Genomic DNA, 57,671 nt, shown 5'->3' with positions numbered 1-57,671 from the left:
CCTTTAGTGAATATTATGAATATACACCTCTAAAATAAATTTAATTTTAAGCAATAGTTGATTTATTTAATCTATTGTGTCAGTTAAAATAATTAGCACAATAGGTTAATGTAGTAGCATAATAGTAATAAAACGTGAAATAAAGATTGTTTATAAAATAGGAGGTCGATATAGTTGAAACCAATGGATATAAAAAACAAAATTCTGTTGGGAATTAGTATGATTGGACTACTTGGTATCTCATATTGGCTATGCAGATTTTCTTTTTTTGAAATGCATGGTATGAAACAGTGGCCAAATCTATTGGCTATATTAAGTATTACTATAATAGTTATCGCTACTATATTTGGAAATCGAATAATCCCAGTAGCCACTATTATAGGGTATATGGGTGGATTTATTCTTGCTATGATATTTAATACTGATGGTGTAGACCCAGGTGGAGGGAGAACAAATAATGCTTGGATAATATGGGGAACTGTTTTCATTTTCTTAATTCTGATTGGTATCGTTTTGGATTTTATTTCTAAACAAAGACATGAAAATGTAAAGCAAAATCAATAGTGTTTGATGAACATTCTTCTTATTAAGCGATGTAAGGTTGAACTTACATGGTTTTTGAGTTAAAGGATGATTTAAAAAATTTAATTGAAAAAGAAAAGTTAAGAGAAAATATTATAGAGATTCAGGAATTAAAAATAAGAAATTTTGATGGGGAACTTAAAGTTAAAAATATAAAAGTATATAATGAGGTTTTAAATCGATTTAACGCCTTTGTAGATAGTCATAAAGAGTTAAAGCAACAAGATATTATTTCACAAGCTCTATGGGAATTTTTATCTAAGTATGAATAAATTAATATTATATTCACTAATCTAATATTTTAAGATGTGCTTTAAGGAAATCACATCTTTTGTTTTTTAGATTTTTTATTAATTTATAATTGTATTTAGTTTTACATTTAAAATTAGAGGAATTTAATCTATTAATGTTGAATACTTACTATATCAACTTATATATACATTTAAAACATAATATTAAAATGTATACAAAATATGAAAAAATATGGAGAAAAAAATAACGATATGTTAAAATATAAATAATATTGCTGAAGTTGAAGAGGTGACTTATGATATGAAAAGAAAATTTTATTTGTTAATTGTTATCTTAATATGTATAGGTCTTGCAATATTTCATAATGTAAATAAATATTTTATAATTCCATTTCATTTGAATGATTTACGCCTTACATCTGAAAGTTCAATTTATTTTTATTATGTAAGTTATGTGATATTAATATCTACAATAATCTATTTATTAATAACAGAATTTATTAAAAGTAGGGTAAAAACAACTAAATTAAAAAAAATAGCCTATCATTTGCAAATAGGTGTATATATAATAATTTTAAGAATAGCACAAATGAAAACAGTACCTCAATTTCTTAAGAGTAGACTAAATTTGAAACCATGGCAGTATGGATTTGTTTTATTAATATTTCTATTTTCATCACTATATGCAGTATTCTGTATTTATGTTTTTGACAAAGTAACAAAAAAATTTAATTCTAATAATATTTAGGAACTAAATGTTATTAGAATAGATTAGTTAAAGATTATTATTTTATTGTGATTTAAATGCTGTAGAATAATTAAATTACTATTGAAAAATTAAAATTAGTAAAATAAAGCGAAAGCGAACTAAGTAATATTGGTTCGCTTTTAAGTTATATTCTTTAATATATTTAATACCAAACTCTTTATTTCATATTAGTATAATATTTGCTATAATATTTCCTAATAAGGATTGAGACAATTCTGTAGGATATGACGAACTAGTTTTTGTTAAGAAGGGAAGTTAACCATGATTGAAATAAGCAACTTCATTATGAATGATGAAGAGAGTGACAGTAGGTATATATGCTATAATTTAAATACAAGTATAAGAATCTTTAACCATTTAATCAAGGATGGAGATTTAGAAGAAGTCTATATATATGTCGCCAATAGTATTCAATTAGAATCGGTAATAAATCATATAATATATTACATAGACTGGTTTAGTACCTGTGAAACTGTGTTAAAGTCATATTATGAAAATAAACTTGGTGAAAAAGTGTATGAAACATGGTTTGGTGATATCGAAGTATATAGAGTAGACATTACATTCAATAATAAATATGATTATGGTGCAACAATCTATTGTGGTGACAGAATATACTTGGACCACGCTTTAGAAATAGAGTTTGACAAAGAGAACATATGGGACATAAGGTTGAATGGGTAATTAAATTGCTATTCTGATTAGTTCCTAATCTCCTAAAAGGGTGTAATAGTAAACTATGTTGACCTAATAACAAAGGAGTAGTTTAGATAAAATACTTTGAACAAGCAAAATTTATTTGGAATAATTATGTACCTAAAAGTGGTCAAGCAGATACAGTTCAGGGTGATTTACTGAGGGCGATAGAAAAACTTAGATATGAAGCACAAGATAACGGAAATATAAATTGGGATGACAGGTTTGAAATGTTTTGCGAATATATATGGAATACACTTAGTAGTTGGGGAAAGTATAGTGATGAAGTTTTGACTGAAATAAAAAATGACTTAAACAGAATTAGGGGGTATGAAAACCCCTATGTAAAGGATGATTTATACGACAGAGTAACTGACCATGTTATGGAGTGGTATTTCCAAAACAAAGAATCTATAAAAAGGGAGAAAGACCCTAAATAAGAAAGGGATACCTTTTATGAATATTGATGAAGCATTAAAGTTCTTAAAAAATCACCAACCAATGCCTTCTGATAAGGATTTAGATAAAGAAACAATAGATAGATATAATGAAGTTATGAAGATATTCTTATTTAATAGAGTTCCCGAATGTGTACCTTTGTTTTTAAATTCATTTGGTGAAAGAGATGGTTTTGGAGTTTATCAACTAATCGAGGATGTTATCAGAAAATTTGATGATAGTGAGGTTATTCCACACTTAAGTACAGCATTGAAAAGTGATTTGAGAAGTGTAAGATATTGGAACACTCAAATTGCAGCACTTTTTCCATCAATAGAATTGATTGAACCATTAGTTGACCTCTTAAGTGAGGAAGATTTTGATATTAAATATGCCTCTTTAACAGCCTTATCACAAATTAACAGCAATAAAGTTATAAATATAATTAGAGAATTTCAGAAGAAGGAAGAAGATTCGGAATTAAGGGAACTTGCACAGGAAATCATTGAGGATTTGGAAAAATATAATAGATTATAATTTATTTAATAATGTTTATAAATTGTTCAGAACAGTAGAATACTGCAAAGTAAAGATTACTTATTTAAAATGAAAGGAAGTTTGAGATGGAAGATGAAAGATGTATGAGAACTGCTATAAAGATTGAGGAACTTTTAATGGTAAATAAAGATTTATTAGATATGCATGCTTTATATGTTGAGAAAGATGTAGAAAAATTTGACGAGAATACAATTGTTTATTTAGATAACCATCTCGGGGTTGATGAAGAAGCAGATACCGAGATTTATCCTGTTTTCGCCCACAAATATGATTTACAATGGTTTTTTTCTGGACAGGTTGTAAGCGATATTATTACAAATACACAGTTCCAATTGAAGAATCCTACAGTAGCGGATTATATCATAAATTTAAATTACTATAACGAACATGATTGTTTCTATAAATTTATTAAGTAATTTCTACATGTTATTTGGCATTTTTATTATTAAGCGATGTAAGATTGAACTCACATCGTTTTTGAGTTGTATTACGAATATGAAAAAATGGAAATAACGAAATATAAAGCTTAGCTCCTAGAAAGAAAGATTAGGGAGTTTTTTATTTTAATTTTATTAATGAAAATTTCATTACCCATCTTTAAAGAATTCTATGTGTATAGTAACCCTTTAAATGCTTGTTCATATTATAAAATACGACGATCATTTGATTTGTCTATTTCAAAGGGAGGGATTGCTGTGCCTGATGAAGTTTTTGATTGCAAAAGAGAAGAGGAGCAAAGCTGTCAAACTCACGTACACGAATATTTAGGCAGCACTACAATTTTTGAAGAAATACCTCATAATCATCGTTTTGCTGGAGTTACTAGCGAGGCCATACCAAGTGGCAATAGCCATGTTCATCAGTTATTAGGAAATTCAGATTTTGCTGTAGGCCATCTACATGAAGTTGGAGCTAGAACTGGACCAGCTATACCAGTTGGTGGTGGTAAGCATGTCCACTTTGTTAATGGTACGACTACCCTTGATAGAGGGCATGTACATCAATTTACTTTTGCTACTCTAATTGAAGATCCTATAGATTAAATAAGCTTATTGAGTCGTCGTGATTGACGGCTCTTATTATATGTTTATATTCTTTTGGGTGATGCAATTTCTTATTTTTACCATATTGTTAGTGTATAGTATTTTTAGAATGATGATATAAAAAATTGAAAATTATTTAAGTTACTAAGATAAATGTAAGATATTACGGCTCATTAAATTATATAATAGCAAATTTCTATATTTTATTATATAATAAATTTAAAATGTAGATATAGTTGAGGAATGAAATTTATGGAAAATTTTTTAATTAAAGAATGTAGTTTAGAAGATATAGAAAAAATTAAATACATAAGTGAGAAAACATTCTATGAAACATTTTCTAATGAGAATACAAAAGAAGATATGGAAAATTATTTAAAAGAAAATTTTTCTTATGAACGGTTAGAGAGTGAAATCAAAAATAATGGTTCAAGATTTTATATAATCGAAAATAATGAAGAAGTAGTTTCATATATGAAACTTAATTTTGACAAAGCACAAACAGAGACAGGGCATGATAACACATTAGAAGTTCAAAGAATTTATGTATTACAAGAATATAAAAGTAAGCATATCGGTAAAAGGTTAATACAAAAATCTGTAGAAATTGGAAGAGATAACAATCTAAATTATATTTGGTTAGGTGTATGGGAAAACAACATAAATGCGATAAAATTTTATGAAAAGCAAGGATTTGAAAAATTTGATACACATATTTTCAAATTGGGTGAAGATGAGCAGACAGATAATTTAATGAAATTCATATTGTAAAGTTTATTTATAATAAATAAGGTAATACACAATTTTCTTATTAAGCGATGTAAAACTCAATTTACGTCGCTTTTGAGTTATATTACAATATATAGAAATAATAAAAAGACGAATTACATTTACTAAAGCACTCTATGCATTTAATTAGGTTGTTAAAAATGGGATGTGTGTAAAATAAATGATTTGATTATAGAAATTAATAAGAAGGTGATTTTAAATGATTTATAAGAATATAGAAATACATATACCTAAATGGGTTCAATACACTGTAGATATTTTGCATGAATTTAAATATGAGGCATATGTAGTAGGCGGATGTGTAAGAGATAGTTTATTAGATAAAACACCAAATGATTGGGATATAACCACTAATGCTTTACCTAAAGAGGTTATAGATATATTTAGAAGCCTAGGGTACAAAGTCATAGAAACAGGATTAAAGCATGGAACAGTAACAGTTGTAATAAATGATGAAAATTTTGAAATAACCACCTATAGAATAGACGGAATTTACTCAGATGGAAGGCATCCTGATAATGTTAGTTTCACTAGGAGCTTAAAAGAAGATTTAGCACGCAGAGATTTTACAATCAATGCAATGGCTTACAATTCAAAAGAAGGTTTGATAGATTATTTTAGTGGATTATACGATCTAAAAGGAAAAGTTATACGTTGCGTTGGCATTCCTTATAATAGATTTTCTGAAGATGCCTTAAGGATTATGAGAGCCTATAGATTTGCAGGACAATTAGGTTTTAACATTGAAGAAGAAACATTAACTGCAATTTTAGAATTAAAAGAGAATCTTAAAAATATCTCAATAGAAAGGATAAGAGAAGAACTTAATAAGATTATAATTTCTAATATGAGTATATTTTTTGGATTATATAAACATGGAGTTTTAAAAGTCATATTGCCTGAATTAGAGGTTTGCGCAGAAATAAAACAAGACAATCCATATCATATTTATGATGTTTATGATCATTCCATATATTCTGCAATTAATATAGAATCAAAATTACATTTAAAATTGACTATGTTGCTGCATGACATAGGAAAGTTTGAGTGCAAAACCACTGATGAACAAGGTATTGACCATTTTTATAATCATAATGAAGTATCTGCAATTAAAGCTGAACAGATATTAAAAAGAATGAAGTATGATAATAAGATAATAGAGAAAGTTGTTACTTTGATAAAATATCATGACAGAGAGATTAGTGGAGCAAAATCTATAAAAAAGCTATTAAATTTAATAGGAGAAGAAAGTTTCAGGGATTTATTAAAAGTAAAAATAGCAGATATGCAAGCTCAAAACCTTGACTTTTATAAAGAAAGATATGATAAATTAGTTAATATTGAAGAAAAATTAAATAGAATTATTGAGACGAAGGAATGCTTCACTATAAAGGATTTAGCTATAAATGGCAAAGACCTTATTAATATTGGCATTAAACAAGGTAAGCAAATAGGAGATATATTAAATTATTTATTAGATATTGTTTTAGAGAATCCTGAAATGAATACTAGAGAAAAACTTATGGAGATAAGTAAAAATATAAAGATTTAGATAAGGGTATTTTCTCAACGGTTTTAATGGTTATATATTCTCAATTGTGTATATTATTTTAAAATCTTGCTTAAAATATTTTTGAGGTGATTATGTTGAGTAGAAGATATAGAAGAAATTCTTTATTTTCATTATCAAAAACTGATAGAATATTTTTTGATACTATTATTGATCTATTTTATACATTATCTAGAATAGCCAAGTTTATATATAGGAACATATACAAATCAACACATCATACAGTTAAAACAATAAGAAATATAAATGCTTTAAAGAAAATAGGTTACACAACAGATAATATTTATAATATATTATATAGCCTAAGTTCTAGAGGTTTTGAAATCTTTGTAGCAGAATTATATAAAGCACAAGGATATAATGTAGTTTTAACTCAAAATAGTAATGATTATGGAAGAGATGTAATTTTAAAAACTAATGCAGGAGATATATTTATTGAATGTAAGAGATATTCTAAGGGTAATTTAGCTTTAGGCAGAGAAATAGCCCAAAGGTTACTAGGATCAGTTCAAATGTTTGGTGCTATTAAAGGAATTATCATTACTACAGGGCAATTTCATAAAAATGCATATGAAGTAGAAAGAATGGTTAATAATTTAGAATTAGTTGATATAGATGACATTATGATTATGTTAATGAAGTTAGATACTGAAAAAATAAGTAGAATATTACTAAAGGCTAAAAATGTTGCATAAGTTTTATATAAGATATATATAAATTAGAATGTTGGTAATTAATGTTGACACTGAGAAACTTTTATGAGATAATCTGAAAAGAATTGAATAACTAGTGCTTTTAATGCAGTCCAGTGAGGCTGACAAAGGTATCAAGTGGGAAAAGTATATACTTTTTACTGGGTATTTATGGACTTTTGTCGGTTAAAAGACAAAAGTCCTTTTTGTTGTGCTAGTTGTTCCACATTATATGAATGGGGGAATAATAAATGAGTACAAATTCAAATTCAAAAAAAGATCACGATTTTTCTCTTACTGCAGTTCCAGAAAGTGATAAAAAAGGTTTTTTATCAATGCTTGTGGTTATGTTAGGATTTACATTTTTCTCTGCAAGTATGTTGACAGGAGGGACACTGGGAACTGGCCTTACATTAAAAAAATTTTTATTAGCTGTATTATGTGGTAATTTAATTTTAGGAGCTTACACAGGGGCTTTAGCATATATATCCTGTGAAACAGGTCTTTCAACACATCTTCTTTCTAAATATTCTTTTGGAGAAAAAGGTTCATATTTAGTATCTTTTCTTTTAGGCACCACACAAATAGGATGGTTCGGTGTAGGAGTTGCAATGTTTGCATTTCCAGTAGCAAAAGTAACTGGTATAAATCTTTATCTTTTAGTTATAATATCTGGGATTTTAATGACTTCTAGCGCATATTTTGGAATGAAAACTTTAACTATAATAAGTACAATAGCAGTTCCTGCAATTGTAGTTTTAGGAAGTTATTCAGCTATAACAGCTACAAATGCTATGGGTGGGTTCTCTGCATTTCTGAGTTATCAACCAAAGGAAACACTAGCATTTACCACAGCTTTAACTATGTGTGTTGGATCTTTTATAAGTGGTGGAAGCTTAACACCTGATTTTACTAGATTTGCGAAAACTAAAAAAATTGGAGTGTCTACTACTGTATTAGCATTTTTTATAGGTAATTCTTTAATGTTTATTTTTGGTGCAGTGGGAGCTGCTGCCACAGGTAAATCAGATATATCTGAAGTTATGTTTTTACAAGGTCTTATAATACCAGCAATTATAGTATTGGGATTAAACATTTGGACGACAAACGATAATGCAATATACTCCTCAGGATTAGGATTTTCTAATATAACTAAGTTGCCAAAAAATAAACTAGTTATATTTAACGGATTACTGGGAACTGTGTTTGCATTGTGGTTATACAATAATTTTGTAGGATGGCTAACATTCTTAAGTTCAGCTATTCCAGCTATAGGTGGAATAATAATTGCAGACTTTTTTATAATAAATAAAAGAAAATATTCTCACATAGAAAATACTAAGTTTAAAAATATTAATTGGACAGCAATAATAAGCTGGGCAATAGGAACTTTAGCGGCAAAGTATATACCAGGAATAACGCCATTGTATGGAGTTATAGGAGGAGCATTATCCTTCGTACTTATTAATAAAGCGACTAATACTAAGTATGAAGAGAAAAAGGAAAAAATTGCTGCATAATTGTAGAGGAGGTAGAGGTAAATATGTTAGTTAAAAATGTAAGACTTAGAAATAAAGAAGGATTGTATAATATATTAATAAAAGAAGATAAGATTAAATCCATTTCTCAAAATATAATAGATGAAAAGGAAGAGGGAGAGATAGTTGATGGAAAGGGAGGTCTTGCCCTTCCACCTTTTATAGAACCACACGTGCATTTGGATGCTACATTAACTGCAGGACAACCACGTTGGAACATAAGTGGAACTCTTTTCGAAGGAATCCAATGTTGGGCTGAAAGAAAAGAACTTTTAACTGAAGAGGATGTAAAAAATAGAGCTAAAAAGGCTCTGAAATGGCAAATTTCAAATGGAATACAATTTGTTAGAACTCATGTAGATGTTACTGATCCAAAACTCACTGCATTAAAAGCAATGCTGGAAGTAAAAGAGGAGATGAAAGAATGGGTTGACCTTCAGATTGTAGCATTTCCGCAAGAAGGTATATTATCATATTCAAATGGAATAGAACTGTTAGAAGAATCTATAAAAATGGGTGCAGATGTTATAGGGGCCATACCACATTTTGAATTTACAAGGGAGTATGGAGTGCAGTCCATTGACGAAATATTTAAGTTAGCTATGAAGTACGGAAAATTGATTGATGTTCATTGTGATGAAATTGATGATGAACAATCAAGGTTTATTGAAGTACTAGCAACTAGGGCATATGAATATGGTATAGGTAAAAAAGTTACAGCTAGTCACACTACTGCAATGCATTCCTATAACAATGCTTATACCTATAAACTATTTAGATTACTTAAGATGTCAAACATAAATTTTGTAGCTAATCCACTAGTAAATACCCATCTTCAAGGAAGATTTGATACCTATCCAAAAAGAAGAGGAATTACTAGAGTGAAAGAATTTTTAGAGAATGGAATCAATGTATGCTTCGGCCATGATGATATAATGGATCCTTGGTATCCATTAGGAAATGGCAATATGCTTCAAGTTTTATTTTTAGGACTTCATGTATGTCAACTTATGGGATATGATCAAATTAAAAATTCAATAGATTTAATTACTACAAATAGCGCAAAAACTTTAAATATTGAAGACAAGTATGGAATAGAAGAAGGAAAAGAAGCTAATTTAATTATTTTTCCACAAGAGGATGAGTTTAATGCCATAAGACTTCAAGAACCAGTATTGTACTCAATAAGAAGAGGTAAGATAATTTCTGCTAACTCAAAAATTAATAGAAAGATATATACTTCAAAAGAAGAATATATAGATTTTAAATAATCAATAAACATAAAGACAATTCATCACTTAGTATGGATTATTCAGAAGATTTGTAGAAAACCATTACTAGAAAAACTTCAAGGTTTATTGTCAAATAGGGAAAGAAAACTAAAAAGTTTTCTTTCCCTATTTAATATTGCCACTATTGAGGAAGAATTCTTCTAAAAATTTCCTCTATTTCAGTACCAAATTCAGAGAAAGGTCTACCTTCACCTATTCCTTTTCCTATGTTTTGAATTCTTTGAACAACATCCACATCTGCTGAAACTGCAACGGTTTGAATTTTAGGATCAGTGCTCTTAACCTTCTTTTCAACTTCTGTTTTTAGTTCATTAGTAAGATTACCTTCTGCATTTTCATCCAAATTAACTCCAACTAAAGCTCTTTCATTAGAGATAAGGACATTAGCGCTGTTTATACCTTTTATAGTTGTCAATTCCTTTGCAATTTTGTCAGCTCTTTGAGTTAATTCAGCTGTATTTTGTTCATTTTGCATTGTAGTATTATCTGTATTAGGTAAAACTTGATTTTCTGCTGCATTTTGTTGTTGATTGGTGTTTGGCTGTTGAGTACCGTTTTGATCACCTGTAGTACCACAAGCCATCATACCTGAAGTCAAAACTGTTGTTAATAATAAAGCGAATATTTTTTTGCTTTTAATCTTATTCATTAAAATCACCTCATAAGTATTATTTACAAATAGGATAATTTTTATTTAACAAAAAAATATTTAATCATATACTAATAGAATTAATCATAATTATAAAAAGATGGATAACAAAGGGGGAAAAAATATGGTAACCAGAAAAATTACTGATGGAATTAATAATCATATAAGCAAGAACTATATACTTTATATAATAAGTTTAGCTTGCATTTTTTTGGGAATTTTATCTGGAATGTACAGTGTTAAGCATATGGGAGATGTTTATAAAAGTGAACTTACGAATTATTTAAGTAGTTTTACTGATTTTTTAATAAATAAAAATGTAGACTATAAGAGAGTATTATTTCAAACAATTAGTAACAATATACCGTTTATGATATGTATATGGTTTTTTGGTATGACCATAATTGGAGTACCATTAATATTATTAATGAATATAGTTAAAGGATATACTTTGGGATTTACCATTAGCTTTATAGTAAATAGTATAGGTAGCAAAGGAATTGCTGTATCTTTGTTAGGAATTCTACCACAAAATCTATTCTACTTACCATGTATAGTGATTGCCTCAGCAATTTCTATGGAATTCTCACTTCATTTTCTAAGGGAAAGAACCAATAGACGATATAGAGATACTCTTGCTAGTAGAATAGTATCATATTCCTTATGTTACATAGTTGTAATTTTTGTTATGGTTATAGGATTTTTCTTTGAAGCTTATGTTACTCCAAATATATTGAAATTTTTTATAGTATAAAACTAGGAGGTAATATATGAATAAAGATAGTTATTATACTACAGAGTTTTTAATACTTTTATTAAAATCCTTTACAATACTCTTATTCTTTGGAGATTTTTTACCAAAAGTATTAGATAATATATTTTATAATTATTTTAGTAAGAATATAGTATATGATAATAGCATCTTAGTTAATAATATAATAATTAAAAACAGAATGATTATATATAATTATTTGGTTATCTTTGACGGATTTTTAAAAATGTGAAGGTATTTTTTATTTTTTGTTGAATAGTTTAATTTATAGAATAATTGTTACAAATAGGAGAAATGCTTATGGATAAATTAATAGATAAATATAATAAAAATCTTTTGAGTAAGAATTTGAGCAAAAATACATTAGATGCCTATATAAGAGATGTAAAAAGATTCCAAGATTTTATTGATAAGAGAAATGAAGAATTATCATCAGTAGATGAAATTACAGTAATGGCTTATGTGCAACACCTGAAAAAAAATAAGAGAGCTAATTCTTCTATTGTAAGAAATATAGTATCCGTAAGAAATTTTTATAAATTTTTAAAAAGAGAAGGTATAGTTGACGAAAACCCAATAATTAATTATGAAATTCCTAAGATTACAAGGAATATCCCTAAAATATTGACAATAGAAGAAGTGGACAAGTTATTAAGTGCACCGGATGTTAGCACTGAAAAAGGTTTAAGGGATAAGGCTATGTTAGAGGTTATGTATGCAACTGGCGTAAAGGTCAGTGAACTTTTAAACATAACTATATTTGATATTAATTTAAAGTTAAGTTATATTAAGTGCAAAGGAAGCAAGAATAAAGAAAGGGTAATTCCCATAGGTTCTTATGCTGTTAATTGTTTAAATGATTATTTAAATATAAGATCTTCATTAAATTCAAATAATTTAGATTACTTGTTTTTAAACTTACAAAGTAGTAAAATGACAAGACAGGGATTTTGGAAGATAGTAAAAGGATATGCAAAGTTATCCGGAATAAAAAAAGAAATAAATTCCTATACTCTAAGACATTCCTTTGCAGTTCACTTATTACAAAATGGAGCTGATATAAAATCCGTACAAGAACTTTTGGGTCATAGTGACATGACAACTACTCAGATATATTCAACAATATCTAAAAAAAGTAAAATTGCAGAGGTATATAAAAATACCCACCCAAGAGCATAATAAATATCAACGAGCAAGAAGGAGGATAAAAACATGAACTTAGAAAAGATAATGGAAAGTGTGGAATTTGTAAAAAATAAAGTTAAATATATACCGGAAATTGGTATCATATTGGGGTCAGGATTAGGAGATTTAGCAGAAGAAATAGAAGAAAAAATTTGTGTAAAATATGAAGACATACCGCATATGCCTAAGTCAACAGTAGCAGGTCATGCAGGACAGTTTGTTTTTGGAAAACTTGAAGGTAAAGATGTTGTAATGATGCAAGGTAGAATACATTTCTATGAAGGTCATCCAATGGAAGTATTAGCTTTACCAATTCATATCATGAAATATATGGGTATTGAAAAGTTGATCGTAACAAATGCAGCAGGAGGAGTGAATAAGGAGTTTAATCCTGGAGATTTAATGATAATTACAGATCATATAAATTTTGCTTTTACTAATCCTCTTATAGGAAAAAATGACGAAAAAATTGGACCGAGATTTCCTGATGTAAGCAATGCATATGACAAAGATTTAGTAGAGTTAGCTGAAAGCATTGGAAATAAACTAAATGTAAATCTTAAAAAAGGTGTATATGTTATGATGACAGGCCCTACTTACGAAACACCTGCTGAGGTTAATATGGTAAGAATTTTAGGTGGAGATGCAGTAGGAATGTCTACTGTACCAGATGTGCTTGTGGCTAAACATTGTGGACTTAAAGTATTAGGAATATCTTGTATAACAAATATGGCAGCAGGAATTTTAGATCAACCACTTTGTCATTCAGAAGTTATTGAAACTTCAAATAAAGTAAAAAGTACCTTTACATCGCTAGTAAGAGAAATTATAAAGAATATATAGTGAAAGGAAGGTAGTCATGAATTTATTAGACAAGATAAATAAAGCAAAAGAATATATAAGATCAATTGAGGATTCTTCAATTGATATTGGTATTATTTTAGGCACCGGACTTGGAAGCTTAGCTGAAGAAATTGAGAATAAAAAAACTATAAAATATGAAGATGTACCTGGTTTCCCAATATCTACAGTAGTTGGTCATGCTGGAGAACTTATAATTGGTGACTTAATGGGAAAAAAAGTATTGGCTTTGAATGGAAGATTTCACTATTATGAAGGTTATTGCATGGAAGATGTGACATTTCCAGTGAGGCTGATGAATGCCCTAGATATAAAGAATATTATAGTATCCAATGCAGCGGGAGGAATGAATCCTAACTTTGAGCCAGGGGATTTAATGATCATAACAGATCATATTAATCTTATAGGAGATAATCCTCTTATAGGAAGAAACTATGAAGAATTAGGAGCAAGATTTCCTGATATGTCAAATGCATACTGTAAAGAGTATGTAAACTTAGCTAAAAAGTGTGCGGGAGATTTAAATATAAAAGTCCAACAAGGGATTTACATAGCGATATCAGGACCCAACTATGAAACACCATCGGAGCTTAGAATGCTAAGACTTTTAGGCGGAGATGCTGTAGGAATGTCAACAATTCCGGAAGTTATAGTTGCAAACCATATGGGAATGAAGGTTTTAGGCATATCCTGTATTACAGATATGGCTCTAGCAGATAATTTAGAACCATTGGACCACTTAAAAGTTGTAGAAACAGCGAATAAGGCTAAGATTAAATTTGTTACTTTAGTAAAAGAGACTATAAAGAAGATATAACTAAGAGGTGATTAATATGAGGATGTATGACCTTATTTTAAAGAAAAGAAATGGCGAAGAGCTCACAAGTGAAGAAATTAATTACTTTATAGAAAACTACACTAATAGTAATATACCGGATTATCAAGCTTCTGCTCTGCTCATGGCTATTTATTTTCAAAAAATGAATAAGAGAGAGACAGCTGATCTAACTATGGCCATGGCTCACTCAGGGGATGTATTAGATTTATCAGCCATAGATGGAATTAAAGTGGATAAGCATAGTACAGGCGGCGTAGGTGATACTACTACTTTAATTTTAGGCCCTATGGTAGCAGCGTTAGGTATTCCTGTAGCTAAGATGTCTGGTAGGGGTCTTGGACATACTGGTGGAACCATAGATAAACTAGAAGCTTTTAAGGGTTTTTCTGTAGAAATGTCAGAGGAAGACTTTATAGAGAATGTAAACAAAATAAAGCTAGTAGTAGGGGGGCAAACAGGAAATTTAGCACCTGCTGATAAAAAGATTTATGCATTAAGAGATGTAACAGCTACCGTTGATAATATAAGTTTAATAGCTTCAAGTATAATGAGCAAGAAAATAGCTTCAGGAGCAGACTGTATAGTGTTAGATGTTAAAGTAGGAGAAGGGGCTTTTATGAAAAATAAAGAGTCCGCTTTTGAATTAGCAGAGGAAATGGTGGCTATAGGAAAGAGTGTAGGAAGAAATACTGTAGCTGTAATTTCAGATATGGATCAACCACTAGGCCTTGCAATAGGAAATGCCCTTGAGGTAAAAGAAGCAATAGATACTTTAAAGGGAGAGGGACCGGAGGATTTATATGAACTTTGTCTAACTTTAGGCTCTCATATGGTAGTATTGGCAGGTAAGGCTAAGGACGATAAAGAAGCTAGAGATATGTTAATAGAGACTGTAAAGAGCGGCAGAGCTCTAGAAAAACTTAAAGAATTTGTAAAGGCTCAAGGTGGCGATGAAAGCAGTATAGATGATACTGAAAAATTATCTAAAGCTGAGTTCATTATTCCTGTTAAAGCAGATAAAGATGGATTTATAAGAAAAATACATGCTGAAAAAATTGGAATAATTGCAGCTGAATTAGGAGCAGGCAGGGCTACTAAGGAAGATATAATTGATTTATCTGTTGGCATAGTTTTAGCTAAAAAAAGGGGAGAACAAGTTAATAAGGGTGACGTATTAGCATATGTTCATGCTAATGATAAAGAAAAAGGCGAAAAAGTTGTAGGCGGCATATTGAATAATTATGAAATAGCTTCTGAATTTTCCAACGATATCCCTCTTGTGTATGGAATTGTAAGGTAGTTTCAAATAAAAATCAGTAGTACTGTTAGTATTACTGATTTTTTATTTAAAGTATTAAGTAAATTATTATGGGGAATTATATAAATAAATTAATTCTGTATCATAAGTTACCGAATTGTGGATTTTAATATATTATACTTTAATTATAGAAAATATTGGAGGGTGATTTTATGAATAATAATTTAATTAAAAATATAGAGTTTTCTACAGTGCTAAATATGGAGAGCTTAGTTGAATATGGAGAGGGCAAGGTAATAAGCAGAACTTTATCTCAAGGGAAAGCTTCTAGTGTTACTTTATTTGCCTTTGATAAAGATGAAGAAATAAGTTCTCATTCTTCCTCTGGTGATGCTATGGTACATATTTTAGATGGAGAAGCTCAGATAACTGTTGGAGATGAAATCTTCAATGTAAAAAAGGGAGAAGTTATTGTAATGCCTTCAGGAGTACCTCATGCTCTTTTAGCAACTGAAAAATTTAAAATGCTTCTAATTGTAATATTTAAACAGGATTAATATAGGAATATTTTTACCGCTGGCTATTAAATAGCTAAGCGGTTTTTTATTGATCTATTTTTTACGGATAAAATTTAATACGCTGGGAAAAATATTTTTGAAAGGAGGAGAGATAATTATGAAGATAAAATTTAAAAAGATAATTAGCCTTTTGTCTTTATTTACATTTTTAACTGTTCAAGGTGCATATTTGCCATTAAAAGTAAAAGCTGAAGGTGAAGGAATAAATGTAGAAGCATCTTCTGCAATACTTATAGAGCCTACTTCTGGTAAAATAATATACGAAAAAAATCCTCATGAAAAATTAGCACCAGCATCTGTTACTAAAGTTATGACTATGCTCATTGCTATGGAGGCTATAGATTCAGGGAAGATAAAATTAACAGATAAGATAACAGTAAGTGAAGAGGCTAAGAATAAAGGTAAAAATGGCAATAGCAGTATGTTACTAGACACAGGAGAAATTAGAACAGTTGAAGAGATACTAAAAGGAATAGCAATAGCTTCTGGTAATGATGCTGCTACAGCTATGGCTGAGTACATAGCAGGTAGTGAAGAGGCCTTTGTAAAGATGATGAATGATAGAGCACAGGAACTAGGAATGAAAAATACCACATTTAAAAACCCTAGTGGGCTATCCGCTCCAGGACATGAGACTACAGCTCATGATATAGCTCTAATGTCAATGGAACTCATTAAACATCCTAAAGTATTAAAATATACAGGAACCTATATGGAGACAATTTCAGAGGGAAGAAAAAGTCCAATAGGATTAGTAAATCATAATAAACTAGTTAGATTTTTCAAAGGATGTGATGGCCTTAAAACTGGATTTACAAATGAAGCCAAATATTGTATATCTGCTACAGCAGTAAGAGATGGAGTAAGAATGCTTGCGGTTATAATGGGAGCTCCTACTTATAAAGTGAGAAACAGAGATGCTAGTATGCTAATGAATTATGGTTTCTCTAAATTTGAAAGTATAAAAGTATTAACTAAAGATGATAATGTAGAAAAAGTACAGTTAGGCAAGAATGAACAAAATTATTTTATAGCAAAGGCATCAGAGGATTTTAACCATATAGTAGAAAGAGGAAATAAGGACAAAATTACTAAAAAGTGTGTAGTAAATTTAGAGAAGAAGCATTATAATAAAGGAGAAGTAGTAGGGGTTTGTGAAATATATTCAAATGAAAAGTTGATTGGAAAAGTTAAAATATATTGTGATAGAGATATTAAAAAAGCAGGTTTCTTAGATAATTTAAAGTTTAATTTTAAAAACCTTTTTAATAATGCAATATAAGTATAAAATATATGATAGTCTACTATGGCTATCATATATTTTTTGAAAAGGAGTTTAAAGTGAAAGTAAAGTTAATCAACAAGTTAAATAATAAAGCCTATACTATTAATTCCAATATTTCAAAATAACAATTACATTACATTTTAAAAATGGAGAAAGTGTTGATATTATAAGATGTAGAAAGGAGAGCTATGTATTTTATGGTTCTCTTCCAATAGTTATACCAAGTAGTATTCATGAGGATCTCTACAGAAGAGACTTTACATTAAATGCTATTGCGTATAATTTATTAAATGACGAAATAATAGATAATCATTCTGGTATAAAAGATTTACTTAAAGAGGAATTAAAAAAAGTACATAAGGATAGTTACCTAGAAGATCCTACAAGAATATTAAGAGGGATTAGATATAGTGAAAGATATAACTTTACTCTAGTAGACGAAAATGAAATGATAGAATGTTTGCTACATCTAAATAAACTAGATATTTTTAAGATAAATTATAACTTATTAGGTAAGATAAATCCCATTGAGGATTCTTATAATATACATATAAAAATGCTAAATATTTTTTATGCCATGGATAAAAAAGAAGATAAAGAAATGTTTATAAAGAACTCTATATTGGATAAAGAATTAAAAACAGCAATGAGCAAATATTTATATGAAGAGGATATTGAATGTAGTCTACATCTTCACAAAAACAATTATAATATATATAATTTATTAGGGAAAACATCTTGCTATTACAGGATAATTTTAGCATGGAATAATAGATTACAATATAAAATAATAAACTTTGAAAAATATTTAAAAAATGTTCAATTATCCTTTAATGGAAACTATATAAGAAGCATAGGTGACATAAATGGAAAAGAAATTGGAGATATAATAGAATGGATTAAAAGAATTAAATTGTGTATTGGTATAAAAGAGGACAAAGATTACTTGAAAAAACATTTAGGAGAGATAAAAGATGACGTTAAATATAAAGATAGAAAATTTTGAAGGTCCTTTTGACTTACTGTTGCATTTGATAAAAGAAAATAAACTTAATATATATAACATAAGGGTTTCAGAAATCACAAATCAGTATATACAATATATAAATTCAATGAAGGAAATGGATTTAGAAATAACATCAGAATTTATATTGATGGCTGCTACCTTAATAAATATAAAGTCAAAGGAATTATTGCCTAAGGAATCAAATGATGAAACTGCCATGACATTAGAAGAAAAAGATCCAGAAAAAGATCTATTAGAAAAATTAATTCAATATAAAAAATTTAAAGCATCTGCTGCTTTTTTTAGAGATAAAATGGCCTTAGAAGAGATTATGTTTACTAAAAAGCCTGAAGTTATTGAAGAGGAAAAGTCCTCTGAGGAGGAAAATATTTTTAAAAATATAACTATGTTAGATTTATATAATTTATATAATGAGCTTATAAGAATATATGCAAATAAAATAAACATAGATCTTATACCAAAAGAAATACCTATAGATAAATATAAAATAGAAGATAAAATGCTTGTAATTAAGGATTTTATTATAAGAAATAAAAGAACCACCTTTAATCAAATAGCAAAAGAGTGCAGCTGTAAAATAGAGATTGTTGTGTCTTTCTTAGCACTATTGGAACTAATAAGACTTAAAACTGTAAAAGTAGTACAAGAAGGAAATTTTCTAGAAATAATCGTAGAAAGGAGCAGTGATGATGAATAAAGTAAATTTAAATCAAATGGATGTGGAAGGTAACTGTTATAAAAGCAGGTATATTTCTGTAATTGAGTCTCTGCTGTTTGCTAGTGGTGAGCCTTTAAAAATAAGAGAATTGAGTAATATATTAGATTGCAATATAAATTTTACAAAAGAGTTGATAAATAATATGAAGGAAAATTATGAGGCTTTAGATAGGGGAATAATGTTGCTAGAGTTAGATGATAGTATTCAGCTATGTACAAAAAAAGAAAATTCCTCATTTCTTCAAAAATTATTGAAAACCAATGTTAGACAATCTTTATCTCAGGCAGCACTAGAATCTTTGGCGATAATCGCCTATAGACAACCTATAACTAGAATAGATATTGATGAGATAAGAGGAGTAAAAAGTGATAGAGCTATACAAACTCTTGTAGAAAAAAAACTAATAAAAGAATGTGGAAGGCTAGATGTGCCAGGTAGACCTATACTTTATAGTACTACTGAAGAATTTTTGAAAAATTTTGGACTTCAAAGTTTAGAACAAATGCCTAATTTAGAGGATGTATTAAATATGTATGAAGAAGAATAAGGCTACTCAAAAGAGCAGCCTTATTCTTCTATATTTGAGGAGGAATTTTTTTCACATTTATTTTTACCAACATATTCTTGGAACATTTCCATTATCTGTGGAACGGTATCGATTATTCTATCATAAGAACTGTTAGCTTCAAGAGGAAGCAGTCTTGCAGTATTACTTTTTAGAACTAAAAAGGCTACCGGCTTTAAAGTAACCCCTGCCCCTGAACCCCCACCGAATGGATATTTATGGTTTTCTTTTGACAGACATTGATTAAATTCACTACCTCCAGAAGCAAAGCCGAAGGAAACTCTTGATATTGGTATTATAAAAGATCCATCTTTAGTTTCTACTGGATCTCCAACTATAGTATTAACATCTATCATGTTTTTTAAATTTTCCATAGTGCTTTTCATTAAGTTTTCTATTGGATGATTATCCATATACAATACCTCCTTTTATATCTTTTGTTTTTTTATTGTAATTTTTCCTAAATAATATGTATATATAGATAATTTTAACTATACTTACATAAATTATTCCTTTTAGTTCTAAATTTAAAAAGATTTTATTAAATTCAGGGGTTAAATTAAAATTTATATCTTTAGTTTTAAATATTGATGTAATTGAATGTTCTACAAAAGGATAAATAGAATGTATTAAACCAAATAATATTGCAGTTATTGCAGCATCATCCAAGCCGTATACTAAATTAGTTTGTAATTTTAAAGCGGGCTTTAATTTATTACTCTTTAAAGTAAGCAAAATTATTTTAATATCACTTGAGGTGATTTTTTTTTGTTCTTTTATTATTTTTAGCTCTTTTCTTTTTTCACCTAATTCTTTTGAATCCATTTTAATATTTTTGCCGAATACCTTTATTTTTAGAATATTTAAATCATAAAATAAATAAAATTTTATAGGAATTGGGATAATAGTAATAATGCATATAGATATAATAAACACCAATAGTTTAAACATGCTAACGCCTCCATTTAATCCCTTATAATTATAACCACAGGAGTAAAAACTATACAAAGGTTATGGAAGTATTTATATGAGTAATAAAATAACTATATGGAAATAATAAACAGAGGAAGAGGTGGTAAAATGGACAATAGATTTAAAAAAATTATTGTTTCTTTCAGTTTGATGTTCTTTTTTTTACTTTCAGTAAGTTGGAATAATGCATATGCTTATAATGCTGCAGATCAAAAAAATAAAGATTTTAAAAAGATAAATTCCTTGGCATATATAGCATTAGACTGTAATTCTAGAATTGTCTTAGCAGAAAAAAACTCAGAGATAATAATACCTATGGCAAGTACAACAAAAATTATTACTGCATTAATAGCTTTGGATTATGGAGATTTAGATAAAGAAGTTGAGATATCTTCCAGAGCAGCATCCATAAGAGGATCTATAGTAGGTTATAGAAAAGGTGAGAAAATTACAATTAGAGAGCTTACTTATGGATTGATGCTAAGATCAGGAAATGATGCTGCTATAGCAATTGCAGAGGGAATAAGTGGAACAGTAGAGGAATTTGTTAAGCTAATGAATGAATATGCATCTAAAATAGGATTAATAGATACTCACTTTCATTCACCTCATGGTTTAGACAATCCTGAGCATTATTCAACAGCTTACGACTTGGCTATATTAACTGCGGAAAGCAAAAGGCATCCTCTTTTTGATAAAATAGTTAGTGAAAAAGATGTAGATGGGAAGAATTATGGATTTACAAGAAGTTACCATAATATAAATAAGATACTTTGGCAAATCCCTGAAGCCAATGGTGTGAAAACAGGTTATACAGGAGGTGCGGGGAAATGTCTTGTAACCTCTGTAGAATGTAATGGTAGTGATGTAATAATCGTAGTATTAAATTCATCAGATAGGTGGAACGATACAGCTAAAATAAATAATTATGTTAAGGATAACTATGAATATAAAAAGTTTTATTCCAAGGGAGACAAAGTTGGTGTAGCACCACAAGAAAAAAGTAAAGTAAGCTTAGTATGTGACGATGATATTGTAATACCAATAAGAAAAGATAAGAGTTACTCAACAGTTATTAAAGCTCCTAAATATATAAAGCATAATATATATAAAGGTGATAATATAGGAAGTATTTATATATTTGAAGAGGATAAGCTAATTTATAAAGAACCACTAAAATCAGGAAATTATTATAAAGTTGGTTTAATTGATAAAATCATGATGAAAAATAAAAAATAAATCTTAAGCAGAGGTTTTGACTTCTGCTTTTTATTATTTTATTGTATATTTATATTGTGGAGTAAAATTGTATAGTTACCTGTAGCTTTATGGTAGGTTCTATGGTATTTATGGTAGTTCTTAGTGATATAATAAATATAACGATTACTATTTTAATACAAAAAACTCTATTAAAACAATAATTAAGAATAGTAAATATTTTATTTTTTATCATTTTAGAATTAATAAGGAATTAAAAAGTATATGAAATTATGGAGGTATATAAATTATGAAAAATCTTATTTTAGGTAGAGAAGAAATTATAATAGGTGATGGATCAATTAAGTACCTTAGTAGATTTAAGGATTTAAAAGTATTTATAGTAACAGGAGGCAGCTCCATGTTTAACAATGGAGCAATTTATGAGATTCAAAGCATATTAGAGGACGGTGGATGTAGTTATTATGTTCATAGCGGAATTAAAAGTGATCCTACTATGGAAGACGTATTAAGGGGATTAGAAAAAATGAAAGAATTTCATCCTGATGTATTAGTAGCGGTAGGTGGAGGATCACCTATGGATGCAGCAAAGGTAATGGCCTTATTATTTGAATATCCAGATATTGATTTAAAGCAAATATCATCTATAGAACTCCCTAAAAAGAGAGAGAAATTAAAAATGATATTTATTCCGTCTACATCTGGTACGGCAAGTGAAGTTACAAGGGCGGCTGTACTTACATTTAAAGAAAAGAATAGAAAAATTGGATTGAAAACCGATGCTTTTATTCCGGATGTGGCAATATTAGATGGAAATTTAACATTATCTATGCCAAAACATATAGTTGCTGAAACAGGAATGGATGCTTTAACTCATGCAGTAGAATGCTATATTAATAATGATTTAGATCCATTTACTGAAGTTATATCAAAGGGTGCAGTTGAAGGAATATTTAAAAATCTTACTGAATCATATAAGGTTGGAAGCAAAGAGAGTCGTGAAAATATGCATTATTATCAATGCATGGCTGGACTTGCTTTTGTTAATGTAGGATTAGGTATGGCACATGGAATATCCCATGCTATAGGAGCAGCATTTAACTTAAGTCATGGGCTAATAAATGCTATAGCATTACCTTATGTATTGAAATTCAATAGTAGAGATAAAATAGTTAATGATAAATTAAATAAACTTGCTCAAGCGATTATGAAAAAAGATTTTATAAAAGAAGTTGTGAATTTAAATAGAGAACTAAATATACCTAAATCTTTTAAAGAGGCAGGGATTATAGAAGAGGATTTCAATAGCAAATTACAAGTATTAATAAATAACTCAATGGAAGGATCCACTAAAGCAAATCCTATAAAGCCAACTAAGGAGGAGATGAACCAAATACTTAATAATATTTTTAATGGTCAATTATAAAATTTAGGAGGATACATGAAACTTCAAAGCAAAATAACCTTATATATAACAGCAATACTATTTATTGTAATGACATCAACAGGATACCTCTCTTTTAAAGAGATGAAAAATTTAATTAAGGAAGAAAGGTCAAAAGAGGTAATTAAACTTGCTCAAACCGTAGCCACAATAGATGTGATTAAGGACAATTTAGGCAAAAAAAATGGTGATGGCCCGATACAATATTATGTAGAGAGATTGAGATTGAAAACTAATGTGCAATTTATAGTAGTTTTTGATATGAACGGAGTGAGGTATTCTCATCCATATGAAGAGAATATAGGGAAAATCTTTGTAGGTGGAGATGAAGCACTTGTATTGTCGGCAGGAGAAAGTTATGTTTCAGAAGCCGAGGGAACCTTAGGACCTTCATTAAGAGGATTTGCACCCGTATATAAAGATGGTGTTCAAGTTGGAGCGGTTTCAGTAGGTATACTAATAGGAAATATAAATGAAGAAATCTATCAAAAACTATCAAAATTTATACCTTTTTTAATAATTGGATTAACCATTGGAACTCTTGGTGCATCATTACTAGCTTATAGTATTAAAAAAAGTATATTTGGTTTAGAGCCAGAGGAAATAGCTGTTTTATTAGGAGAAAAACAGGCAATATTAGAAAGTATAAAGGAAGGAATAATTGCTGTTGATACAAAAGGAAATATAACCAGTTATAATAATGTGGCATCGGAATTGTTATCTTTAAGCAGCGAGGATTTAGGGAAAAATATATTAAATTATATAAATGATCATTTTATATTAGAGGTGTTAGATAAGAAGATATCTTTAAAAAATGTTGAAAATAGAATAAATAACCATATAAATATTATATGCAATTATAATACACTTATGGATTATAATAAAGAATTTTTAGGGGTAGTTATTAATTTTAGAGATTTAACGGAAGTAAAAGAACTAGCAGAGGAATTAACAGGTATAAAAAAAATACTATGGTCCTTAAGAGCTCAAAATCATGAATTTATGAATAAGTTACATACAATTTCGGGATTAATACAGCTAGAAGAATACGATAAAGCGGTTGAATATATTTCGGATATTGGAGATAAAAGAAATGAAATTAGTGAAATATTAAATGAGGATATTAACAATTCACATTTACAGGGGTTGCTATTGTCAAAATATAATAAGGCAGAAGAGGAAAAAGTTCAGTTCATAATATCTGATAAATCAAAGCTGGATTTTTTGCCGGAAAAATTAGATTCTGATGACCTTGCATCAATTGTAGGAAACTTAATAGATAATGCCATAGAAGCGGTAAAAATAGATGGTAGCGGCGTGGTTAAGTTTAATATATATAATGATGATAAATTTTTGAATATCATGGTGGAAGACAATGGGTCAGGTATAGATGAGGGTATTAAAGAAAAAATATTTGATAGAGGCACTTCTACAAAAGAAGGACAAAGAGGATATGGAATGCATATAATTAAAAATATTCTTGATAGAGTAGAAGGAACAATAAATTATTATAATTGTGACGGGGCCGGCTTTATAGTTAAAATACCAATGAAGGGAAGCAGGGATAATGATAAAAGTAATGATAGTAGAAGATGATCCTATGGTTAGAGAAATAAATGCTAAATTTCTAAAGAAAATTGAGGGATTCACTCTAAGTAAAGCAGTTGGAAGTTTAGGAGAAGCATATGATTATATTAATAAAGATAAACCAGATTTAATATTATTAGATATTTATATTCCCAGAGAAAACGGAATGGACTTTCTAAAATATTTAAGAAAAAATGAAATATATTGTGATGTAATACTCATAACTGCAGACAAAAGTAAAAATTCTGTTAGAGAAGCTTTTATGTATGGAGCAGTAGATTATCTAATTAAACCTTTTACCTTCCAAAGATTTGAAGAGGCAATGAAAGGTTATAGGGAAAGATATGAAAAATTAAGAAGTACTGAATTAATAGAACAAAGTACTATTGATGAATTTATTAACAATGTTGTTCAAGAAGAAGAGGAAAAAGAATACAGTGGTTCTATAGAAGAGCTAGATAAAGGATTAAATAGATTTACCTATTCTAAAATATGGAGTTGTATAAATACAAGAGGAGATAAGTATTTTACTGCAGATGAAATTGCAGGAGATCTTGGTATGGCAAGGATTACCCTTAGAAGATATTTAGAATATATGTCAAAAGAAAATAAACTGAGCATAAAATTAGAATACGGAAAAGTAGGAAGACCTAAACATATGTACAAGATAAATTTGTAAATTTGAGAACAAAATGAACAAAAACATTAATATGTATAAAATATTGATATGTTATTAATTTAACAATATAATAATCATATCAAGAAACTAGAGAGGAGCATATTAATGAAATTTAAGAAATTAATGTCATTAGTAACAGCAGCATTGATTACTACTACAGTATTGGCGGGATGTGGTAATGGCAGCAAGCCTACAGGAGCTAAGTCTGAAAAAACAGACATAGTAATTATAGGTGCAGGTGGAGCTGGACTAGCTGCAGCTGTTGAAGCTAAAAATGAAGGGGCAAATGTAGTAGTTTTAGAAAAGATGCCAATAGTTGGAGGAAATACTCTTAGAGCTACTGGTGGTATAAATGCATCAGGAACTAAATTCCAAAAGGAAAATAACATAAATGATACAGTTGATAAGTTTTACAATGATACCATGAAGGGTGGATACGATAAAGGTGAGCCTGAGTTGGTTAAATTGCTTACTGATAAATCAGCTGAAGCAGTAGAATGGTTAGTAGATTTGGGAGCAGACTTAAGTGATGTAGGAAGATTAGGAGGAGCTAGTGAAAATAGAGCTCATAGACCTACAGGCGGTGGAGCAGTTGGATCTGAAATAGTTAAAACTTTAAAGAGTGCAGCTGAAGCAAAGAAAATAGATATAAGAACAATGAATAAAGCCACAGAGATTTTAAAAGATGATAAAGGCAATATAAAAGGAGTTAAAGCTTTAGATAAAGAAGGTAAGGAATATACAATAGATGCTAAAGCAGTTATAATAGCAACTGGTGGATTCGGTGGTAGCGAAGAAATGTTTGTTAAATACAATGAAAAATTAAAAGGATTTGGAACCACAAACCATCCAGGAGCCACTGGAGATGGAATTTTAATGGCTGAAAAATTAGGTGCTCAACTTACTCAAATGGAAGAAATTCAAACTCATCCAACAGTAGTGCCTAAAAATGGGTTTATGATAACAGAAGCTGTTAGAGGTAATGGAGCGATATTAGTAAACCGTGATGGGAAAAGATTTGTAAACGAAATTGGAACAAGAGATGTAGTATCTAATGCAATTTTAGATCAAAAAGAAAAAACAGCCTACTTGTTATTCGATGATAATGTAAGAAAAAGTTTAAAAGCTATAGAAAAATATATTGAAATGGAATTAGCAGTTGTTGGAGATTCACCAGAGGATTTAGCTAAAAAATTGAATATGGACTCAGCAGCATTGAAGAAGACTGTTTCAGACTATAATGGATATGTAAAGAGCAAGAAGGATGCTGAATTTGGAAGGCCAGATATGCCAAGAGAGTTTGGAAATGGAAAATACTATGCAATAGAAGTGGAACCAGCAGTACATCATACTATGGGCGGATTGAAAATAAATACAGATACAGAAGTATTAGATGAATCAGGGAAATCCATAAAAGGTTTATATGCAATAGGAGAAGCAGTAGGAGGAATACACGGCGGAAACAGACTAGGAGGAAATGCTTTAGCAGATCTAATAGTTTTTGGAAAAATCGCTGGAAAAAATGCTGCAACAATGGTAAAATAGTCTATGTATATATATATTAGGAGGTAACAAAATGAAAAAAAGATTTTTAGCTGGAGTTATGGTAGCAGCATTAGGATTAACATTAGTAGCTTGCGGTGGTGGAAGCAAAGCAGCTTTTAAAGATGGAGATTATAAAGCAACAACAAAGGGACATAATGGAGATTTAACTGTAAATGTACAAGTTACTGATGGTAAAATTGAAGACATTAAAGTTAATGATCATGAAGAAACTGAAGGAATATTCGATGGAGTTCAAGATAATTTAATACCTGAAATAATCAAAAAACAGTCAACAGAAGGTGTTGATACTATATCTGGAGCAACTGTATCAAGTAACGCAGTTATAGAAGCTGTTAATAAAGCTTTAGAAGAAGCAAAATAGACAAGCTAAGGAACCAAAAAATTGGTTCCTTTTTATTTTATAAAAATTTGGTATAATATACTTAATAACAATTGAGAAATTTTAAGATAAGATAGGAGAGATATGTATGGAAGAACAAAAGGATGTTTCAATGGAAGAATTCATGGATAGTATAGATAAATCTATGAAGAAAATTAGAAAGGGAGATCTTGTTAAAGGTACAATAATATCATTAAATGATGATGAAGTATTGGTAAACATAGGATATATGTCTGATGGAATAATACCTAAAGAGGAATTAAGTTTTGAAGGAGAGATAAATCCAAAGGAAGTCTTAAAAGTTGGCGAAGAAATTCTTGTGTACATATTAGAAATAAATGATGGGGAAGGAAATGTACTACTGTCAAAAAAGAGAGCAGATGTAGTAAGCAATTGGAATGAGCTAGAAAAAAGTTATAACAATAAAGATGTAGTTACTGTTAAGGTTAAAGAGAGTGTGAAAGGTGGAGCATTGACTTATATAAAAGGAATTAGAGCTTTTATACCTATATCACAACTTTCTATTGAATTTATAAAAGATACATCTACATTTATAGGAGAAGAATTAAAAGTTAGAATAATTGAATTTGATAGGGAAAAAGAAAGAGTTGTACTATCTGCCAAAGAAATTCAAATGGAAGAAAGAGAAAAAAACAAACAAAAACTTTGGAATACACTAAAGGATGGAGAAAGAAGAAAAGGGAAAGTAACAAAGCTAATGAGATATGGAGCCTTTGTTGACTTAGGTGGAGTTGAAGGATTAATACATTTAAATGATCTATCATGGAAAAGGGTAAATAAGCCAGAAGAAGTTGTATCTGTAGGTGATGAGGTAGAGGTATTTATAATTAGCTCTGATAAGAGTAAAAACAGGATATCTTTAGCGTTAAAAGATGTAAAAGATAATCCTTGGGAAAATATAGATTTTAATATAGGTGATGTTTTAGAAGGAAAAGTAGTTAGGATATTAGATTTTGGAGCTATTGTGGAGCTGACTAGTGGAATAGAAGGCTTAGTTCATGTGAGTGAGATATCCGATGAAAGGATATTTAAGCCTGAAGAAGTATTAAAGATTGGCGACAAAGCTAAGGTGAAGGTATTAGATATAGATAAAGAGGCGCAAAAGATGTCTCTAAGTATCAAGAGTGCAAGCAATCCATATGAAGAAGAATTAAAGCAGTATAATGATACTGAGGAAGGCTTTACTATTGGAGAGATGTTTAAGGATTTATTTAAATAAAATAATGAAATTATAAAATGATAAAATAATGATAAACATAAGTTAAGAGCTTTAAAAGTAGGTTTTAAACCTATTTCTAGAGCTTTTATTTATTTTAAAATATAAATCACTTTACAATAGAACGTATGTTCTATATAATTATAGTATAATTATATTGTAGGGTGATGTTATGGATATTAAGGAAAAGATTAGAATACTTTCAGATGCAGCAAAATACGATGTGTCCTGTTCTTCTAGTGGAGGTAATAGAAAAAATAAGAAGGGAGGACTAGGAAATGCTAATCCATCAGGAATATGTCATAGTTTTACTCAGGATGGAAGATGTATATCCTTATTAAAAATTCTTTTAACGAACTATTGTTGTTATGATTGTGCTTATTGCATAAATAGAATTTCAAACGATATTGAGAGAACTGCTTTTACACCGGAAGAAATTGTGGATATTACAATAAATTTTTATAGGCGAAATTTCATAGAAGGGTTATTTTTGAGTTCAGCTATATATAGAAATCCCAATTATACTATGGAGCTATTGTTAAAGGTAGCCTATTTGCTAAGAAAAGTCTATAAGTTTAATGGATATATACATATGAAAGCAATACCAGGAGCAGATGAAATATTAATAAAAAAACTAGGGGAATTAGTTGATAGATTAAGTGTGAATATTGAATTACCAAGTAATAATAGTTTAAAATTATTAGCACCTCAAAAGGAGATTAATAATATAATCAAACCTATGTCCTTCATTAATAAGCATATTCATAATAACAAGGAAGAAAAAATTAAGTATAAAAATTCTACTAATTTTGTTCCAGCTGGACAGAGCACTCAGCTTATTGTAGGAGCAACTAGAGAAAGTGACAAAGATATATTAAATCTCTCAGAAAACTTATATAACAAGTATGATTTAAAGAGAGTTTATTATTCTGCATTCGTTCCAGTAACAAAAGACAATAGGTTAATATCAATTAAAAACCCTCCATTATTAAGAGAACATAGGCTTTATCAAGCTGATTGGTTGTTAAGGTTTTATGGATTTTCTGCAGGAGAAATTTTAGACGATAAAAATCAAAATTTAAGTTTAGATTTTGATCCTAAAACTCAATGGGCCTTAAATCATTTAGAGTTTTTTCCTATAGAAATAAATAAAGCTTCCTCTAGAGATTTACTGAGGATACCAGGAGTTGGTGTTACATCAGTTAATAAAATTACTAAAATTAGAAAGGTGCACTCTATAGACTTTGATGATTTAAAGAAAATAGGTGTGGTGCTAAAAAGAGCTAAATATTTCGTAACTTGTAAAGGTAAGTATTTTGGTGAGATTAAATTTGATGAAGAAAGTATAAAAAATTATATACTGAATGGGACAGCAAAGGATACTTATCATCAAATATCATTATTTGAGTTAGAAAAACATAGGATGCTATTAGGGGATGTATGAGGTGATAAAATGGTAGTATATATTTATGATGGAAGTTTTGAAGGGCTCTTAACAGTTATTTATGAAGCTTATTATAATAAATATAAACCAGAAAAAATAATAAAAGAAAAAGATTATACATATAATTTTCTTTATCACATTATTAGAATTGAAGATAGTAAAGAAAAATACGAAAAGGTTTATAGGGCTATGAAAAATAAATTAGCTAGTTCATCTATAAATAATATATTTCTACTTCATATGTCGGAAGTAGAAGGAGCAGAAAATTTAATATTAGATTATGTTAAATTAGCGTTTAAAGTAGGTAAAGATATAGACATACATTTGCATAATCCAATAGTTAGCAATGTATATAATATAATTAAAAAAGTGGAAATTGAAAAACATAGAATGCTGGGCTTTATTAGATTTCAAAATTTAGGAAAAGAATTATACTATAGTGCAATTGAACCAGATTATAATATATTAGAACTAATAATGCCACATTTTAAAGAAAGATTTAGATATCAAGATTTTATTATACATGATGTAAAAAGAAATATTGGAGGAATATATTCTAAATCAAAGGAAGAATGGATTTTATGTCCTATAAATTTAGAAGACATTCCTCAAGTGTGTAAGGATGATTTATATAATAAACTGTGGAAAGAGTATTTTTTAAGCGTCTCTATTGAAGAAAGAATTAATCCAAAATTTCAAAGAAAAATGATGCCTAAAAGATATTGGAAGCATATATTTGAGGTCAATACTTAAATGATTAAATTAAGAACATGGCCAGTATTGTAGTTATTACCAATCCAATAGCCACAGGTTTAAAATTACGTCTCGCTAATTCAAAAGGGTCAACATTACATATAGCTGCTACAGGGATAAGAGCCCATGGTACTATGGTTCCACCTCCAACCCAAATACCAGCCAATTGTCCTAAAGCTGTTAAAGTGGCAGTACCTCTTCCCAATGCAATTCCAAATATTTTAGCTACAGATCCGGCTAAGGAGATCCCTGAGAAACCTGATCCATCAAGCCCAGTTATTATTCCAACTGTAGTTAAAGTAGTGGCACCTATTGGAGCGTTTAATGGAACGGAATTTGCAAGATATATTCCTAAATCATTAACTAATCCTGTAGAACCCTTAGGTAAAACTTCACCAAATACTTTAATGAATCCAGAGTCACCAAGATAGAAAAATGCAGCTATAGGTATAACTGGACCAAAAACTTTAAATCCAAAGGTAAAGCCTTCTACAATATAGTTAATAACAAGAGATGATGCATCTTTTTTTCTAACAAAGATTGTTATTAATATTAAAATAGATAATGCGGTGCCTCCTATTAAAGCAGTAGCATCTCCACCTTGAAGATTTAATTTATACATAAGAAAAATATCAAAAGCAAACATTATCATTATTATTAAAGAAAAGATTTTTCTTAATTTGGGACTGATTAAGTTATAGAATTCACGATCAGAATCGTTAAGATCATAATCACTTTTATTTAAGGATAAACTTCCGTTCTTCATATCTCGTTTTATCATAAAAAATGCAATTGTTGTAGTAACTATACCCATTACTGCAACTAAAGGTATGGAAGCTGATAAAACCTCTCCAACTGCAATGCCAGCACCATCAGCTGTAAGATTTGGAGCACCTTGAATTACAAAGTCTCCGGATAAAGCTATACCATGACCAAATAAATTCATAGCAACTGCAACTCCAAGAGCAGGAAGTCCAGCTTTAATAGCTGCAGGCAGTAGTATAGCTCCAATTAAAGCAATAGCTGGTGAAGGCCAGAAAAATAAGGATATAATCATCATAGATATTCCTATTATCCAGTATGCTAATGCTGGGGTTCTCATTAGTTTAGTAAGAGGATGTACCATGGTTTCATTTATACCAGTCTTATTCAAAATAACACCCATTGCGGTAATTAAAGATATGATTAAAATAGTACCTAATAGTTCCGTTATTGCTAAAGCAAAACTATTAAATACACCGGTAATTGCAGATGATAAAGAGCTTGTAGCGAAGATACCTAATGTGAAAATACCTACAACACATAAAATAGTAATATCTTTTTTAAATATCATGAATAGAAATATAGCAATAATAAACATCAAATAAATATAGTGTAAAGAGTTTAAAGTAATAGCCATAATTGAGCCCCCCATAATATTTCATACTAAAAAATATGAAATTAACTTACAATGTGTTACAAATATATTTGTTATATGGAAAGGAAATGATAAAATGAATATATAGTTTAAAACAGGGGGGAATAAACTTGGAGAAAATAATATATACATTAGTAATTGCATTACTTGGGGGCTATATTGGCATTAAGGCTAAAATACCAGCAGGAGCTTTAGTTGGAGCTATGATTTCCGTAGCTATTTATAATATATACACTGGAAAGGGAGACATACCATATAACTTTAAGTTGTTAAGCCAAATAGTAGTAGGTGGTATGATTGGGCTAAACTTTACTATGGACAGTGTGAAGCAATTAAAAAGTTTAATATTTCCAGCTATTATATTAGTAGTAGGATTAACTTTATTTAGTCTTATATTAGGTTTTATAATACATAAGATTACAGGTCTTGATTTAATAACCTCATTGTTTAGCAGTGCACCAGGAGGTATTACAGATATGACTTTAATTTCAGAAGCATATGGAGCTGATATATCTAAAGTTGCGTTACTACATCTAATGAGATTAGTTACTGTAATTACTGTAATGCCTATTGCGATAAAAATATTCTCTAAAATTATGTTAAAAAAATAAAAGTGACCTAGATTTCTAAGTCACTTTTTATTTATTATCATAAGTTAGATTAACTATATAGATGCAGCTTGTTTAGTAGAAGCACCACCATCAATTGTATCTACTATCATAGCTACAGCTTGGTCGCCTGTAACGTTACATGCTGTTCCGAAGCTATCTTGAGCTATATATAAAGCTATCATTAAACCTAACATCGCTTCATTAAATCCTAATATACTTTGTAAAACTCCTAAGGAAGCCATAACTGCTCCACCTGGTACTCCAGGAGCGGCAACTATTGATATTCCAAGCATAGCTACAAAATAGAAGAAGCTACTAAACTGAACCGGCATATTGTTTAACATCATAACGGACATAGCACATATTGATAATGTAATTGTACTTCCTGACATATGTGTAGTAGCACAAAGAGGAATAGCAAAGTCTCTTATACCCTTAGAGATACCCATTTTTTCTGAACATTCAACGTTTACAGGTATAGTTGCAGCTGATGATTGAGTTCCTAAAGCAGTAAGATATCCAGGTAATTGCAATTTTAAGCAAGTAAATAAATTCTTTTTACTTATGGTTGTACCTATTGCAAATTGGAATACTATAATTGCTATATGTGCGCAAATTACAATTATAAATACCTTACCAAATACTGAGAATACAGATGCAACTTGTCCGGTTTTAGTCATGTTAGCAAATATACCCACGATATGGACTGGTAGTAAAGGTATTATAATGTTTTCTATTACTTTTGTGATTATAGCTTGAAAGTCAAAAGCAACTTTCTTAAGTATTTCACTCTTAACTGCTGAAATACCTAGTCCTAAAAGAAAAGCTAGAACTAAAGATGTATTTACGCTCATTAGTGGAGGCATTTCTACGGTAAAGAATGGAGATAGACTCTCACCAGCCTCAGCAATTGCAGCAGCAGTATCAGCAGTAATTATTTTTGGTAATAGTGTTTTCCCTAATAAATAGGCGAATACACCTGAAATAAGTGTAAATACATAAGAAATTCCAACAGTTATTCCAAGTAATTTTCCAGCATCAGTTCCTAGGTCAGCGATACCAGCAGTAACAAATCCAAGAATTAATAATGGAATTATAAATCCGAGGAAATTACCAAAAATTGAACTAAAAGTAACAAAAATGCGGATAATTGCTTCTGGAAAGAATTTACCTAAAATTACACCTAAGGCAATGCCGACTATAATTTTGGGAATTAAACCCAATTCAAATTTTTTACTCATACATTTTCCCCCCATTAATATTAAATTTTTTGAATGTTAAAAAAATACTAACAAAATGAGTATATCATATTTAAAAAATGTCCGCAATATGCGAAATCTGAGTGTTAAAGCTAGATTTCTTAAATAAAATAATGTTTGATAAAATACTTAATTTAATTATTAAAAGGAAAGAAAACATACAAAAAAAGGTAAATCAGAACTATTAAAATATATATATTCATGCGTTTATAGAGGATAAATGTAAGTATAAGAGAGATATTGTCAGTAACATTTTTGATAAAAATATGAAAAAAATTTAAATGTTTATATTGTGTTTAGAAATTAGGATAAAATTGTCCACTCCAGGAAAAAACTTAGGATTAATAAAGATGTATGAGAGATATTTATAAAAAGAATTAAGTTGCTATTTTTTAGTAACAAAATAGTAAATATAAAATAAATTAGTATTATAGGTTTAGTAATTGACAGGAGGATTATTAATGAACTATGAGGTAAGAGACTGTATGGATGCAGGAAGTGAATACTGTCCTTGCCATTTAGCAGAAAGTGGAGAATGTCTTTTGTGTTCACAATTAAGAGGGAAAGATTTTTGTGATTGTATTAATTGGAAGGGAGTATGCATTTATCAAGAATTTGTTTGGAATGGAGAAAAAGCTAAAGATGGAAGAAGTGAAATTCAGTGTGTTTTGCTAAATAAAAAATATATTTATGAAGATTTAGTGCTTTATACAATATCCGTTCCACATAAATTAGCTAAAGAATTAAATAGCCCTGGAACTTTCGTATTTTTAAGAAAGCCAGATAGTGAGTATTTCTTTTCCACTCCAATTTCTGTTATGGAGGTAAATATAGAGGAAAATAGAATAGTTTTAGCCATTGAAGTTAAAGGAGTAAAGACTAAAAACCTAGATCTTTTAAAAGAAGGAGAAAAAATTTTGTTAAAAGGTCCCTATTGGAATGGAGTATTAGGATTAAAGAACTTAGATAAGAGTAAAGATGGAACTGCAGTTGTAATAAGTAGAGGTATAGGTCAAGCTCCTATAGTACCAGTATTAAAAAAACTATATACAAATAATAATAAGATATATGTACTAATTGATAGTAAACCTTATGAAAAAATATTTATTGACAATTATATTGAACAATATAATTGTGAAGTAATAGATACTACAGTCATAAATGAAAAAGGAGAGATACCTTCTGAGTTCAAAAATATATTAATATCCATATTAAAGAGTGAAAAGGTTAATATAGTACATTCATCCGCAGCAGATATAGTTAATTATAATGTATTAAATTTAATAGGAGAAACTGTTGAATTTTCCTGCTGCAATAATGGTAAAATGTGTTGCGGAGAAGGAGTGTGCGGAAGTTGTAGTGTAAAAAACAAGTATTTCAATATTGAAAGATCTTGTAAGCTTCAAATAGATCCCAGAAATATTTTGGAGGGAAGAAAGTTACTATGAAGGTTATTGTAATTGGCGGAGGCTGGTCAGGATGTGCTGCAGCTATAACAGCCAAAAAAGCTGGAGCAAAAGTTATTTTATACGAAAAGACTGATATGTTAATTGGCCTAGGTAATGTAGGAGGAATAATGAGAAACAATGGAAGATATACCGCAGCAGAAGAATTGATTAACTTCGGCGCAGGAGATTTGATCAATATAACAGATAGTAATACTAGACATAGAAATATAGAGTTCCCAGGACATGGTCATGCATGGTTATATGATGTAAATAAAATAGAGCCAGATGTAAGGAAACATTTAACAAGCTTAGGAATAGAGTTAAATTTTATGACTAGAGTTGTAGATGTAGAGAAGAATGAAAATAAAATAATAGGAATATATCTTTCCGATGGTACCTATGTAAAAGGAGATGTATTTATAGAAGCTACTGGATCAACAGGACCTATGGGTAATTGTTTAAGATATGGAAATGGATGCTCCATGTGCGTACTTAGGTGTCCGGCATTTGGACCAAGGGTAAGTATTAGCGCTAGAGCAGGTGCGGAAGATCTTCAAGGAGAGAGAGAGGAAGATGTTTACGGAGCTTTTAGCGGTTCATGCAAGCTTTGCAAAGAAAGTATAGGAGAAGAATTATTAAAAGAAATTGAGGAGAAAGGATCAGTGGTATTAAAAGTACCACCAGAAGATATAAATATTGATAAATTAAAACTTAAAGTATGCCAACAATATGCTTTAAGGGAATTTGCAGAAAATATAATACTTTTAGATACGGGTCATATAAAATTAATGACTCCTTTTTATCCTTTAGATAAATTAAGAAAAATAAAAGGACTAGAAAAGGCTAAATATATTGATCCATATGCAGGAGGTAAAGCAAATTCTATAAGATATCTTTCAGTGGCACAAAGAACTGATGATATGAGGGTTAAAGGTTTAGATAATTTGTTTTGTGCAGGTGAAAAATCAGGTTTGTTTGTAGGCCATACGGAAGCTATGTGCACTGGTTCTTTAGCAGGACACAATGCAGTAAGATACCATTTAGGAATGTCTTTACTAACTCTTCCAAAGGCTACTGCTATAGGAGATATAATATCTTATGCAAACAGTCAAATGGAAACAAAGGAAGGAAGAAGAAAAAGATACACCTTTGCAGGAGCTGAATATTTTAAGAGAATGAAAGAAGTAGGACTTTATTCTATAGATGACGCAGAGATAGCGAAAAGAATTGAAAAATTGAATTTAAAGGATATTATGAATCAAAAATTAATTTAAATTATATTGAAATATATAAATAGAGCTCTTGTATATATGAAATACAGGAGCTTTTTTCATATATACTATTCTTATTGAATTCATTTTTGTGATATAATATGGATATTCTGATAAACTAATTTATGGGAGTGGAGTAATATGGGAATTAAAATACTTGATAAATTGAATCCCATTTATGAAATGTTTGGATTGATTTATATGAGTCATAACTACGAAGAAATTATTGATGCGGCAATACAAGAACTTAACAATGATGGAGTTAATGGAGAGTTAATTATAAAGAAAAATTTTAAGGTAATTGATAAATATATAAAAACTTTTGATAAATATAAGATTATTAATGAAAATGAAGTGTTTTTTTTTGATGAAGATGATGCATCTATTTTTATGTTAATTGCTTTTGTTTTAATTAACAATGAAGATTTAATATATTCCTTAGATAATATAACAGATGATCAGTTTAAATCTATAATTTTAGATGTTTATAATGAGATGTTTGAGGATGAAAAGACTATAGATTCTATTAGTACACTAAATAATATAATGGAGTTTTTAAAAGGACTAGATCTTAAAGAGAATACTAAATGGAAGTTAATGATTATTTTAAATGATCCTAAGAAGTATTATAAATCTCTAATTAAGATAATAGAAGATAATAGAAATGCATATAATGAAGCTTATAAAGTTATTGAGAAACCATTGTCTAAATTGTTAAGTAATTATATTAAATATGTTAATTCAGATAAATGTGAGATATTAAATAATATTATAAAGGATAATGATAATGAGATTAGTGTAATTCCTACATTAGCATTTGGTGCTTCATTAGTTGAGTTTAAAAATACATATTTCATGGGAGTATTATATGAGCTTATATCCCAAGAGTGCATTAATTGCATGGGGAACAAGGGTGAACTTGTTTTAAAATTAAAAGCCTTAAGTGATAAAAGCAAATTAGAAATAATATCACTTTTAAAGGTTGGCCCCAAGTATAGTTTGGAGATAGCTGAAGCCTTAAAGCTTACTCCAGCTACAGTTTCATATCATATGTCATCCTTAGTAGAATGTAGCATGGTTGTTGTAGAAAAGAAACAAGGTAGGATATACTACCACTTAAATAAAATAGGATTAAAAAATTTTATAGATGAATTAAATAGTGTATTATTATAAAAAATCTCTCAGTATAGCTGGGAGATTTTTTTATTGAGATAAATCATGAATAATAAAGTTGTCTAATTTATTTGACAAGTATCTAACTTGAGAATATAATAAGAACATGAGTTAGATAATCATCTAATTAATTAGATGATTATATGAATATGTAATTATGATTAAATTAATTTAAGTTAGGAGAATTGCTATGAAAGAATGTATTAAAAAAAATAAACTGCTATTAGTATTAACGGTTATATTTAGCGTAATATCATCAGTAGCTATGGTAGGGCTATCCTTATTTATTCAAACCACTATAGATTATGTTACTAGTAGAAACATGGTGGGGTTTAAAAGAATATTAATATATTCCGTGGGATACGGTATTCTTATAGGATTACTATATTTTATATATGATATTTTAAGTAAAATGTTCATCAGAAATTTATTGAAAATGCTAAGAAATAAAGCATTCTTGGGAATACTTAGAAGAAACTATAAGGATTTTAATTCTAAAAATACAGCTGATTATATTTCCGTATTAACAAATGATATAAAATTGATAGAAGAGAACTATATAGTTCCATTACTTTTAATTCTTCAATATAGTGTTATGTTTGTGGTAACAGTTATTCTTTTATTATATTTAAGTCCATTGGTTACATTAGGGATATTCATAAGTATGTTATTAATTTTTATAGTACCAAGTATATTTGGAAAAGCTTTAGAAAGTAAGCAATTAGAACTTTCAAATAGACTATCATTTTTTACTTCTAAAATTAAAGATATATTTTCTGGATATGACGTTATAAGGTCATATAATTTAAGAAACAATATAACTAAAGAGTTTCAAGAGGAGAATAATAATTTAGCTAACACAAAGTTTCAAGCTGATAAGATATTTGTGATAAATGAATCAATATCTCAAATGTTAGGATTGGGAACACAGTTTGTAGCTATATTTTTATCAGGATATTTAGTTATAAAGGGTAACTTAACCATGGGAATGCTTATTGCCATAGTTCAACTTTCGGGTACCTTTGTACACCCAGTAATAATGATAATGAGTAATGTTCCTAAACTTAATAGTGTTAAACCTATAATTGAAAGAATCGATGATTTTTCTAATTATAAAGATAATGATTTTATAGGTAAAGATAAACCTTACTTTAATAATAACTTAGAGGTCTCAAAATTATCTTTTAATTATGGAAATGAAAAATCTGTTATTAATGATATAAGCATAAGTATAGATAAAAATAAGAAGTATGCCATAGTAGGGGAAAGTGGATGTGGTAAATCTACTTTAATAAAGCTAATGCTTGGATATTATTCTGATTTTAGCGGAGATATAAAATTTGATGGAAATAGTATTAAGAACTTAAATATAGAACAGTTAAACGAAATGATTTCAATTATACATCAAAATGTGTACATGTTTGATAAAACTATAAAAGATAATATATGTTTATATAAGGGGTTTTCAGAAGAACAGATAAATAATGTTTTAAATTTAAGTGGTGCAAATAAATTTATAGATGAAACAAGTAATGGATTAAATTCTTTAGTTGGTGAAAATGGTAGCAATCTTTCAGGTGGACAAAGACAAAGAATTGCAATCGCTAGAGCTCTAATTCAAGAAACACCAATACTTGTATTAGATGAAGGTACTTCTGCTATAGATATGCAAACAGCTTATGATATAGAAAGTAAACTTTTAAATATAGAGAATCTAACACTAATTACCATTACTCATAAAATGAGTGAAGAATTATTAAGTTTATATGATGAGATAATATATATGGAAAATGGACATATAGTTGAAAGAGGAAATTTCAAAGAGTTGTTAGAAAAGAAAGATAAGTTCTTTAAGTTTTATACAGTATAAAGGAATATTAATTATTTTTAATATTATTTACCACCTTGGTAAAAATAATATTAAAAAATAATAAAGGATTGATTATGTAGTGGAAGAAAAAATAATAAAATATCTCTTAATAATAAATCTAGTTTTTATAAGCTTAATTCTTTTTACAAAGGTAACTATTTTATATAAATTAATGAAGATTTTAATAAAAGCAGTTATTAGTCCTTTACTGATTTCTGTATTTTTTTATTATCTAATTAGACCATTAAATGAAGTTTTTAAAAAGAAAGGATTAAAGTCTTCTGTAACGTCAGCGCTTACTTTGACAATTTGGATATTTATTTTATCAGGGATATTTTTTTATTTTACTCAATTAATTACTCCTGAATTGAATGGACTAATAAATGAATTTAAAAACATTGGAGAAAAAAATAGTCATATTAATAAAGCGCTAGACCAAGTTGGCAAATATATAGATATAAGTAATATTTATAAAATGTTTATGGAATCTGTAAATAAATACATGCAAAATATAGTGCAAAATTTATATAAAGGATTTAAATACATTATGGATAGTTTCTCAAAACTTCTTTTAATACTAATTACAATTTTTTATCTATTAAAAGATGGAGATAAATTTAAAAATGGATTTATAAATTTATTTCCTTATAAATATAAAAACATTGTAAGTAGTATATTGGAGGAAAGTCATGTGGTTTTATCGCGGTATGTAATAGGGCAGAGTAAAGTAGCATTTTCCCTTAGTATAATGATATACATAGGCTATAGAATAATACATATGCCTAATGCACTATTATTTTCAGTAATCACATTTATTTTAGCTTTTATTCCTTATATTGGATTTTTTATATCTATGATTATTCCTACAATAATTGCAATTTCAACTGGATTTACAATGCTTATAAAGCTTGGGATTACTTTTCTTATAGTTCAGACTTTGAAAGGTAGAATAGTAGTGCCAGCTATCATGGGCTATACTATGGATATACATCCATTAACAGACATATTTTTAGTAATAGGAGCTGTAGCTTTTGGAGGGCCGCTAGCCGCCTTTGTTATAGTACCCATTTATGGTATATTAAAAATATTTATAAGTACTATTTATAGATATGTAATAAAAGAAAGGCTTTCTAAATAGCACGTTGTGTGATATTGTATATTTGTATGTAAATTATGGAATAGGATGTGTATTGTATGAAGATTATTTGTTCTATTGGTCCAAAGGTTAATAATATAGATTCCATAGATAAACTTATAAAAGCAGGTACAGATATTTTAAGATTTAATTTTTCACATATAAATTATAAGGATACTGAAGCTTTAATAGATTATACGCAAAAAAAATATAAAAATATTTCTATACTTCAAGATTTAGCTGGTAATAAAATTAGAGTCAGTAGAAGTTTTCACCATCAGTATAAGGTATTTGCTGGAGACACAGTATATTTTTGCAGTGAAAATAGCTATAAGGAAAGGAAAGACATTATAGAAGACAGGATTTTTTATGTCCCACTTTCATTTCGAAAAGATCTTTCACTATTAAAATCTACAAAAACAATCTATATGAAAGATGGTACAATGGAGTTTGAAGTTTTAGATAATAATAAAGACATCATTAAAACTGTTGTAAAAAGGGGCGGAATGATTAGAAGAGAAAAAGGGGTCAACGCTCCAGGTGTGGATAGAAGCTTTATGGGACTTACAGCGAAAGATAAAAGGGATATAATCTGGGGATTGAATAGGGGAGTAGATATAATATGCCTTTCCTATGTCTGTTATGCTGAAAATATGAAGGAATTTAGAACATTTGTAAATAAAAACTCCAATGGTAGAAAGGTTAAATTATGGGCAAAGATAGAGAGTAAAGAAGGAATAGAAAATTTTCAGGAGATATTGAGTGAAAGTGACGGAGTAATGATAGGTAGAGGGGATTTGATTTCAGAGATAAACTATGAAGAAATTCCTATAGTTCAGGAAAATATAATAAAACAAATAAAAGACAATAATAAGAATATTATTATTGCTACATATGTATTGGATTCAATGAAAAAAAATATAAGACCAACTTTAAGTGAAATGAGTGATATTTATTATTTCTTGAAAAATGGTGTATATGCTATCATGTTAGCAGGTGAAGTTTCGGTGGGAAGTAGACCTATACTAACGGTATCTACAATGAAAAAATTAATAGAAACATATTCAAAATAATACTGCAGTAAAATTCTGCAGTTTGTTATTTTTTTGAGTGAACTTTTTGGTACATAGAACGTTAAATGGGTGAGGAGTGATAGAATGAAAGGAATAGTAGTAGAAAATTTAACTAAAACTTATGATGGAACTTATAAAGCTATTGAAAATATAAATTTTACAGTAGAACAAGGGTCTATAGTAGGTTTTTTAGGGCCTAATGGCTCTGGTAAAACCACAACTATAAGAATTTTAAATGGTATTTTAAAACCTACTGCAGGGAGAGGAGAAATATTAGGAAAAGACATAGTAAAAGAAGCCCATGAAATCCATAAAATCTGCAGCGTAATGACTGAGACAGCTGCATGCTATGAAAATTTATCTGGCAAAGAAAATCTAATGTTTTTTGGAAAGTTGCATGATTTGCCTTATTTGGTTTTAAAAACTAGAGTAGAAGATATACTAAAAAAATTAGGATTATATGAACATAGAGACAAGAAAGTAAAAGAGTATAGTACAGGTATGAAAAAAAGAATAAGTTTAGCTATTGCTTTAATTAACAACCCTAAAATAGTTTTTTTAGATGAACCAACTTCAGGATTGGATCCTGAAACTGCTCAAAATGTAACAGAACTTATAAAGAATATGGTTTATGAAAGCGGTACGACTGTATTTATGTGTACTCACCAATTAAGGTATGCGGAGGATATATGTGATACCTATGGATTTATTAATAAGGGAAAAATATTAGGTTTTGGAAGCTTTAAAAAATTAGCAAAAGAAAAAGACATAGGAGATAATTTAATAATAAGAGGGTATGATATTCCTAATAACTTGGGATTTTCTGAAAAGAGCAGTGGTGTATATAAAAGAGAAATAAATTCAGAGGAAGAAATTCCTCAAATATTAACTAATGTAATTAATAATGGTGGTAAAATTTATGAAGTTAAAAATTCAATATGTAGTTTAGAAGAATTATATTTTGCTTACACAAGGGGGGATAAGATTGAGTAATAAAGAAATTGCTTTAATAAAGAAGGATATAAAAGAAATTTTTTCATCAAAACAAATATACTTGCCCATGATAATAGTACCTTTATTAATGGTTGTTATAATGCCTAGCGTAATTTTAATGGGTGTTAATTTTTCTAAAGATACTTCTAGCCTTATAAAAGATATGAAAGGTTTGTTAGAAATTTTACCTTTGAATTATGGAGAACTTGCTACAGAACAAAGGATAATTAAAGCATCCATAGATTATATTTTTCCAGCATTTTTTCTTTTAATACCAATTATGTGCTCAAGTATAATTGGAGCTAGTAGCTTTGTTGGAGAAAGGGAACATAAAACATTGGAAACTTTATTTTATACACCTATAAGCTTAAAAGAACTATTCAGAGGTAAAGTATTAGGGGTGTTTATACCTTCATATTGTATAACTATAATCTCTTTTTTAGCATTTGGTATAGTAGTAAATTTGGGAAGTTGGAAATATTTTGGAAGAATTATTTTCCCAAATGTAAAATGGACTATATTAATACTTTATTTAGTGCCTGCAATTACGTTACTTGGACTTACCTTTACCGTATTGATTTCAGCTAAATCTAAGACATTCCAAGAAGCTCAACAAGTTAGTGGACTTATAGTATTACCTATAATTTTATTATTAGTTGGTCAAATAACAGGTGTTTTTTTATTAACTAATAGTATTTTACTAATATTAGGAACAATAATTTATATTATAGATTACATTTTATTTAATAAAATAACGGGAAATTTTGTTTATGAAAAATTAGTATAAACCCTTAGGCAGGTGATAGATTTGGTAGAAGAGAAAGCTTTGGTACAATCAGCTAAAGCTGGAGATAAGGAGGCTATGACTCTCTTAATAAATAATAATTATAATATATTAAAGGGATATGTAATAAAGCTTACTGGTAATACAGAGGAAGCAAAGGATATTATACAAGAAACTTTGCTAAGGGCCATAGTTAATATTGATAAATTTACTCCTAAGTATAGATTCTCCACTTGGCTTATAACTATTGCTACAAATCTATATAGGGATAAGTTAAGAAGAAATAAAAATATACTATCTTTTAATGAGGAAATAGAAATTACTAAAGATAATTTAGAAAATAAAGTTTTAAACAATATTTTAATAAAGCAGGCTTTAGAAATATTGCAGGAACTGCCTTATGAGAAGAGAACGACTTTTATTTTAAAGCATTATTACAATTTTACTTATGAAGAAATAGCGAATATCATGAAATGTCCCGTGGGTACAGTTAGATCTAGACTTCATAATTCAATAAAAACTTTGATAAAGAAAATGAAGGAAAGAGGGATAATAGATGAATAATAATAAAGACTTTGAAAATATGAAAGAATTTATGGATATTTTAACAAATGATAATTTTGATATAAGTTTAAATATAGAAGAAATAGTGAAAAAGGGCATGGAGATTAAAGAAAGAAGGAATAGAATAAAAGATAACTTAATTTTCGTTTTCTTAGCATTTGGGATTTTGTTAGGATTGTTCAGCTTAACTTTTATTTGGGGAATAGAATTTATAATATATTTTCAAGTAGCCATAATGATATTAGCCCCTCTTATAGTACTACCTATAACTAGAAACCTTTTTCTAAGGGAGGACAGATCATGAAGTTAAGTAAATTTCACATAATTTTTTTATTTATAGTGATCCCCATACTTTTATTACAAGGATTATGGATATTTAATGATGCGAAAAAAAGAGGGGAGAGAAAGTATTGGCTTTGGGGATTATTTGGAATATTGAACACACCGGGAAATTTAATTATTTATCTTATAGTAACAAGAGCTATAATTGATAAATACGTGAAAAAATAGATTAAAAAGAATGTTTCATTTTTGTCTACTCTCATAGTATATATAAAGAGAATTATTAGGAGTGGAGATTTATGTACAATTATTATAATTTAGTTGTAGGAGAAAAGACATTAGTACCTATAGCAGATGGGAGAAAAGTAAGATATGTGAACTTAGATAATGCGGCTACCACTCCAGCTTTCAAAAATGTTGTTGAAGATTTAATAGCTTTTTTACCCTACTATTCCTCTATACACAGAGGAATGGGGTATAAGTCACAAATTTCAACTAAGTTTTATGAAAATGGGAGAAAGGCTGTAGCTAAGTTTGTAGGTGCAGATTTAAATAATTCATCAATTATATTTATAAAGAATGCAACAGAAGGAATTAATAAACTAGCTAATATGTTATATAGTAAGTACAAGGATGATGTTATTTTATCTACGGAAATGGAACATCACTCTAATGATCTTCCTTGGAGAAAATTTAAAGTAGAGTACGTTAAAGTAGATAGTCATGGTAGGTTATGTCTAGATCACTTAGAAGAGAGTTTAAAGAAACATGAAGGAAAAGTTAGGCTTGTAGCGGTTACAGGTGCTTCTAATGTAACAGGATATAAAAATCAAATTCATACTATTGCTAAAATCGCTCACAGCTATGGTGCAAAAATTTTAGTAGATGGAGCCCAATTAGTTCCCCATGCTCCCGTAGATATTAAACCTTTTAATTCCCCAGAGCATATAGACTACTTGGTGTTTTCTGCTCATAAAATGTATGCACCCTTTGGGATAGGTGTATTAATTGGACCTAAAGATGAGCTAGGAGATTTGCCACCAGATTATTCTGGAGGGGGAACTGTAGATGTGGTAACTCATGATTATGTAAAATGGCTTGATACTCCTGAAAAAGATGAATCTGGTTCACCTAATGTACTAGGAGTTGTAGCACTTACATCTGCCATTAAAACTTTAAAAAATTTAAATATGAAAAATATAGAGGATTATGAAAATAAATTACTGAAATACACATTGAGCCGCATGGAGCGAGTGCCACAAGTGAAGCTATATTGTAGAAATTGCAATGAAAATGTATCTATAATAACCTTTAATGTGGAAGGAATATATCATGAAGTTGTTTCAAAGATATTATCTAATGAGTTTGGAATAGGAGTTAGAAGTGGGTGTTTTTGCGCCCATCCTTATGTTCAAAAATTGTTAAATATAAGTCCAGAAGAGGTTATTAGAATATCAAGAGAACATGAAAATAAACCTGGCATGGTAAGGGTTAGTTTTGGAGTTTATAATAATTTCAATGAAATAGACTATTTTATATATGCACTTAATAATATAGTAAAAAAGAAGAGTTTTTATTTAAAAAAATATGGTAAATAAAATCTAAGAGAAATAGATGCTTAACTTAAGCATCTATTTTTCTTAGATTAGTGATAAATGTATTTTCTTATTAGCTTTTGATTATATTAAAATATCTCTTTTGGTAAATACGAAATGAGATATTAAATAACAAACTATTGTCCAAACAAGTAAAACAGTTATTCCATATGTGGTAGTGATAGATGGATTTTGCAACCTTTGAGCTAAATTTCCATCAAAAAGGTTAGATATATTTCCATAACTTATAAATAAGTAATGGGATCTTTTTATTACAGCAGGAATTACTTGAGATAAAATTGTTGCCATGATAACAGATATAATACCCAAGGTCATAGATGCCATACTACTTTTTAAAATAGAAGATACTAAGAATGCAAAGGCCACACAAGCCACTATAAATAAAGTTTGCATTAATAGCATATTTAAAGTATATTGCCATACAGGTACCATCTTACTACTATTAGCTAGTTCTACAAAAGCAGGATTACCAAACATATCTAATTTACTATAGTCAAATTTATACAAGGTTCCAGTAATAACAGGTAAACTAGGATTACCAAAGCCAAGTAACAGTCCTATAATTACAAAGAATATGAGTTCTGAGGAAATAATTAGGAATATAGCTGAAATAGTTACCGCTATGAACTTGGACAATAATACTTTACCACGGGATACAGGTTGTATTAATAAAAACTTTAGCGTTGGTGGTGTACACTCTCCAGATACTATATCAGCAACAAAGAGAATTACTCCAATAACCAACAACAAGGATCCTAATATATCATTTACTAATGTTTTAAGAAAATTAAATCCATTAAAAGCATATTCTTCTTGAGGGTTTATATTATTATCATATAGATATTTTAATTTATTTAACTCTAATTGCTGATTATGTTTATCTGTAGATTTATTATCTGAATTTGCTAATTCTTTTTCAATAGCTTCAATATTTGTCCTAAGTTCTGCCTTCCAATCTCTTTCCTTTTTACCAGATTTTATTAGGCTTTCTAACTCCATAATTTCTTTTTCAATTTCTTTAATGTTTGAATCAATGCTTGCTTTTTCATCTTCAGGAGCATTATTTTTTTGGTCTAAAAGAGACTCTCTATAGTTTGTATACATTTCAAGCTGGGCTTCAGGGGTATTAGATTTAATTCTTCTTTGTTCTGATTTATATCCAGCCACAGATACTACTGCTATTAAAGCAATAAAAGCTATGTAAACTATTATAGTTTTGGGTCTTTTTACTAGTTTTCTTATTTCGTTATATATCAATGTAAACATTAGTTTTTCCCACCCTCCATTAGTTCCATATATCTTTGTTCTAGTCCTTTATGTTTTTTATAAACCTCTTCTAATTCTATACCAGAGGATACCAGTTCTTTAATTAATTTAGGGGCATGGTCCTTATTTAAACTTACCACTAAATTATCGTTTTCTAGTTCTATATCATGGACAAATTGTAAATTTTTCAGTGTTTTATTACATTTATCAATTTCCTTAGTAGTGATAATTACTATTTCTTTAGAAGCTTTATCTCCCATCCCATTAGTATTTTCTATGGATTGAATTATTCCTTTATTAATAAAAGCAACTCTATGACATAGTAATTGAATTTCACTTAGAATATGAGATGAAATGAAAAACGAAGTCTTTTTCTCACGACAAATATTCTTTATTAGACTTCTAAATTCTAATATACCACTAGGGTCTAAACCGTTAGTAGGCTCATCTAATATAAGAAGTTTAGGTTCAGGCAGAAGCGCTGCTCCAATGCCCAGTCTTTGCTTCATACCGAGAGAATATTTTCTCACTTTATCATCAATTCTATCTTTTAAACCTACTATATCAATGATTTCATCTACTTTTTCTTTTGATATACCTCTTATTCTTGCAATTTGCATTAGATTTTCCCTACCAGTAAGATATCCATATAATTCTGGATTTTCTACTACAGCACCTATATGAGAAAGAGCAGCCTCTCTTTCTTTAGATAAATCTTTACCCATTATCTTTATGCTGCCTTCATTAGGGTGTATTAAGCCCACTAACATTCTTATAGTGGTAGTTTTACCCGCTCCATTTGGCCCTAGAAATCCAAAAATTTCTCCTTCCTTCACAGAAAAACTAACTCCCCTTATAATAGGTTTACTACCTAATCTTTTACATAAATTATCTACTTCAAGCACATTCATTAACTAAGTCCTCCTTAGAATATCATATTAATCAGTATGACCAATTAATATTATTCTAACATGGCTTTTTAAAGTTAACTTTAAGTAATCCTTAAAAAAATCTTAATAATTATAAAAAAATATTTATTTTTACTATTGACAATAGATTTCAATGCTAATATAATAGTCACAACAAGAAAAAATATAATAATACTTATCAAGAGAGGTGGAGGGACTGGCCCTGTGAAGCCCAGCAACCAGTATTATTTAGTAATACAAGGTGCTAAATCCTGCGGTGTATACCGAAAGATGAGGAAGAGACTAGGTTTTTAGCCTGAGGATATCCTCAGGCTTTATTAATTGAATAAAATCTTATCAAGAGAGGTGGAGGGACTGGCCCTATGAAGCCCAGCAACCTGTAGAAATACGAGGTGCTAAATCCTGCGGCAATTGCCGGAAGATGAGGATAAATAGGCTTAAGACCTGAGGATATCCTCAGGTTTATTTTATTAATGCATAAGGGGGATTAAAATGATAGCAATACAAGGAGTAAGCAAAAATTATAACGATATTGCAGTATTAAAAGATGTAAATTTAGAAATAAACGAAGGTGAAATATTTGGAATAATAGGTAAAAGTGGAGCAGGAAAATCTACCTTATTAAGATGTTTAAATGGTTTAGAAGGATATACCGAAGGAAGTATAAAAGTTATGGGAGAAGAAGTAAAAGAACTTACTTCTGGTAGAATGAGAGAATTTAGAAAAGAGATGGGTATGATATTTCAAAACTTTAACTTGCTAAATACTTCAAATGTTTTTGATAACATAGCTCTACCTTTAAAAATTTGGAACAAAGATAAAAAATATATAAAAGAAAGAGTGACTGAGTTATTAAATTTAGTTGGGTTGAAGGATAAAAAAAGTAGCTATCCAAGGGAATTAAGCGGTGGTCAAAAACAGAGAGTTGCCATAGCCAGAGCATTAACTTTAGAACCTAAAATACTACTTTGTGATGAAGCCACTTCTGCCTTAGATCCAGAAACTACTAAATCAATACTATCTTTATTAAAAGAGATAAATGAAAAGTTAAATATCACTGTAATTATAGTAACTCATCAAATGGAGGTTATAAAAGAAATTTGCAATAAAGTAGCATTGATAGAGGGTGGTGAAATAAAAACTTGTGGACTTGTAAAAGAATTATTTTTAAAACCAGAAGGAGAGCTAAAAAGATTATTAGAAGGAGATGAATTACTTCCTAATGACGGAGTAAATATAAAAATATTTTTCCCAGGTGAAGTTAGTGAATCTTCAATAATAACATCAATGGCTAGAGAATTAGATATAGACTTTTCTATAGTCTGGGGAAAACTTGAGAACTTTAGACAAGAAGTATTAGGAAGCTTAATAATAAATGTGAATAAAGAGTATAAAGAGAAAATATGCAGTTATTTAAGTAGTAAATCTATAGGATGGGAGGAGATGTAACATGTATAAAGAAATATTAATATCTGCCTTAAAGGAGACTGTATTTATGGTTGGTTACTCCACTATATTTGCTGTTATTATTGGATTTATTTTAGCAATAGTCCTGGTAGTTACCGATGATAAAGGATTAAAACCTAATAAATTTATTTATGGAATTCTAGATTTATTTATAAATATTTTAAGATCTTTTCCATTTATTATATTAATGATAGCTATAATACCTTTAACTAAATTATTGGTTGGAAAAAGTATTGGCACAGTTGCTGCAATAGTTCCATTAACAATAGGAGCAGCGCCTTTTGCAGCTAGAGTATTAGAATCGGCATTAAAAGAAGTTGAGCCGGGTCTTATAGAAGCTGCTAAATCTTTTGGGGCTACAAATACTCAAATATTATTTAGGGTAATGGTAAAGGAAGCCTTTCCTTCCATAATAAGGGGAATAATACTGACAATAATAAATCTAATAGGTTATTCTGCCATGGCTGGAGCTGTAGGTGGAGGAGGACTAGGACATGTAGCTATAAGCTATGGATACAATAGATTCAATACAGAAGTTATGATTTATACTGTCATAGTATTAATAATCTTAGTCCAAATAATACAAAGTTTTGGTAATTTAGTTTATAAAAATTTAAATAAATAAAATTTTAATTCTTAAGGAGGATTTACAATGAAAAAAATTTCAGTTTTATTAGCAACAGCTTTATTATCAATAGGATTAATCGGATGTTCTGGGGGAAAAAATGCAGAGAGCACCCAAGGAAAAGCAGGTACACAGGAAAGTAAAAAGGAAATAGTGGTGGGGGCAACTCCAGTTCCTCATGCAGAAATATTAAAAGAAGCAGGTAAAGTGTTAGAAAAAGAAGGGTACAAACTAAAGATTGTAGAATTTACAGATTATCAAATACCAAATACAGCTTTAGCTGAAAAAGAATTAGATGCAAATTTTTTCCAACACATTCCTTTCTTAAATAAAACAATTGCAGAAAAGAACTACGAATTAGATTACACTGCAAAAGTTCATATAGAACCAATGGGGCTTTATTCAAAGAGCACCAAAGATGTAAAAGAGCTAAAGGATGGAGCCGAAATTGCTATTCCTAATGACCCAACTAATGGAGCAAGAGCTTTGAGAGTATTGGAAAATGCGGGTTTAATCAAAGTTAAAGAAGGGGAACTTGTAACAAAGATAGATATTACAGAAAATAAAAAGAACTTAAAAATAACAGAATTAGATGCTGCACAACTTCCAAGAGTACTAGATGACGTTGATGCTGCTGTAATAAATGCAAACTATGCTATCGAAGCTGAATTAAACCCAACAAAAGATGCCATAGTAATAGAAGCAATAGATTCACCCTATGCTAATGTATTGGCAGTAAGAAAAGAAGACAAAGAAAAGGAAAATATAAAAGCATTAACAAAAGCATTGACATCTCCAGAAGTAAAGAAGTTTATTGAAGAAGAATATAAAGGTAATGTAGTTCCAGCTTTTTAAATAGAATATTTTAAATTATAGGTAGAAAACAACCCAAGTTACTAAGGGTTGTTTTTATACTATAGCCTTTTATTAGTGAGGCTAGATAAGTTGAATAACATATGTGATAAAGCTATAATGAATTTAAGTAATAAGATTAGGAGGATGCTTATGTATTTTAAGAATTCAGGAGAAGAGAATACAGAAAAGACAGTAGAATTAGCATTATCTGTTGCGAAGGAAAGGGGAATTAACCATATAGTTATTCCCGCTTGTGAAGGAGATACTGCACTTTTATTTAAAAATTGTGGGTTAAATGTAATAGTTGTAACTCACGTAAATGGTTTTACTACTCCAGGTATTCAAGACATGAAAGAGGAACGTAAAAAAGAGTTAGAAGGATACGGTTTTAAATTATACACTTCAACACATGTATTATCTGGAGCAGAAAGGGCTTTATCTAAAAAGTTTGGAGGAATATCTCCAATTGAAATAATTGCTCATACTTTAAGAATGTTTGGACAGGGAGTGAAGGTAGCTGTAGAAGTTACAACTATGGCTTTGGATGGCGGATTAATTCCATATGGAGAAGATATAATTGCTTTGGGAGGTACTGAAAGAGGTGTAGACACCGCAATAATTATAAGGCCTTCTCATTCCTCCTCAATTTTGGAAACAAAAATAAAAGAAATTATTTGCAAACCTGTATAACTGTATAAATTGAATTATTTATACTTGTGTGGTAAAATTATCATAAGTAAAACTTAGGCTTTATTGCAATAAAATCTAGGTTTTATTTTGATGTGTTGAATATAATGTAATTATAAAATAGAAAGAAGGTGATAGTTATGGATATTGACCCTGGACCCTATAGGTGTACGTTAAATAATAGTAAAGGAAAATATGCCATAACGTCTAAAGGTATGGTGATGCATAGGAGTTGATGTAAATGAAATGGGAAATCGAAGAAATATTAGCACTGATTTCTGAAAAAAAATACACTGAAGTAAGGGAGAAAATAATTAATTTAAACCCAGTTCACATTGGAGAAATAATAGAAAACCTGGATTTATCTGAGGCTATATTGATCTTTAGAATGCTACCAAAGGATTTAGCTGTTGATGTATTTAACTATATAAATACAGAATTTCAAGAAAAGATCATATACTCAATTACAGATAAAGAAATAAAACACATAATTGATGAGCTTTATTTTGACGATATGATAGATTTACTAGAAGAAATGCCTGCTAAAGTAGTAAAAAAAATATTGCAAAATTCTAATGTAGAAGAAAGAAAGCTTATAAATGAATTTCTAAATTATCCTGAAAGTTCAGCAGGAAGTTTAATGACAATAGAATATGTTGATTTAAAGAAAGATATGACTATAAGAGAAGCTATTGAACACATTAAATTTACTGGAATCAATAAAGAAACTATATATAATTGTTATGTTATTGATGGTCATAGAAAATTAGAAGGAATAGTTTCATTGAGAAAGTTAATATTAAGCGATTATGACCTTAGAGTAGAAGAAGTGATGAATAAGGACGTAGTATATGTAAACACTCATCAAGACCAAGAATACGTAGCAGGTATATTTAAAAAGTATGATATAATCGTTGTTCCTGTTGTAGATAAGGAAGATAGATTAACTGGTATTATAACTATTGATGATATAATTGATGTAATTGATCAAGAAAATACTGAAGACTTTCAAAAGATGGCTGCTATGGCTCCTTCAGAAGAGGCTTATCTAGAGACTGGAGTGTGGACTTTAGCAAAGAATAGATTAACTTGGTTGATAATTCTTATGTTGTCTGCCACCTTTACTGGAGGTATATTAAAAAAGTTTGAAGATGTATTACAATCAGTTGTGGTATTGACCTTCTTTATACCTATGCTAATGGATACTGGCGGGAATTCAGGTTCTCAGTCAGCTACACTTGTTATTAGAAGTTTAGCATTAGGAGAAATTGATGAAAAGGACACCCTAAGAGTTATAATGAAAGAGTTAGGTGTAAGCTTAATTGTTGGTGTAATACTATCATTTGTTAATTTTCTTAGGATTTATTATTTACAAGGCACAGATTTAATGGTGTCTTTAACAGTGTGTATAACGCTATTATTTACAGTTGTATTAGCTAAAATTGTAGGTGCGATATTACCAATAGTTGCTAAAAAAATAAAGGTTGACCCAGCTATAATGGCTAGTCCTTTAATAACTACTATTGTAGATGCTGGTGCATTGATGGTGTATTTCTCCATTGCAAAGTTATTACTTAACATATGATTATATAAATAAAAAATAGGAATAAGCAGAATTTAAAATTCAGCTTATTCCTATTGTGTTTAAAAGAGGGAAAGTGAATAATATTTAATAAAACTATAGTTGACTTAAAACTAAAAATTTAGTATAATACACAAAATGATAAAAAATGCTTTGAAGAGAAAGAGTAAGATATCGATTTCTTTTACAGAGAGCTTCCGGGTGGTGTGAGGAAGTAAAGATTGATATGCTGAATACGTCTCTGAGCATCACACCGAAGCTCTTAAAGAGTTGTAGGCTGTTGACGGAAACCTTCCACCGTTATAAGGATAGAGTATAATGCATTTATTTTGCACAGTACTTGAAGAGGTTGATATGGAGACATATTAATAAATAAAGGTGGTACCATGGGAGTATACTCTCATCCTTGCATAGTTGCGAGGATGGGAGTTTTTTATTTTTATTAAATATTATAGGAGGTAAGATAATGGTAAGTATTGATGAGCAAATTAAGATTATTAAAAAAGGGGCAGATGAAATAATAAATTTAGATGAATTAAAGGAAAAATTAATAAAATGTGAAAAAGAAAAAAGGCCTCTTATTGTAAAGTTAGGATTGGACCCAAGTGCACCAGACATACATTTAGGGCATGCAGTTGTTTTAAGAAAGATAAAACAATTACAAGACTTAGGACATGAAGCAGTAATAATAATAGGAGATTTTACAGGGATGATTGGTGATCCTACTGGAAAGTCTAAAGGGAGAAAACAATTAACAAAAGAGCAGGTTATGGAGAATGCAAAAACCTATGAAAATCAGGTGTTTAAGGTTTTAAATAGACAGAAAACAAAGCTTACTTTTAATAGCCAATGGTTAGGGAATTTAAATTTTAGAGATGTAATAGAGCTTGCATCTAAGTGTACTGTGGCAAGAATGACAGAAAGAGAAGACTTTAAAAATAGACTTAATAACGGAATAAGTATAGGAATTCATGAGTTCTTTTACCCACTGATGCAAGCCTATGATTCAATTCATATAAAGGCTGATATAGAGTTGGGTGGAACAGATCAAAGGTTTAATATTTTAATGGGTAGAACGTTGCAAAAAGAATTTAATGAAGAGAGTCAAATAGCCATATTTATGCCTATATTAGAAGGATTAGATGGAAAGGAGAAAATGAGTAAAAGTCTTGGAAATTATATTGGTATATATGAAAGTGCCAAAGATATGTATATAAAAGTTATGCAATTACCCGATGAGTTAATAATTAAATATTTTGAACTGGCGACAGATATTCATCCAGATGAGATAAATAACATAAAAGAAGAAATGAAAAAAGAGGAAGTTAATCCTAGAGATATGAAAATGAGATTGGCAAGAGAAATTGTAACATTATATCATGATGCAGAAGAGGCAAGGATTGCTGAGGAATATTTTAAAAATTTATATCAAAAAAATGAAATTCCTGAAGATATTTTAGAAATTTTAATAGAAAAAAACACAAATTTAATAGAAGCAATTGCATTATCAGGATTTGTGTCATCCAACAGTGAAGTTAGAAGATTAATTAAACAAGGTGGAATTAAATTAAATGGCGATATTATCTCCGTTTGTAGTGATATTATATTAAATAATAATGATATTGTAACTATAGGAAAAAGAAAAATGTTTAAAATCAAAATTAAATAATTATTAAAGCATATTTTATATCCAAAGCTTATATATTACATCAAGTATTACCAATGTTTCCTTCAATTCCATAACATATAAATGTTCTATTGGGTAAAACTTATATTACAAAACAAAATAAAAAAATTAAATTAGGAGGGAAACATTATGCCAAATTATTCATCAAACAGAGTATTAGTTCCAGAAGCTAAAAGAGGATTAAATCAGTTTAAAGCTGAAATAGCTACTGAATTAGGATTATCAAACTATGAATCCATGGATAAAGGAAACTTAACTTCAAGACAAAATGGATCAGTAGGCGGAGAAATGGTTAAAAGAATGATAGAAGCTTACGAAAGAAATCTATAAGATGTAAGAGGCTAGCTTAGGCTAACCTCTTTTATTTTTTATATACCTATATTTTTGCTATAACTCTAGCAGGAGCGCCATCTCCACTGTGAACCTTTAATGGAAATATGTAAATGGCACATAGCTTACCTTTTAAAAGTGATAAATTTTTCAAATTTTCAATAATAATTTTATTGTTTTTTAATAGAACTCTGTGGTTTTCAAATAGTTCACTTTCATTGCCATCTACAGAAATAGTATCCATTCCTATACCTTTAATAGGTAAATTACTTAGATGATTGCAAAGTTCTAAAGAAGGATATTTATAATTATTTAAATACTCATTAGTGTTCCAGTATATTTCAGCACCAGTATAAAATAAAATATAATCAACTTCATATTGATAATATTTACAAAAAATTTCCAGGGAAATAACTGTATTTTTATATTTTGAAAAATCCATTATAAAAGCTTTTCCAAAACAACTTTCTAAAGATACTTTATCAATAGTATTTCCATCATCAAAGATATGTTTAGGTGCATCTACATGGGTGGAAGTATGAGTAGTAATAATTAATTTATTTACCTCAAAACCGCTGTGGTCAATGGTAGATAAAGGGTATACGTGAGGAGTTTCCTCCTTTGAATATGATATTAAGTTATCTTTAATAGAATGTGTCAAATCAATATAATTCATAGAATCCTCCAATTTTAGCTATGTGTATAGAATTCATTAATATAATTATCATATAATATTTTTTAAACTTTATCAAAAGGAGATAATATATAGAAATAAAAATAGAATAGACTATCTCTATTCTATTTTTTCTTGTTTTTTAGCTCCACCTAGTAAAAATCCAACAGATGAAAACAATAAATTCCTTATTTCAACAATGGATGCACTAGATTAGGATATATTAGCAAATCATAGACGAATTTTTAAAAAATGAATTTTATTTGCTGGCCAAGTATTATAATAAAAAATATTCAAAGCTTCGAAAGAATGGTGGCTTACAAGAGGGATATTGCCACTAAACCCCGTTATTATTGCAGAATGAAATATTAAGCCACTGCTATCTTCATAAAACACAAGGTCACCTAAATCTAATAAAGAAATATCGAAAACTTCTCTTCCCTTAGCACCGCTAAGATTACTTTCATCATTTATTTTTAAAAGCCAATATAAGGAGTGAGCTACTGCCCAGGGTACAGACCAAGTATCATCCATTACATTTCCAGTGCTCATGTTATTATACCACCAAGAATGTTCTCTGTTATAAATAAAAGGAGCTCCCCCAGCCCTTAAACACTGAGAAACAAAGTTAGCACAATCGCCACCAGTATTGCTTAAAGAAAAATATCGATATTGAGGATTAGGATTTAAAGCATATTTTTTAGCATATTCCACAGCTGAAGTTCTTGAATATAAGTTTGTATTTTCAAAGGTCTCCATATATACTCCTATTAATTGTTTATTATAATAATATGTAGCAATTTTAATAATGTTAATCTTTATCAAAAAAATCATTACAGTA

63 protein-coding genes, 1 pseudogene, 2 riboswitches and 1 other annotated feature (1 of these 67 cut by a window edge) are annotated in these 57,671 nt (G+C 29.1%); of the genes and pseudogenes, 55 read left to right on the top strand and 9 right to left on the bottom strand.

Annotated features, from left to right (window positions below; translation table 11 throughout):
- From KQI86_RS01230 to KQI86_RS01165, 14 genes are all read left to right on the top strand, one after another.
- On the top strand, positions 1–38 hold the 3' end of the coding sequence (locus KQI86_RS01230) for a hypothetical protein (RefSeq protein WP_216437339.1). It extends 148 nt beyond the left edge of the window; the window shows 38 of its 186 coding nt (coding positions 149–186); its start codon lies beyond the left edge, outside the window; the stop codon is at positions 36–38.
- A gap of 136 nt (positions 39–174) precedes the next feature.
- A complete protein-coding gene (locus KQI86_RS01225; protein ID WP_216437338.1) occupies positions 175–564 on the top strand; it encodes a hypothetical protein in 390 nt (129 codons plus the stop codon).
- Between the two features lie 47 nt (positions 565–611).
- A complete protein-coding gene (locus tag KQI86_RS01220; RefSeq protein WP_216437337.1) occupies positions 612–854 on the top strand; it encodes a hypothetical protein in 243 nt (80 codons plus the stop codon).
- Positions 855–1,134: 280 nt separating this feature from the next.
- A complete protein-coding gene (locus tag KQI86_RS01215) occupies positions 1,135–1,581 on the top strand; it encodes a hypothetical protein (protein WP_216437336.1) in 447 nt (148 codons plus the stop codon).
- Positions 1,582–1,887: 306 nt separating this feature from the next.
- Positions 1,888–2,286, top strand: coding sequence for a hypothetical protein (locus KQI86_RS01210; protein ID WP_246582614.1), 399 nt, complete (start codon positions 1,888–1,890; stop codon positions 2,284–2,286).
- A gap of 242 nt (positions 2,287–2,528) precedes the next feature.
- Complete coding sequence (locus tag KQI86_RS01205) at positions 2,529–2,738, top strand: hypothetical protein (protein WP_216437334.1); 210 nt, start codon at positions 2,529–2,531, stop codon at positions 2,736–2,738.
- A gap of 16 nt (positions 2,739–2,754) precedes the next feature.
- Positions 2,755–3,273, top strand: a complete 519-nt coding sequence (locus KQI86_RS01200) for a HEAT repeat domain-containing protein (RefSeq protein ID WP_216437333.1) — start codon at positions 2,755–2,757, stop codon at positions 3,271–3,273.
- A gap of 86 nt (positions 3,274–3,359) precedes the next feature.
- On the top strand, positions 3,360–3,710 hold the full coding sequence (locus KQI86_RS01195) for a DUF7716 domain-containing protein (RefSeq protein ID WP_216437332.1): 351 nt from the start codon (positions 3,360–3,362) through the stop codon (positions 3,708–3,710).
- Between the two features lie 279 nt (positions 3,711–3,989).
- The gene (locus KQI86_RS20060; protein WP_343216126.1) at positions 3,990–4,337 is read left to right on the top strand and encodes a YmaF family protein; all 348 of its coding nucleotides are present in this window, start codon (positions 3,990–3,992) and stop codon (positions 4,335–4,337) included.
- A gap of 252 nt (positions 4,338–4,589) precedes the next feature.
- Entirely contained in the window at positions 4,590–5,108 is a 519-nt protein-coding gene (locus tag KQI86_RS01185) for a GNAT family N-acetyltransferase (RefSeq protein WP_216437330.1), read from the top strand.
- A 217-nt stretch (positions 5,109–5,325) separates the two neighbouring features.
- Positions 5,326–6,678, top strand: coding sequence for a CCA tRNA nucleotidyltransferase (locus KQI86_RS01180; RefSeq protein WP_216437329.1), 1,353 nt, complete (start codon positions 5,326–5,328; stop codon positions 6,676–6,678).
- Positions 6,679–6,770: 92 nt separating this feature from the next.
- Positions 6,771–7,391, top strand: coding sequence for a restriction endonuclease (locus KQI86_RS01175; protein WP_216437328.1), 621 nt, complete (start codon positions 6,771–6,773; stop codon positions 7,389–7,391).
- A 248-nt stretch (positions 7,392–7,639) separates the two neighbouring features.
- A complete protein-coding gene (gene codB / locus KQI86_RS01170; protein WP_216437327.1) occupies positions 7,640–8,908 on the top strand; it encodes a cytosine permease in 1,269 nt (422 codons plus the stop codon).
- A 23-nt stretch (positions 8,909–8,931) separates the two neighbouring features.
- Positions 8,932–10,197 carry a cytosine deaminase gene (locus KQI86_RS01165; RefSeq protein WP_216437326.1) on the top strand — a complete coding sequence of 422 codons (1,266 nt, stop codon included), beginning with the start codon at positions 8,932–8,934 and terminating at the stop codon, positions 10,195–10,197.
- A gap of 142 nt (positions 10,198–10,339) precedes the next feature.
- On the opposite strand, the gene KQI86_RS01160 is transcribed toward KQI86_RS01165, so the two are convergent.
- Positions 10,340–10,867: a YhcN/YlaJ family sporulation lipoprotein gene (locus KQI86_RS01160; protein WP_216437325.1), complete on the bottom strand. Its 528-nt coding sequence runs from the start codon at positions 10,865–10,867 to the stop codon at positions 10,340–10,342.
- Positions 10,868–10,991: 124 nt separating this feature from the next.
- Here KQI86_RS01160 and spoIIM point away from each other — a divergent pair, with 124 nt between their 5' ends.
- The 12 genes and pseudogenes from spoIIM (at position 10,992) to scpB (ending at position 19,936) form a co-directional block, all read left to right on the top strand.
- On the top strand, positions 10,992–11,621 hold the full coding sequence (spoIIM, locus tag KQI86_RS01155) for a stage II sporulation protein M (protein WP_216437324.1): 630 nt from the start codon (positions 10,992–10,994) through the stop codon (positions 11,619–11,621).
- A 16-nt stretch (positions 11,622–11,637) separates the two neighbouring features.
- Positions 11,638–11,871 (top strand): endonuclease III, encoded by a 234-nt coding sequence (locus tag KQI86_RS01150; protein WP_216437323.1) that lies wholly within the window; start codon positions 11,638–11,640, stop codon positions 11,869–11,871.
- Positions 11,872–11,939: 68 nt separating this feature from the next.
- Positions 11,940–12,818, top strand: a complete 879-nt coding sequence (gene xerD / locus KQI86_RS01145) for a site-specific tyrosine recombinase XerD (RefSeq protein ID WP_216437322.1) — start codon at positions 11,940–11,942, stop codon at positions 12,816–12,818.
- A 33-nt stretch (positions 12,819–12,851) separates the two neighbouring features.
- A complete protein-coding gene (locus KQI86_RS01140; protein ID WP_216437321.1) occupies positions 12,852–13,667 on the top strand; it encodes a purine-nucleoside phosphorylase in 816 nt (271 codons plus the stop codon).
- 16 nt (positions 13,668–13,683) lie between these two features.
- Complete coding sequence (locus KQI86_RS01135; RefSeq protein WP_216437320.1) at positions 13,684–14,502, top strand: purine-nucleoside phosphorylase; 819 nt, start codon at positions 13,684–13,686, stop codon at positions 14,500–14,502.
- 16 nt (positions 14,503–14,518) lie between these two features.
- Positions 14,519–15,823: a pyrimidine-nucleoside phosphorylase gene (locus tag KQI86_RS01130; protein ID WP_216437319.1), complete on the top strand. Its 1,305-nt coding sequence runs from the start codon at positions 14,519–14,521 to the stop codon at positions 15,821–15,823.
- A 170-nt stretch (positions 15,824–15,993) separates the two neighbouring features.
- Positions 15,994–16,338 carry a cupin domain-containing protein gene (locus tag KQI86_RS01125; protein ID WP_216437318.1) on the top strand — a complete coding sequence of 115 codons (345 nt, stop codon included), beginning with the start codon at positions 15,994–15,996 and terminating at the stop codon, positions 16,336–16,338.
- A gap of 118 nt (positions 16,339–16,456) precedes the next feature.
- Entirely contained in the window at positions 16,457–17,641 is a 1,185-nt protein-coding gene (locus tag KQI86_RS01120) for a D-alanyl-D-alanine carboxypeptidase family protein (RefSeq protein WP_216437317.1), read from the top strand.
- Between the two features lie 124 nt (positions 17,642–17,765).
- A pseudogene (locus KQI86_RS20570) lies at positions 17,766–17,972 on the top strand (nucleotidyltransferase family protein); the annotation flags it as partial.
- A 120-nt stretch (positions 17,973–18,092) separates the two neighbouring features.
- Positions 18,093–18,650: a hypothetical protein gene (locus KQI86_RS20055; RefSeq protein ID WP_246582613.1), complete on the top strand. Its 558-nt coding sequence runs from the start codon at positions 18,093–18,095 to the stop codon at positions 18,648–18,650.
- The gene (locus KQI86_RS01110; protein ID WP_216437316.1) at positions 18,619–19,368 is read left to right on the top strand and encodes a segregation/condensation protein A; all 750 of its coding nucleotides are present in this window, start codon (positions 18,619–18,621) and stop codon (positions 19,366–19,368) included. The genes KQI86_RS20055 and KQI86_RS01110 overlap by 32 nt, the downstream gene beginning before the upstream one ends.
- Positions 19,361–19,936, top strand: coding sequence for an SMC-Scp complex subunit ScpB (scpB, locus tag KQI86_RS01105; protein ID WP_216437315.1), 576 nt, complete (start codon positions 19,361–19,363; stop codon positions 19,934–19,936). The genes KQI86_RS01110 and scpB overlap by 8 nt, the downstream gene beginning before the upstream one ends.
- Before the next feature lie 20 nt (positions 19,937–19,956).
- Here the strand turns inward: scpB and ytfJ are convergent, their stop codons facing one another.
- Entirely contained in the window at positions 19,957–20,367 is a 411-nt protein-coding gene (gene ytfJ / locus KQI86_RS01100) for a GerW family sporulation protein (RefSeq protein ID WP_216437314.1), read from the bottom strand.
- Entirely contained in the window at positions 20,360–20,905 is a 546-nt protein-coding gene (locus tag KQI86_RS01095) for a DUF2953 domain-containing protein (RefSeq protein WP_216437313.1), read from the bottom strand. The genes ytfJ and KQI86_RS01095 overlap by 8 nt, the downstream gene beginning before the upstream one ends.
- A gap of 96 nt (positions 20,906–21,001) precedes the next feature.
- Between KQI86_RS01095 and KQI86_RS01090 the strand changes: the two genes are divergently transcribed.
- The 9 genes from KQI86_RS01090 (at position 21,002) to KQI86_RS01050 (ending at position 31,233) form a co-directional block, all read left to right on the top strand.
- A complete protein-coding gene (locus KQI86_RS01090; RefSeq protein ID WP_425514343.1) occupies positions 21,002–22,165 on the top strand; it encodes a D-alanyl-D-alanine carboxypeptidase family protein in 1,164 nt (387 codons plus the stop codon).
- A gap of 268 nt (positions 22,166–22,433) precedes the next feature.
- Entirely contained in the window at positions 22,434–23,570 is a 1,137-nt protein-coding gene (locus tag KQI86_RS01085; protein WP_216437312.1) for an iron-containing alcohol dehydrogenase, read from the top strand.
- Positions 23,571–23,585: 15 nt separating this feature from the next.
- Positions 23,586–25,184, top strand: coding sequence for an ATP-binding protein (locus tag KQI86_RS01080; protein ID WP_216437311.1), 1,599 nt, complete (start codon positions 23,586–23,588; stop codon positions 25,182–25,184).
- Positions 25,156–25,854, top strand: a complete 699-nt coding sequence (locus KQI86_RS01075) for a response regulator (protein WP_216437310.1) — start codon at positions 25,156–25,158, stop codon at positions 25,852–25,854. The genes KQI86_RS01080 and KQI86_RS01075 overlap by 29 nt, the downstream gene beginning before the upstream one ends.
- A 105-nt stretch (positions 25,855–25,959) precedes the next feature.
- Positions 25,960–27,399 (top strand): flavocytochrome c, encoded by a 1,440-nt coding sequence (locus KQI86_RS01070; RefSeq protein WP_216437309.1) that lies wholly within the window; start codon positions 25,960–25,962, stop codon positions 27,397–27,399.
- A 31-nt stretch (positions 27,400–27,430) separates the two neighbouring features.
- Positions 27,431–27,781, top strand: coding sequence for an FMN-binding protein (locus KQI86_RS01065; RefSeq protein ID WP_216437308.1), 351 nt, complete (start codon positions 27,431–27,433; stop codon positions 27,779–27,781).
- Between the two features lie 106 nt (positions 27,782–27,887).
- Positions 27,888–29,039 (top strand): 30S ribosomal protein S1, encoded by a 1,152-nt coding sequence (gene rpsA, locus KQI86_RS01060; RefSeq protein ID WP_216437307.1) that lies wholly within the window; start codon positions 27,888–27,890, stop codon positions 29,037–29,039.
- 169 nt (positions 29,040–29,208) lie between these two features.
- Complete coding sequence (locus tag KQI86_RS01055) at positions 29,209–30,480, top strand: putative DNA modification/repair radical SAM protein (RefSeq protein ID WP_216437306.1); 1,272 nt, start codon at positions 29,209–29,211, stop codon at positions 30,478–30,480.
- A 9-nt stretch (positions 30,481–30,489) separates the two neighbouring features.
- Positions 30,490–31,233 (top strand): TIGR03915 family putative DNA repair protein, encoded by a 744-nt coding sequence (locus KQI86_RS01050; RefSeq protein ID WP_216437305.1) that lies wholly within the window; start codon positions 30,490–30,492, stop codon positions 31,231–31,233.
- Between the two features lie 4 nt (positions 31,234–31,237).
- Here KQI86_RS01050 and KQI86_RS01045 read toward each other — a convergent pair whose 3' ends face one another.
- On the bottom strand, positions 31,238–32,632 hold the full coding sequence (locus tag KQI86_RS01045; protein ID WP_216437304.1) for a hypothetical protein: 1,395 nt from the start codon (positions 32,630–32,632) through the stop codon (positions 31,238–31,240).
- A 128-nt stretch (positions 32,633–32,760) separates the two neighbouring features.
- On the opposite strand from KQI86_RS01045, the gene KQI86_RS01040 reads away from it, so the two are divergent.
- Positions 32,761–33,261 carry an AbrB family transcriptional regulator gene (locus tag KQI86_RS01040; RefSeq protein ID WP_216437303.1) on the top strand — a complete coding sequence of 167 codons (501 nt, stop codon included), beginning with the start codon at positions 32,761–32,763 and terminating at the stop codon, positions 33,259–33,261.
- Positions 33,262–33,314: 53 nt separating this feature from the next.
- Here KQI86_RS01040 and KQI86_RS01035 read toward each other — a convergent pair whose 3' ends face one another.
- Positions 33,315–34,502 (bottom strand): dicarboxylate/amino acid:cation symporter, encoded by a 1,188-nt coding sequence (locus KQI86_RS01035; RefSeq protein ID WP_216437302.1) that lies wholly within the window; start codon positions 34,500–34,502, stop codon positions 33,315–33,317.
- A 479-nt stretch (positions 34,503–34,981) separates the two neighbouring features.
- Between KQI86_RS01035 and KQI86_RS01030 the strand changes: the two genes are divergently transcribed.
- From KQI86_RS01030 to KQI86_RS00975, 12 genes are all read left to right on the top strand, one after another.
- A complete protein-coding gene (locus tag KQI86_RS01030; RefSeq protein WP_216437301.1) occupies positions 34,982–35,968 on the top strand; it encodes a sulfide/dihydroorotate dehydrogenase-like FAD/NAD-binding protein in 987 nt (328 codons plus the stop codon).
- Positions 35,965–37,242, top strand: coding sequence for an FAD-dependent oxidoreductase (locus KQI86_RS01025; RefSeq protein ID WP_216437300.1), 1,278 nt, complete (start codon positions 35,965–35,967; stop codon positions 37,240–37,242). Before KQI86_RS01030 ends, KQI86_RS01025 begins: the two co-directional genes overlap by 4 nt.
- A gap of 138 nt (positions 37,243–37,380) precedes the next feature.
- Complete coding sequence (locus KQI86_RS01020) at positions 37,381–38,412, top strand: ArsR/SmtB family transcription factor (RefSeq protein WP_216437299.1); 1,032 nt, start codon at positions 37,381–37,383, stop codon at positions 38,410–38,412.
- 190 nt (positions 38,413–38,602) lie between these two features.
- Entirely contained in the window at positions 38,603–40,282 is a 1,680-nt protein-coding gene (locus KQI86_RS01015; protein ID WP_216437298.1) for an ABC transporter ATP-binding protein, read from the top strand.
- Between the two features lie 79 nt (positions 40,283–40,361).
- Positions 40,362–41,420 carry an AI-2E family transporter gene (locus KQI86_RS01010; protein WP_216437297.1) on the top strand — a complete coding sequence of 353 codons (1,059 nt, stop codon included), beginning with the start codon at positions 40,362–40,364 and terminating at the stop codon, positions 41,418–41,420.
- A gap of 56 nt (positions 41,421–41,476) precedes the next feature.
- Entirely contained in the window at positions 41,477–42,490 is a 1,014-nt protein-coding gene (locus KQI86_RS01005) for a pyruvate kinase (RefSeq protein ID WP_216437296.1), read from the top strand.
- An 84-nt stretch (positions 42,491–42,574) separates the two neighbouring features.
- Positions 42,575–43,483, top strand: a complete 909-nt coding sequence (locus tag KQI86_RS01000; protein WP_216437295.1) for an ABC transporter ATP-binding protein — start codon at positions 42,575–42,577, stop codon at positions 43,481–43,483.
- Entirely contained in the window at positions 43,476–44,270 is a 795-nt protein-coding gene (locus tag KQI86_RS00995; protein ID WP_216437294.1) for an ABC transporter permease subunit, read from the top strand. Before KQI86_RS01000 ends, KQI86_RS00995 begins: the two co-directional genes overlap by 8 nt.
- Before the next feature lie 21 nt (positions 44,271–44,291).
- A complete protein-coding gene (gene sigY, locus KQI86_RS00990) occupies positions 44,292–44,831 on the top strand; it encodes an RNA polymerase sigma factor SigY (RefSeq protein WP_216437293.1) in 540 nt (179 codons plus the stop codon).
- On the top strand, positions 44,824–45,135 hold the full coding sequence (locus KQI86_RS00985) for a hypothetical protein (protein WP_216437292.1): 312 nt from the start codon (positions 44,824–44,826) through the stop codon (positions 45,133–45,135). Before sigY ends, KQI86_RS00985 begins: the two co-directional genes overlap by 8 nt.
- Entirely contained in the window at positions 45,132–45,341 is a 210-nt protein-coding gene (locus KQI86_RS00980; protein ID WP_216437291.1) for a hypothetical protein, read from the top strand. The genes KQI86_RS00985 and KQI86_RS00980 overlap by 4 nt, the downstream gene beginning before the upstream one ends.
- Positions 45,342–45,412: 71 nt before the next feature.
- Positions 45,413–46,711, top strand: coding sequence for an aminotransferase class V-fold PLP-dependent enzyme (locus tag KQI86_RS00975; protein ID WP_216437290.1), 1,299 nt, complete (start codon positions 45,413–45,415; stop codon positions 46,709–46,711).
- Positions 46,712–46,792: 81 nt separating this feature from the next.
- Here the strand turns inward: KQI86_RS00975 and KQI86_RS00970 are convergent, their stop codons facing one another.
- Both KQI86_RS00970 and KQI86_RS00965 read right to left on the bottom strand, forming a co-directional pair.
- Positions 46,793–47,995 carry an ABC transporter permease subunit gene (locus KQI86_RS00970; RefSeq protein WP_216437289.1) on the bottom strand — a complete coding sequence of 401 codons (1,203 nt, stop codon included), beginning with the start codon at positions 47,993–47,995 and terminating at the stop codon, positions 46,793–46,795.
- The gene (locus tag KQI86_RS00965) at positions 47,995–48,906 is read right to left on the bottom strand and encodes an ABC transporter ATP-binding protein (protein ID WP_216437288.1); all 912 of its coding nucleotides are present in this window, start codon (positions 48,904–48,906) and stop codon (positions 47,995–47,997) included. The genes KQI86_RS00970 and KQI86_RS00965 overlap by 1 nt, the downstream gene beginning before the upstream one ends.
- 190 nt (positions 48,907–49,096) lie before the next feature.
- Positions 49,097–49,201, top strand: a riboswitch (SAM riboswitch).
- Positions 49,202–49,254: 53 nt separating this feature from the next.
- Positions 49,255–49,352, top strand: a riboswitch (SAM riboswitch).
- A gap of 64 nt (positions 49,353–49,416) precedes the next feature.
- Here KQI86_RS00965 and KQI86_RS00960 point away from each other — a divergent pair.
- The 7 genes from KQI86_RS00960 to KQI86_RS00930 all read left to right on the top strand — a co-directional run bounded on the left by KQI86_RS00960 (position 49,417) and on the right by KQI86_RS00930 (position 56,157).
- On the top strand, positions 49,417–50,373 hold the full coding sequence (locus KQI86_RS00960; RefSeq protein WP_216437287.1) for a methionine ABC transporter ATP-binding protein: 957 nt from the start codon (positions 49,417–49,419) through the stop codon (positions 50,371–50,373).
- A gap of 1 nt (position 50,374) precedes the next feature.
- Positions 50,375–51,016, top strand: coding sequence for a methionine ABC transporter permease (locus KQI86_RS00955; RefSeq protein WP_216437286.1), 642 nt, complete (start codon positions 50,375–50,377; stop codon positions 51,014–51,016).
- Positions 51,017–51,043: 27 nt separating this feature from the next.
- On the top strand, positions 51,044–51,871 hold the full coding sequence (locus tag KQI86_RS00950) for a MetQ/NlpA family ABC transporter substrate-binding protein (protein ID WP_216437285.1): 828 nt from the start codon (positions 51,044–51,046) through the stop codon (positions 51,869–51,871).
- A 150-nt stretch (positions 51,872–52,021) separates the two neighbouring features.
- The gene (locus tag KQI86_RS00945; protein ID WP_216437284.1) at positions 52,022–52,561 is read left to right on the top strand and encodes a pyruvate kinase alpha/beta domain-containing protein; all 540 of its coding nucleotides are present in this window, start codon (positions 52,022–52,024) and stop codon (positions 52,559–52,561) included.
- A 250-nt stretch (positions 52,562–52,811) separates the two neighbouring features.
- Positions 52,812–54,143 (top strand): magnesium transporter, encoded by a 1,332-nt coding sequence (gene mgtE / locus KQI86_RS00940; RefSeq protein WP_484793049.1) that lies wholly within the window; start codon positions 52,812–52,814, stop codon positions 54,141–54,143.
- A 141-nt stretch (positions 54,144–54,284) separates the two neighbouring features.
- Positions 54,285–54,551, top strand: a binding site (T-box leader).
- 55 nt (positions 54,552–54,606) lie between these two features.
- Positions 54,607–55,809, top strand: a complete 1,203-nt coding sequence (gene tyrS, locus KQI86_RS00935) for a tyrosine--tRNA ligase (RefSeq protein WP_216437282.1) — start codon at positions 54,607–54,609, stop codon at positions 55,807–55,809.
- 147 nt (positions 55,810–55,956) lie between these two features.
- Positions 55,957–56,157, top strand: coding sequence for an alpha/beta-type small acid-soluble spore protein (locus KQI86_RS00930; RefSeq protein ID WP_216437281.1), 201 nt, complete (start codon positions 55,957–55,959; stop codon positions 56,155–56,157).
- A gap of 46 nt (positions 56,158–56,203) precedes the next feature.
- Here the strand turns inward: KQI86_RS00930 and KQI86_RS00925 are convergent, their stop codons facing one another.
- Both KQI86_RS00925 and KQI86_RS00920 read right to left on the bottom strand, forming a co-directional pair.
- Positions 56,204–56,833: a cyclase family protein gene (locus KQI86_RS00925; RefSeq protein ID WP_216437280.1), complete on the bottom strand. Its 630-nt coding sequence runs from the start codon at positions 56,831–56,833 to the stop codon at positions 56,204–56,206.
- Positions 56,834–57,061: 228 nt separating this feature from the next.
- Entirely contained in the window at positions 57,062–57,589 is a 528-nt protein-coding gene (locus tag KQI86_RS00920; protein WP_216437279.1) for an amidase domain-containing protein, read from the bottom strand.
- Positions 57,590–57,671 lie beyond the last annotated feature (82 nt).

Source organism: Clostridium mobile (genome assembly GCF_018918285.1).
GTDB lineage: Bacteria > Bacillota > Clostridia > Clostridiales > Clostridiaceae > Clostridium_AW > Clostridium_AW mobile.
The sequence above is the reverse complement of the archived record's forward strand: the minus strand, read 5'-3'. Positions and strand labels throughout refer to the sequence as shown.

Bases quoted from the DNA above. Each gene is read 5' to 3' on its own strand.
- KQI86_RS01185 (WP_216437330.1), top strand. From the start codon at position 4,590: ATGGAAAATTTTTTAATTAAAGAATGTAGTTTAGAAGATATAGAAAAA.
- KQI86_RS00950 (WP_216437285.1), top strand. From the start codon at position 51,044: ATGAAAAAAATTTCAGTTTTATTAGCAACAGCTTTATTATCAATAGGA.
- KQI86_RS01080 (WP_216437311.1), top strand. From the start codon at position 23,586: ATGAAACTTCAAAGCAAAATAACCTTATATATAACAGCAATACTATTT.
- KQI86_RS01135 (WP_216437320.1), top strand. From the start codon at position 13,684: ATGAATTTATTAGACAAGATAAATAAAGCAAAAGAATATATAAGATCA.
- KQI86_RS01055 (WP_216437306.1), top strand. From the start codon at position 29,209: ATGGATATTAAGGAAAAGATTAGAATACTTTCAGATGCAGCAAAATAC.
- KQI86_RS01015 (WP_216437298.1), top strand. From the start codon at position 38,603: ATGAAAGAATGTATTAAAAAAAATAAACTGCTATTAGTATTAACGGTT.
- KQI86_RS01000 (WP_216437295.1), top strand. From the start codon at position 42,575: ATGAAAGGAATAGTAGTAGAAAATTTAACTAAAACTTATGATGGAACT.
- scpB (WP_216437315.1), top strand. From the start codon at position 19,361: ATGAATAAAGTAAATTTAAATCAAATGGATGTGGAAGGTAACTGTTAT.
- KQI86_RS01090 (WP_425514343.1), top strand. From the start codon at position 21,002: ATGGAAATAATAAACAGAGGAAGAGGTGGTAAAATGGACAATAGATTT.
- KQI86_RS01095 (WP_216437313.1), bottom strand. From the start codon at position 20,905: ATGTTTAAACTATTGGTGTTTATTATATCTATATGCATTATTACTATT.
- KQI86_RS00960 (WP_216437287.1), top strand. From the start codon at position 49,417: ATGATAGCAATACAAGGAGTAAGCAAAAATTATAACGATATTGCAGTA.
- KQI86_RS01025 (WP_216437300.1), top strand. From the start codon at position 35,965: ATGAAGGTTATTGTAATTGGCGGAGGCTGGTCAGGATGTGCTGCAGCT.
- KQI86_RS01180 (WP_216437329.1), top strand. From the start codon at position 5,326: ATGATTTATAAGAATATAGAAATACATATACCTAAATGGGTTCAATAC.
- KQI86_RS01035 (WP_216437302.1), bottom strand. From the start codon at position 34,502: ATGAGTAAAAAATTTGAATTGGGTTTAATTCCCAAAATTATAGTCGGC.
- KQI86_RS01050 (WP_216437305.1), top strand. From the start codon at position 30,490: ATGGTAGTATATATTTATGATGGAAGTTTTGAAGGGCTCTTAACAGTT.
- KQI86_RS00970 (WP_216437289.1), bottom strand. From the start codon at position 47,995: ATGTTTACATTGATATATAACGAAATAAGAAAACTAGTAAAAAGACCC.
- KQI86_RS01165 (WP_216437326.1), top strand. From the start codon at position 8,932: ATGTTAGTTAAAAATGTAAGACTTAGAAATAAAGAAGGATTGTATAAT.
- KQI86_RS01160 (WP_216437325.1), bottom strand. From the start codon at position 10,867: ATGAATAAGATTAAAAGCAAAAAAATATTCGCTTTATTATTAACAACA.
- tyrS (WP_216437282.1), top strand. From the start codon at position 54,607: ATGGTAAGTATTGATGAGCAAATTAAGATTATTAAAAAAGGGGCAGAT.
- KQI86_RS01150 (WP_216437323.1), top strand. From the start codon at position 11,638: ATGAATAAAGATAGTTATTATACTACAGAGTTTTTAATACTTTTATTA.
- KQI86_RS00930 (WP_216437281.1), top strand. From the start codon at position 55,957: ATGCCAAATTATTCATCAAACAGAGTATTAGTTCCAGAAGCTAAAAGA.
- KQI86_RS00980 (WP_216437291.1), top strand. From the start codon at position 45,132: ATGAAGTTAAGTAAATTTCACATAATTTTTTTATTTATAGTGATCCCC.
- KQI86_RS01210 (WP_246582614.1), top strand. From the start codon at position 1,888: ATGAATGATGAAGAGAGTGACAGTAGGTATATATGCTATAATTTAAAT.
- KQI86_RS01140 (WP_216437321.1), top strand. From the start codon at position 12,852: ATGAACTTAGAAAAGATAATGGAAAGTGTGGAATTTGTAAAAAATAAA.
- KQI86_RS01085 (WP_216437312.1), top strand. From the start codon at position 22,434: ATGAAAAATCTTATTTTAGGTAGAGAAGAAATTATAATAGGTGATGGA.
- KQI86_RS00945 (WP_216437284.1), top strand. From the start codon at position 52,022: ATGTATTTTAAGAATTCAGGAGAAGAGAATACAGAAAAGACAGTAGAA.
- KQI86_RS01215 (WP_216437336.1), top strand. From the start codon at position 1,135: ATGAAAAGAAAATTTTATTTGTTAATTGTTATCTTAATATGTATAGGT.
- KQI86_RS01070 (WP_216437309.1), top strand. From the start codon at position 25,960: ATGAAATTTAAGAAATTAATGTCATTAGTAACAGCAGCATTGATTACT.
- KQI86_RS00975 (WP_216437290.1), top strand. From the start codon at position 45,413: ATGTACAATTATTATAATTTAGTTGTAGGAGAAAAGACATTAGTACCT.
- rpsA (WP_216437307.1), top strand. From the start codon at position 27,888: ATGGAAGAACAAAAGGATGTTTCAATGGAAGAATTCATGGATAGTATA.
- KQI86_RS01175 (WP_216437328.1), top strand. From the start codon at position 6,771: ATGTTGAGTAGAAGATATAGAAGAAATTCTTTATTTTCATTATCAAAA.
- KQI86_RS01075 (WP_216437310.1), top strand. From the start codon at position 25,156: ATGATAAAAGTAATGATAGTAGAAGATGATCCTATGGTTAGAGAAATA.
- KQI86_RS01125 (WP_216437318.1), top strand. From the start codon at position 15,994: ATGAATAATAATTTAATTAAAAATATAGAGTTTTCTACAGTGCTAAAT.
- KQI86_RS00965 (WP_216437288.1), bottom strand. From the start codon at position 48,906: ATGAATGTGCTTGAAGTAGATAATTTATGTAAAAGATTAGGTAGTAAA.
- KQI86_RS01005 (WP_216437296.1), top strand. From the start codon at position 41,477: ATGAAGATTATTTGTTCTATTGGTCCAAAGGTTAATAATATAGATTCC.
- KQI86_RS00985 (WP_216437292.1), top strand. From the start codon at position 44,824: ATGAATAATAATAAAGACTTTGAAAATATGAAAGAATTTATGGATATT.
- codB (WP_216437327.1), top strand. From the start codon at position 7,640: ATGAGTACAAATTCAAATTCAAAAAAAGATCACGATTTTTCTCTTACT.
- KQI86_RS20055 (WP_246582613.1), top strand. From the start codon at position 18,093: ATGATAGAATGTTTGCTACATCTAAATAAACTAGATATTTTTAAGATA.
- KQI86_RS01130 (WP_216437319.1), top strand. From the start codon at position 14,519: ATGAGGATGTATGACCTTATTTTAAAGAAAAGAAATGGCGAAGAGCTC.
- KQI86_RS00955 (WP_216437286.1), top strand. From the start codon at position 50,375: ATGTATAAAGAAATATTAATATCTGCCTTAAAGGAGACTGTATTTATG.
- KQI86_RS01220 (WP_216437337.1), top strand. From the start codon at position 612: ATGGTTTTTGAGTTAAAGGATGATTTAAAAAATTTAATTGAAAAAGAA.
- xerD (WP_216437322.1), top strand. From the start codon at position 11,940: ATGGATAAATTAATAGATAAATATAATAAAAATCTTTTGAGTAAGAAT.
- KQI86_RS01200 (WP_216437333.1), top strand. From the start codon at position 2,755: ATGAATATTGATGAAGCATTAAAGTTCTTAAAAAATCACCAACCAATG.
- ytfJ (WP_216437314.1), bottom strand. From the start codon at position 20,367: ATGGATAATCATCCAATAGAAAACTTAATGAAAAGCACTATGGAAAAT.
- KQI86_RS01120 (WP_216437317.1), top strand. From the start codon at position 16,457: ATGAAGATAAAATTTAAAAAGATAATTAGCCTTTTGTCTTTATTTACA.
- KQI86_RS01205 (WP_216437334.1), top strand. From the start codon at position 2,529: ATGTTTTGCGAATATATATGGAATACACTTAGTAGTTGGGGAAAGTAT.
- KQI86_RS01020 (WP_216437299.1), top strand. From the start codon at position 37,381: ATGGGAATTAAAATACTTGATAAATTGAATCCCATTTATGAAATGTTT.
- KQI86_RS01110 (WP_216437316.1), top strand. From the start codon at position 18,619: ATGACGTTAAATATAAAGATAGAAAATTTTGAAGGTCCTTTTGACTTA.
- KQI86_RS01045 (WP_216437304.1), bottom strand. From the start codon at position 32,632: ATGGCTATTACTTTAAACTCTTTACACTATATTTATTTGATGTTTATT.
- KQI86_RS01065 (WP_216437308.1), top strand. From the start codon at position 27,431: ATGAAAAAAAGATTTTTAGCTGGAGTTATGGTAGCAGCATTAGGATTA.
- KQI86_RS01030 (WP_216437301.1), top strand. From the start codon at position 34,982: ATGAACTATGAGGTAAGAGACTGTATGGATGCAGGAAGTGAATACTGT.
- KQI86_RS01195 (WP_216437332.1), top strand. From the start codon at position 3,360: ATGGAAGATGAAAGATGTATGAGAACTGCTATAAAGATTGAGGAACTT.
- KQI86_RS00920 (WP_216437279.1), bottom strand. From the start codon at position 57,589: ATGGAGACCTTTGAAAATACAAACTTATATTCAAGAACTTCAGCTGTG.
- KQI86_RS00925 (WP_216437280.1), bottom strand. From the start codon at position 56,833: ATGAATTATATTGATTTGACACATTCTATTAAAGATAACTTAATATCA.
- spoIIM (WP_216437324.1), top strand. From the start codon at position 10,992: ATGGTAACCAGAAAAATTACTGATGGAATTAATAATCATATAAGCAAG.